The 55302-nt window shown below is 68.0% G+C and carries 62 protein-coding genes (1 of these 62 only partly in view); 39 read left to right on the forward strand and 23 right to left on the reverse strand.

Translation table 11 applies throughout. From position 1 onward, the window contains the following. Nucleotides 1-204: 204 nt before the first annotated feature. The 4 genes from G154_RS06065 to G154_RS06080 form a co-directional block, all read right to left on the reverse strand. Nucleotides 205-876 carry an SIMPL domain-containing protein gene (locus G154_RS06065; protein WP_234713113.1) on the reverse strand — a complete coding sequence of 224 codons (672 nt, stop codon included), beginning with the start codon at nt 874-876 and terminating at the stop codon, nt 205-207. Nucleotides 877-962: 86 nt separating this feature from the next. Continuing rightward, nucleotides 963-1979, reverse strand: coding sequence for a zinc-binding dehydrogenase (locus tag G154_RS06070; protein ID WP_019512624.1), 1017 nt, complete (start codon nt 1977-1979; stop codon nt 963-965). Further along, nucleotides 1979-3172 (reverse strand): LLM class flavin-dependent oxidoreductase, encoded by a 1194-nt coding sequence (locus G154_RS06075; protein ID WP_019512623.1) that lies wholly within the window; start codon nt 3170-3172, stop codon nt 1979-1981. The genes G154_RS06070 and G154_RS06075 overlap by 1 nt, the downstream gene beginning before the upstream one ends. After that, on the reverse strand, nt 3169-4104 hold the full coding sequence (locus tag G154_RS06080; RefSeq protein ID WP_023986366.1) for an alpha/beta fold hydrolase: 936 nt from the start codon (nt 4102-4104) through the stop codon (nt 3169-3171). Before G154_RS06080 ends, G154_RS06075 begins: the two co-directional genes overlap by 4 nt. 164 nt (nt 4105-4268) lie before the next feature. Here G154_RS06080 and ftsH point away from each other — a divergent pair, with 164 nt between their 5' ends. The 17 genes from ftsH (at nt 4269) to G154_RS06165 (ending at nt 20361) form a co-directional block, all read left to right on the forward strand. Further along, nucleotides 4269-6641, forward strand: a complete 2373-nt coding sequence (ftsH, locus tag G154_RS06085; RefSeq protein WP_019512621.1) for an ATP-dependent zinc metalloprotease FtsH — start codon at nt 4269-4271, stop codon at nt 6639-6641. Nucleotides 6642-6658: 17 nt separating this feature from the next. Beyond that, the gene (gene folE / locus G154_RS06090; protein WP_019512620.1) at nt 6659-7276 is read left to right on the forward strand and encodes a GTP cyclohydrolase I FolE; all 618 of its coding nucleotides are present in this window, start codon (nt 6659-6661) and stop codon (nt 7274-7276) included. An 11-nt stretch (nt 7277-7287) separates the two neighbouring features. After that, a complete protein-coding gene (folP, locus tag G154_RS06095) occupies nt 7288-8112 on the forward strand; it encodes a dihydropteroate synthase (RefSeq protein ID WP_019512619.1) in 825 nt (274 codons plus the stop codon). Next, the gene (folB, locus tag G154_RS06100) at nt 8105-8476 is read left to right on the forward strand and encodes a dihydroneopterin aldolase (protein WP_019512618.1); all 372 of its coding nucleotides are present in this window, start codon (nt 8105-8107) and stop codon (nt 8474-8476) included. Before folP ends, folB begins: the two co-directional genes overlap by 8 nt. Further along, on the forward strand, nt 8473-8976 hold the full coding sequence (gene folK, locus G154_RS06105) for a 2-amino-4-hydroxy-6-hydroxymethyldihydropteridine diphosphokinase (RefSeq protein WP_019512617.1): 504 nt from the start codon (nt 8473-8475) through the stop codon (nt 8974-8976). The genes folB and folK overlap by 4 nt, the downstream gene beginning before the upstream one ends. Further along, a complete protein-coding gene (locus G154_RS06110; RefSeq protein WP_019512616.1) occupies nt 8976-9461 on the forward strand; it encodes a DUF3180 domain-containing protein in 486 nt (161 codons plus the stop codon). The genes folK and G154_RS06110 overlap by 1 nt, the downstream gene beginning before the upstream one ends. 59 nt (nt 9462-9520) lie before the next feature. Continuing rightward, complete coding sequence (locus tag G154_RS06115) at nt 9521-10699, forward strand: DUF6779 domain-containing protein (RefSeq protein ID WP_019512615.1); 1179 nt, start codon at nt 9521-9523, stop codon at nt 10697-10699. A gap of 84 nt (nt 10700-10783) precedes the next feature. Next, nucleotides 10784-11713: a Rossmann-like and DUF2520 domain-containing protein gene (locus G154_RS06120; protein WP_019512614.1), complete on the forward strand. Its 930-nt coding sequence runs from the start codon at nt 10784-10786 to the stop codon at nt 11711-11713. Beyond that, a complete protein-coding gene (gene panC / locus G154_RS06125; RefSeq protein WP_019512613.1) occupies nt 11710-12645 on the forward strand; it encodes a pantoate--beta-alanine ligase in 936 nt (311 codons plus the stop codon). Before G154_RS06120 ends, panC begins: the two co-directional genes overlap by 4 nt. Then, the gene (panD, locus tag G154_RS06130; protein WP_019512612.1) at nt 12645-13052 is read left to right on the forward strand and encodes an aspartate 1-decarboxylase; all 408 of its coding nucleotides are present in this window, start codon (nt 12645-12647) and stop codon (nt 13050-13052) included. Before panC ends, panD begins: the two co-directional genes overlap by 1 nt. A gap of 2 nt (nt 13053-13054) precedes the next feature. Then, on the forward strand, nt 13055-13858 hold the full coding sequence (locus tag G154_RS06135) for a type III pantothenate kinase (protein WP_019512611.1): 804 nt from the start codon (nt 13055-13057) through the stop codon (nt 13856-13858). Nucleotides 13859-13873: 15 nt separating this feature from the next. Beyond that, on the forward strand, nt 13874-15373 hold the full coding sequence (gene lysS, locus G154_RS06140; protein ID WP_019512610.1) for a lysine--tRNA ligase: 1500 nt from the start codon (nt 13874-13876) through the stop codon (nt 15371-15373). Nucleotides 15374-15480: 107 nt separating this feature from the next. Beyond that, nucleotides 15481-15822 carry a histone-like nucleoid-structuring protein Lsr2 gene (gene lsr2 / locus G154_RS06145; protein ID WP_019512609.1) on the forward strand — a complete coding sequence of 114 codons (342 nt, stop codon included), beginning with the start codon at nt 15481-15483 and terminating at the stop codon, nt 15820-15822. Nucleotides 15823-16053: 231 nt separating this feature from the next. Continuing rightward, nucleotides 16054-18579 carry an ATP-dependent protease ATP-binding subunit ClpC gene (gene clpC1 / locus G154_RS06150; RefSeq protein ID WP_019512608.1) on the forward strand — a complete coding sequence of 842 codons (2526 nt, stop codon included), beginning with the start codon at nt 16054-16056 and terminating at the stop codon, nt 18577-18579. A gap of 208 nt (nt 18580-18787) precedes the next feature. After that, nucleotides 18788-19003 (forward strand): CbtB-domain containing protein, encoded by a 216-nt coding sequence (locus G154_RS06155; protein WP_023986363.1) that lies wholly within the window; start codon nt 18788-18790, stop codon nt 19001-19003. 24 nt (nt 19004-19027) lie between these two features. Next, nucleotides 19028-19825: a CbtA family protein gene (locus G154_RS06160; protein ID WP_019512606.1), complete on the forward strand. Its 798-nt coding sequence runs from the start codon at nt 19028-19030 to the stop codon at nt 19823-19825. Further along, nucleotides 19822-20361 carry a histidine phosphatase family protein gene (locus G154_RS06165; protein ID WP_019512605.1) on the forward strand — a complete coding sequence of 180 codons (540 nt, stop codon included), beginning with the start codon at nt 19822-19824 and terminating at the stop codon, nt 20359-20361. The genes G154_RS06160 and G154_RS06165 overlap by 4 nt, the downstream gene beginning before the upstream one ends. 8 nt (nt 20362-20369) lie before the next feature. Here G154_RS06165 and G154_RS06170 read toward each other — a convergent pair whose 3' ends face one another. Further along, nucleotides 20370-21653: a serine hydrolase gene (locus G154_RS06170; protein WP_019512604.1), complete on the reverse strand. Its 1284-nt coding sequence runs from the start codon at nt 21651-21653 to the stop codon at nt 20370-20372. Between the two features lie 43 nt (nt 21654-21696). Continuing rightward, on the reverse strand, nt 21697-22008 hold the full coding sequence (gene mhuD / locus G154_RS06175; protein ID WP_019512603.1) for a mycobilin-forming heme oxygenase MhuD: 312 nt from the start codon (nt 22006-22008) through the stop codon (nt 21697-21699). A gap of 41 nt (nt 22009-22049) precedes the next feature. Here mhuD and G154_RS06180 point away from each other — a divergent pair, with 41 nt between their 5' ends. Continuing rightward, nucleotides 22050-22820: an alpha/beta fold hydrolase gene (locus G154_RS06180; RefSeq protein ID WP_019512602.1), complete on the forward strand. Its 771-nt coding sequence runs from the start codon at nt 22050-22052 to the stop codon at nt 22818-22820. Here the strand turns inward: G154_RS06180 and G154_RS06185 are convergent. Further along, nucleotides 22794-23060, reverse strand: coding sequence for a hypothetical protein (locus tag G154_RS06185; protein ID WP_019512601.1), 267 nt, complete (start codon nt 23058-23060; stop codon nt 22794-22796). The two genes, G154_RS06180 and G154_RS06185, sit on opposite strands and share 27 nt — an antisense overlap. A 71-nt stretch (nt 23061-23131) precedes the next feature. On the opposite strand from G154_RS06185, the gene G154_RS06190 reads away from it, so the two are divergent. Further along, a complete protein-coding gene (locus tag G154_RS06190) occupies nt 23132-24103 on the forward strand; it encodes a GlxA family transcriptional regulator (RefSeq protein WP_023986361.1) in 972 nt (323 codons plus the stop codon). Nucleotides 24104-24106: 3 nt separating this feature from the next. On the opposite strand, the gene G154_RS06195 is transcribed toward G154_RS06190, so the two are convergent. Next, nucleotides 24107-25015 (reverse strand): adenine glycosylase, encoded by a 909-nt coding sequence (locus G154_RS06195; protein WP_019512599.1) that lies wholly within the window; start codon nt 25013-25015, stop codon nt 24107-24109. 10 nt (nt 25016-25025) lie between these two features. On the opposite strand from G154_RS06195, the gene G154_RS06200 reads away from it, so the two are divergent. Then, entirely contained in the window at nt 25026-25646 is a 621-nt protein-coding gene (locus G154_RS06200) for a carbonic anhydrase (RefSeq protein WP_023986359.1), read from the forward strand. Nucleotides 25647-25759: 113 nt separating this feature from the next. After that, the gene (locus tag G154_RS06205; protein WP_019512597.1) at nt 25760-26560 is read left to right on the forward strand and encodes a hypothetical protein; all 801 of its coding nucleotides are present in this window, start codon (nt 25760-25762) and stop codon (nt 26558-26560) included. A gap of 1 nt (nt 26561) precedes the next feature. Here the strand turns inward: G154_RS06205 and disA are convergent, their stop codons facing one another. The 3 genes from disA to G154_RS06220 are packed head-to-tail and all read right to left on the reverse strand — an operon-like array spanning nt 26562 to nt 29683. Continuing rightward, nucleotides 26562-27641 (reverse strand): DNA integrity scanning diadenylate cyclase DisA, encoded by a 1080-nt coding sequence (gene disA, locus G154_RS06210; protein ID WP_192817328.1) that lies wholly within the window; start codon nt 27639-27641, stop codon nt 26562-26564. Nucleotides 27642-27664: 23 nt separating this feature from the next. Next, complete coding sequence (radA, locus tag G154_RS06215) at nt 27665-29077, reverse strand: DNA repair protein RadA (protein ID WP_023986358.1); 1413 nt, start codon at nt 29075-29077, stop codon at nt 27665-27667. A gap of 39 nt (nt 29078-29116) precedes the next feature. After that, nucleotides 29117-29683: a hypothetical protein gene (locus G154_RS06220; protein ID WP_023986357.1), complete on the reverse strand. Its 567-nt coding sequence runs from the start codon at nt 29681-29683 to the stop codon at nt 29117-29119. 260 nt (nt 29684-29943) lie between these two features. On the opposite strand from G154_RS06220, the gene carD reads away from it, so the two are divergent. The 4 genes from carD to rlmB are packed head-to-tail and all read left to right on the forward strand — an operon-like array spanning nt 29944 to nt 33301. Beyond that, on the forward strand, nt 29944-30432 hold the full coding sequence (carD, locus tag G154_RS06225) for an RNA polymerase-binding transcription factor CarD (protein WP_019512593.1): 489 nt from the start codon (nt 29944-29946) through the stop codon (nt 30430-30432). A gap of 2 nt (nt 30433-30434) precedes the next feature. After that, nucleotides 30435-30905: a 2-C-methyl-D-erythritol 2,4-cyclodiphosphate synthase gene (gene ispF, locus G154_RS06230; protein WP_019512592.1), complete on the forward strand. Its 471-nt coding sequence runs from the start codon at nt 30435-30437 to the stop codon at nt 30903-30905. A gap of 55 nt (nt 30906-30960) precedes the next feature. After that, entirely contained in the window at nt 30961-32370 is a 1410-nt protein-coding gene (gene cysS, locus G154_RS06235) for a cysteine--tRNA ligase (RefSeq protein ID WP_019512591.1), read from the forward strand. Continuing rightward, on the forward strand, nt 32360-33301 hold the full coding sequence (gene rlmB / locus G154_RS06240) for a 23S rRNA (guanosine(2251)-2'-O)-methyltransferase RlmB (protein ID WP_019512590.1): 942 nt from the start codon (nt 32360-32362) through the stop codon (nt 33299-33301). Before cysS ends, rlmB begins: the two co-directional genes overlap by 11 nt. Here the strand turns inward: rlmB and G154_RS06245 are convergent. From G154_RS06245 to G154_RS06260, 4 genes are read right to left on the reverse strand one after another with little or no spacing between them, the layout of a single operon-like run. Next, the gene (locus tag G154_RS06245) at nt 33298-34533 is read right to left on the reverse strand and encodes an SLC13 family permease (RefSeq protein WP_023986356.1); all 1236 of its coding nucleotides are present in this window, start codon (nt 34531-34533) and stop codon (nt 33298-33300) included. The genes rlmB and G154_RS06245 overlap by 4 nt on opposite strands. Next, nucleotides 34524-35438, reverse strand: coding sequence for an MBL fold metallo-hydrolase (locus G154_RS06250; protein ID WP_019512588.1), 915 nt, complete (start codon nt 35436-35438; stop codon nt 34524-34526). Before G154_RS06250 ends, G154_RS06245 begins: the two co-directional genes overlap by 10 nt. Before the next feature lie 24 nt (nt 35439-35462). Beyond that, a complete protein-coding gene (locus G154_RS06255; protein ID WP_019512587.1) occupies nt 35463-35705 on the reverse strand; it encodes a type B 50S ribosomal protein L31 in 243 nt (80 codons plus the stop codon). Continuing rightward, on the reverse strand, nt 35702-36898 hold the full coding sequence (locus G154_RS06260; protein WP_019512586.1) for a GTP-binding protein: 1197 nt from the start codon (nt 36896-36898) through the stop codon (nt 35702-35704). The genes G154_RS06255 and G154_RS06260 overlap by 4 nt, the downstream gene beginning before the upstream one ends. A 114-nt stretch (nt 36899-37012) precedes the next feature. On the opposite strand from G154_RS06260, the gene rpmB reads away from it, so the two are divergent. From rpmB to rpsR, 4 genes are read left to right on the forward strand one after another with little or no spacing between them, the layout of a single operon-like run. Next, a complete protein-coding gene (rpmB, locus tag G154_RS06265) occupies nt 37013-37249 on the forward strand; it encodes a 50S ribosomal protein L28 (protein ID WP_019512585.1) in 237 nt (78 codons plus the stop codon). Then, nucleotides 37249-37416 (forward strand): 50S ribosomal protein L33, encoded by a 168-nt coding sequence (rpmG, locus tag G154_RS06270; protein WP_019512584.1) that lies wholly within the window; start codon nt 37249-37251, stop codon nt 37414-37416. Before rpmB ends, rpmG begins: the two co-directional genes overlap by 1 nt. After that, a complete protein-coding gene (gene rpsN / locus G154_RS06275) occupies nt 37416-37721 on the forward strand; it encodes a 30S ribosomal protein S14 (RefSeq protein WP_019512583.1) in 306 nt (101 codons plus the stop codon). Before rpmG ends, rpsN begins: the two co-directional genes overlap by 1 nt. Then, nucleotides 37721-37972, forward strand: a complete 252-nt coding sequence (gene rpsR, locus G154_RS06280) for a 30S ribosomal protein S18 (RefSeq protein ID WP_019512582.1) — start codon at nt 37721-37723, stop codon at nt 37970-37972. Before rpsN ends, rpsR begins: the two co-directional genes overlap by 1 nt. Here rpsR and bluB read toward each other — a convergent pair. Further along, nucleotides 37960-38634 carry a 5,6-dimethylbenzimidazole synthase gene (bluB, locus tag G154_RS06285; protein ID WP_019512581.1) on the reverse strand — a complete coding sequence of 225 codons (675 nt, stop codon included), beginning with the start codon at nt 38632-38634 and terminating at the stop codon, nt 37960-37962. The genes rpsR and bluB overlap by 13 nt on opposite strands. A gap of 9 nt (nt 38635-38643) precedes the next feature. Next, nucleotides 38644-39849, reverse strand: a complete 1206-nt coding sequence (locus G154_RS06290) for an MFS transporter (protein ID WP_019512580.1) — start codon at nt 39847-39849, stop codon at nt 38644-38646. 99 nt (nt 39850-39948) lie between these two features. Here G154_RS06290 and G154_RS06295 point away from each other — a divergent pair, with 99 nt between their 5' ends. Beyond that, complete coding sequence (locus G154_RS06295; protein ID WP_019512579.1) at nt 39949-40281, forward strand: helix-turn-helix transcriptional regulator; 333 nt, start codon at nt 39949-39951, stop codon at nt 40279-40281. Nucleotides 40282-40284: 3 nt separating this feature from the next. Here G154_RS06295 and G154_RS06300 read toward each other — a convergent pair whose 3' ends face one another. Both G154_RS06300 and G154_RS06305 read right to left on the reverse strand, forming a co-directional pair. Then, entirely contained in the window at nt 40285-40983 is a 699-nt protein-coding gene (locus tag G154_RS06300) for a TIGR03943 family protein (protein ID WP_019512578.1), read from the reverse strand. Continuing rightward, nucleotides 40980-41927: a permease gene (locus tag G154_RS06305; RefSeq protein ID WP_031601708.1), complete on the reverse strand. Its 948-nt coding sequence runs from the start codon at nt 41925-41927 to the stop codon at nt 40980-40982. Before G154_RS06305 ends, G154_RS06300 begins: the two co-directional genes overlap by 4 nt. Nucleotides 41928-42031: 104 nt before the next feature. On the opposite strand from G154_RS06305, the gene G154_RS06310 reads away from it, so the two are divergent. Together G154_RS06310 and G154_RS06315 are read left to right on the forward strand one after the other, a co-directional pair. Continuing rightward, the gene (locus tag G154_RS06310) at nt 42032-42316 is read left to right on the forward strand and encodes a DUF1490 family protein (protein WP_019512576.1); all 285 of its coding nucleotides are present in this window, start codon (nt 42032-42034) and stop codon (nt 42314-42316) included. A gap of 19 nt (nt 42317-42335) precedes the next feature. Further along, a complete protein-coding gene (locus G154_RS06315; protein ID WP_019512575.1) occupies nt 42336-44489 on the forward strand; it encodes a cation-translocating P-type ATPase in 2154 nt (717 codons plus the stop codon). Here G154_RS06315 and G154_RS06320 read toward each other — a convergent pair. Together G154_RS06320 and aztA are read right to left on the reverse strand one after the other, a co-directional pair. Further along, nucleotides 44482-45240 carry a LamB/YcsF family protein gene (locus G154_RS06320; RefSeq protein ID WP_023986354.1) on the reverse strand — a complete coding sequence of 253 codons (759 nt, stop codon included), beginning with the start codon at nt 45238-45240 and terminating at the stop codon, nt 44482-44484. The genes G154_RS06315 and G154_RS06320 overlap by 8 nt on opposite strands. Nucleotides 45241-45251: 11 nt before the next feature. Next, on the reverse strand, nt 45252-45884 hold the full coding sequence (gene aztA / locus G154_RS06325) for a zinc ABC transporter ATP-binding protein AztA (RefSeq protein WP_234713108.1): 633 nt from the start codon (nt 45882-45884) through the stop codon (nt 45252-45254). Between the two features lie 50 nt (nt 45885-45934). Here aztA and aztB point away from each other — a divergent pair, with 50 nt between their 5' ends. Genes aztB through aztD form a run of 3 tightly spaced genes read left to right on the forward strand, consistent with a single transcriptional unit; the run spans nt 45935 to nt 50051 of the window. Beyond that, nucleotides 45935-47923, forward strand: a complete 1989-nt coding sequence (gene aztB, locus G154_RS06330) for a zinc ABC transporter permease AztB (RefSeq protein ID WP_031601707.1) — start codon at nt 45935-45937, stop codon at nt 47921-47923. After that, the gene (gene aztC / locus G154_RS06335) at nt 47920-48825 is read left to right on the forward strand and encodes a zinc ABC transporter substrate-binding protein AztC (protein WP_019512571.1); all 906 of its coding nucleotides are present in this window, start codon (nt 47920-47922) and stop codon (nt 48823-48825) included. The genes aztB and aztC overlap by 4 nt, the downstream gene beginning before the upstream one ends. Nucleotides 48826-48845: 20 nt before the next feature. Continuing rightward, a complete protein-coding gene (aztD, locus tag G154_RS06340; RefSeq protein ID WP_023986353.1) occupies nt 48846-50051 on the forward strand; it encodes a zinc metallochaperone AztD in 1206 nt (401 codons plus the stop codon). A 58-nt stretch (nt 50052-50109) separates the two neighbouring features. Here aztD and G154_RS06345 read toward each other — a convergent pair whose 3' ends face one another. Then, on the reverse strand, nt 50110-51246 hold the full coding sequence (locus G154_RS06345; RefSeq protein ID WP_019512569.1) for a GTP-binding protein: 1137 nt from the start codon (nt 51244-51246) through the stop codon (nt 50110-50112). A 57-nt stretch (nt 51247-51303) separates the two neighbouring features. On the opposite strand from G154_RS06345, the gene G154_RS06350 reads away from it, so the two are divergent. The 4 genes from G154_RS06350 to G154_RS06365 all read left to right on the forward strand — a co-directional run bounded on the left by G154_RS06350 (nt 51304) and on the right by G154_RS06365 (nt 55124). Then, nucleotides 51304-52338, forward strand: coding sequence for a metal ABC transporter solute-binding protein, Zn/Mn family (locus G154_RS06350; RefSeq protein WP_031601706.1), 1035 nt, complete (start codon nt 51304-51306; stop codon nt 52336-52338). Further along, nucleotides 52338-53105 (forward strand): metal ABC transporter ATP-binding protein, encoded by a 768-nt coding sequence (locus G154_RS06355; RefSeq protein ID WP_019512567.1) that lies wholly within the window; start codon nt 52338-52340, stop codon nt 53103-53105. The genes G154_RS06350 and G154_RS06355 overlap by 1 nt, the downstream gene beginning before the upstream one ends. Continuing rightward, nucleotides 53102-53959 (forward strand): metal ABC transporter permease, encoded by an 858-nt coding sequence (locus tag G154_RS06360; RefSeq protein ID WP_019512566.1) that lies wholly within the window; start codon nt 53102-53104, stop codon nt 53957-53959. Before G154_RS06355 ends, G154_RS06360 begins: the two co-directional genes overlap by 4 nt. Before the next feature lie 64 nt (nt 53960-54023). Next, the gene (locus G154_RS06365) at nt 54024-55124 is read left to right on the forward strand and encodes a LacI family DNA-binding transcriptional regulator (RefSeq protein ID WP_023986352.1); all 1101 of its coding nucleotides are present in this window, start codon (nt 54024-54026) and stop codon (nt 55122-55124) included. On the opposite strand, the gene G154_RS06370 is transcribed toward G154_RS06365, so the two are convergent. After that, nucleotides 55090-55302: the final stretch of a bifunctional 2-polyprenyl-6-hydroxyphenol methylase/3-demethylubiquinol 3-O-methyltransferase UbiG gene (locus G154_RS06370; RefSeq protein ID WP_019512564.1), read on the reverse strand. The gene runs 444 nt beyond the window's last position; only the last 213 of its 657 coding nucleotides appear in the window; its start codon lies off the right edge, out of view; the stop codon is at nt 55090-55092. The genes G154_RS06365 and G154_RS06370 overlap by 35 nt on opposite strands.

Here is a 55302-nt window from a genome sequence, read left to right on the forward strand (position 1 = left end):
CCACCCCTGGTTCATCCCACCCCACACACCAGAAGCACCCGAGCCGGCACACCTGCGCTCCCACAACCGACGCACCATGACCGATCTACCCACCGCCGCATAACCCAAAGGCCCCAAAGCTGAAGCGCACCTTGACAACTACACAGCGAACCAGGCACCGCCACGGATTGGGTTGGCCCCACCTCTGCCGTCAGACGGCTGGAGTCAGCTCAGTTCCCACACCGCCGTGACGGTGAACCCGACGGTCTGCTGTCCTGGTGACAGCGGGACAGCCTCGGCCATTGCGCCGCGCGGCATCGGCATCGGTGGCGGGGGAGTCGACCCGGAGGCCTCCGAGATCGACACCACGTCACCCAGGTTCAGGCCCGACAGTTCGGCGTACTGCTGGGCGCGGGCCTTGGCGTCCTCGAAGGCGCGGGCACGCGCGTCACGCACCAGCTGGGAGTCGTCGGCAATCGAATAGCTCACGGAGTTGATCCGTGTCGCGTCGCCACCGGCGTCGACTATCAGAGCCAGGATGTCGGAGGCCCGGTCGGCGTCGCGGATCTTCACGTCCACCCCGTTGCTGGCGCGGTATGAGTCGATACGAGTGCCGTCGTTGTTGTACTGCGGCTGCAGCGACACCTGGCTGGTGCTGATATCGCGTTCCTCGATGCCGGCCCCGGTCAACGCGTCGATCACGGCTCGCTGGCGCTGACTGGTCTGGTTCAGTGCGCCGGAGACGTCGGGCGCGATCGCCTCCATCGCCGCCGACACCGTCAACGTGTCCGGGGTGCCCTGCACCTCGCCGGAGCCCACGACGGTGACCTGTCGACCCGTCGCCGCGGCGGGCTGACCCGTCGCGACCGGACCGGAGTTCGAATCGCAGGCGGTCATCCCGATGGCGAGGGCGCCGGCGATGGCTGCAAGGCTGACACGGACCGGCAATCGTTGCGCGAAGGTCATGTTCGCACCATAACCGTTCACGGCGTGACGAGGATCTTGCAATGCCGCTCGGGATCGGACAGATCTGCGAAGGCCCCTGCCACACCGTCGAGTCCGACCTCGCCGGTGATCATCGGGGCCACGTCGATATCCCCCTCGGCGATGGCCCGCAGCGACTCGGCGAACTCGGCCGGGTCGTAGCCGAAAACGAAATGCAGGCTGAGCTGCTTGGCGCTGGCGAAGAACGGGTGCACCGTGTCGGGTTGCATGCAGACCCCGGCGATCACCACCCGGGTACCTGCTGGTGCCTTGCGCATGACGTCGTCGAGGATGCCCGGCGCCCCCACCGCTTCGAACACCACTGCCGGCGTGCTCCGGTGAAACGGTGATCCCTGGCTCGGATCGACTGTCACGTGCGCACCCATCCGCGCGGCCAACTCACGGCGGGTGGGTGAGAAGTCGGACGCCACAATGGTTTCCACGCCACGGTAGCGCAGCGCGGCGATGATCGCGATCCCGATCGGACCGCACCCGATCACGAGCGCGGTCTCCCCGCGCTGGACCCGCGAGGTGTTCACCGCGTGCAGACCGACGGCCATCGGCTCGGTCAGCGCGGCGTGCCGCGGGTCCAGGCCATTGGGCACCGGCAGCAGCAGCGGGGCCGACAGGAGCATCCGCTCGGCGTAACCGCCGACGGTGGAGTTGCTGTAGACGATCATTTCCAGACCGGACGTTGACACCAACACCGGGACCGAGGTGACGATCGTGCCGGCGGCGGGTGCGTCGGTACCTGGGCCCGCGTCCAGTACCTCGGCGCTGAACTCGTGGCCCATGTAGACATCGGTCGCAAGATCGATGTCTGCCAGCGTGTCGGGCATGCCCTCCATCTCCGCGCCGGCCGCCAACATCTCCTCGCCATGCGAGGCGAAATGCAGGTCCGACCCGCAGATCCCGCAGGCCTTGACGGCCACCAGCACCTGACCTGGGCCGGGGACGGGTTCGGGGACATCGTCGCGGACCACCATCGCACCATCGCGCAGGACGGCGGCGCGCATCAGCTCGTCACCTTGGACGCGGAGTCGTCGGCGGCGTCGGTGATCGCGTTGACAATCGCCTGTCCCGCGCGGCCGAGCAACTGATTTCGCATACCCTTCGCCCACTCGTGGGAGGCGTGCGGAGCGGTCAGCTGACCCTTGAAATGCGGGATCACCTCCCTGGCGAACAGCTCGTAGGAGTGGTATGTCGCCGCCGGCGAGGCCCAGTCGTGTCCCAGCATCAGGAAGGTGCCGAATCCGCCCGAGCGATCCAGCAGGTCCTGGATGTAGGCAATGGCCTCGTCGGTGGTGCCTATGCAGCAATTTCCCTTGGCCGCATAGTCTTCGACGAATGCGCGGGCATCACCGGCGCCGCCGTCGGTCGCGTTGGACAGCGGGACGAAACCGGCCGCGCCGAAATAGTTCGCGAAGTCCTGCAACCCGTAGGTGCAGTCCTCGACGGCCTGTTCCTTGGTGTCGGCGACGTGCACGATGCCCAGCACCCGCCAATCCTTGCGATCGGGGACGTCGCGGCCGGATCGCTGGGCCTGGTCGGTGACGATATCCCAGGTGGTCTCGACCGCTGCCGCGCCGCCGGGTACCGACATCGACAGCGACAACAGGGAGGTTCCCAGCTGGCCGGCCAGTCGCGGACCGGACGGGGAAACCATTGCCGCGGTCGATATTTCCGGATATGGCCAGGTGTATGGCCGAACTTGGAGCGCCGCGTCGCGCAGCGTGAACCAATCGGTCTGGCGATCGACGCGTTCGTCGGGCGCCGCGCGGAACAACGCCAGGATCGCCTCGAGGGACTCCTGCATCATCCGGCGCTGGTCGACCGGATCGATGCCCATCATGTAGGCATCCGAGGGCAGCGCGCCGGGGCCCGTCCCGAACATCACCCGGCCACGGGTCAGATGGTCCAGCAGCACCCAGCGGTCGGCCACCATCAGCGGGTGGTGATAAGGCAGTGACACCACCCCGGTGCCCAGTCGGATGTGGCGGGTGCGCTCGGCGGCGGCCGCGATGAACACCTCGGGACAGGAGATCAGTTCGTAACCGCCGGAATGGTGTTCACCGAACCAGGCCTCGTCATACCCCAGCCGGTCCAGCTCCTCGACGCGGTCCATGTCGTACTGCAGAGCCAGGGTGGGGGACTGGCCGGGCGGATGGAACGGGGTGATGAACACCCCGAAGTTCAGCGGCACGCTCACGCCAGCCCCCCGAGGAACTCCAGCAGCACGGCATTGACCTCGGTCGGGCGCTCCTGCTGCAGCCAGTGGCCGGCACCCTCGAGCAGAACCTCGTAGTACTCGCCGGTGGCCACCTCCCGGACATGATCGCGCGGGGTGAAGCTCAGCACCGGGTCGGCACTGCCGGCCAGGAACAGCACGGGTGCGGTGATGGTGGTGGTGACCACCCGGCCGGCAGCCGGGTCTGTGAGCTCCCAGTTGCGGTCGAAGTTGCGGTACCAGTTCAACGGGCCGGTGAACCCGGTCACCTCGAAAGCCCGGGCATACTCGTCGAACTCCTCGGCGCTCATCCACTCGGGCAGCGGGGGTAGCGGATGGTCGGCCATCTCGTCGACCGGGCCGCCGAAGCCCTCCAGTGCGACCATCCGCTGCAGCGAGGCCCGCGGATCGGCGCCCAGCGCGGTATCGGCGACACCGGGTTCCTGGAAATACAGGATGTAGAAGAAATTGTCGCCGAAGATCCCGCGCCAGATCTGGGTGGGCGGGGCCGATGCCCGCGGGATCGGTGGAACGCTCAGCGCGGCGACCGCACGGACCCGGTCCGGATGGAACAGCGGGAAGTTCGTCACCACCGGCGAGCCCCAGTCGTGACCGATCAGCGCCGCGCGCTCGGCGCCCACATCGTCGAGCAGTCCGGCGATATCGTTGGTCAGCTCGATGATGTCGTAGTCCTCGATCGCCTCCGGACGCGACGAGCCACCGTATCCACGCTGGTCGGGAGCCAAAACGTGGTAGCCGGCGGCCGCCAGCGCGGGGATCTGGTGGCGCCAGGAATGCGCGAGCTCGGGAAAGCCGTGAGCCAGCACCACCACCGGGTTGCCGCGCTCACCTGCCTCCGTCACGCGCAGCGTCACGCCGTTGGTATCGACTAACCGCTGGGTTGGTGTGAGCATCGTCTCACCCAAGCACACGTTCCCGGCCGTGACGAGCATCCCGGCCGGGAACTTCCGATCGTTGTTCAAGCGGTAGCCTTTAGTTTCCCAACTGCGTATATCGGAAGGACCGGGTCGGCCGGCGCACCCGCGCGGCCGCGAATATCGATGAACCGAACTGACGTATGAACCGTAAGAATGTCGTTCGCACGCTCACGGCGATCGCCGTGGTGCTGCTGCTTGGTTGGTCCTTCTTCTACTTCAGTGACGACACCCGCGGCTACAAGCCGGTGGACACCTCGGTGGCGATGGCCCAGATCGAGGCGGGCAACGTCAACAGCGCCCAGATCGACGATCGCGAGCAACAGCTGCGCCTCGATCTGAAGTCCGGCAACGGTGACACCGAGAACAGCGACAAGATCCTCACCAAGTACCCCACTGGCGTGGGTGTGCAGCTGTTCGACAAGCTCAGTGCCAAGAACGCCAAGATCAACACAGTCGTCAACCAGGGCAGTGTGCTGGGCACCCTGCTCATCTACATGCTCCCGCTGCTGCTGCTGGTCGGGCTGTTCGTGATGTTCTCCCGGATGCAGTCCGGCGGCCGGATGGGCTTCGGCTTCGGCAAGTCCAAGGCCAAGCAGCTCTCCAAGGACATGCCCAAGACCACCTTCGCCGATGTGGCCGGCGCCGACGAGGCCGTCGAGGAGCTCTACGAGATCAAGGACTTCCTGCAGAACCCGAGCCGCTACCAGGCGCTCGGCGCGAAGATCCCGCGCGGTGTGCTGCTGTTCGGTCCTCCCGGCACCGGCAAGACCCTGTTGGCGCGCGCCGTCGCCGGTGAGGCGGGGGTGCCCTTCTTCACCATCTCGGGTTCGGACTTCGTCGAGATGTTCGTCGGTGTCGGCGCCTCACGAGTGCGTGACCTGTTCGAGCAGGCCAAGCAGAACAGCCCCTGCATCATCTTCGTCGATGAGATCGACGCCGTCGGTCGTCAGCGCGGCGCCGGCCTCGGTGGTGGCCACGACGAACGCGAGCAGACGCTGAACCAGCTGCTCGTCGAGATGGACGGTTTCGGCGATCGCCAGGGCGTCATCCTGATCGCCGCCACCAACCGCCCCGACATCCTGGATCCCGCGCTGCTGCGTCCCGGCCGCTTCGACCGCCAGATCCCGGTTTCTAACCCGGACCTGGCCGGCCGCCGCGCCGTGCTCAAGGTGCATTCGGCGGGCAAGCCGATCGCACCCGACGCGGACCTGGACGGGCTGGCCAAGCGGACCGTCGGCATGTCCGGCGCCGATCTGGCCAACGTCATCAACGAGGCGGCGCTGCTCACCGCCCGCGAGAACGGGACCGTCATCACCGGGGCCGCGCTCGAAGAGGCCGTCGACCGTGTCGTCGGCGGACCGCGCCGCAAGAGCCGCATCATCAGTGAGCACGAAAAGAAGATCACCGCCTACCACGAGGGCGGGCACACGCTGGCCGCCTGGGCAATGCCCGATATCGAGCCGATCTACAAGGTCACCATCCTGGCCCGCGGCCGCACCGGCGGGCACGCTGTCGCGGTACCCGAGGACGACAAGGGCCTGATGACCCGCTCGGAGATGGTCGCGCGGCTGGTGTTCGCGATGGGCGGCCGGGCCGCCGAGGAGCTCGTGTTCCGCGAGCCCACCACCGGTGCGGTCTCCGATATCGAGCAGGCCACCAAGATCGCCCGCGCCATGGTCACCGAGTACGGCATGAGCGCCAAGCTCGGCGCGGTCCGCTACGGCACCGAACACGGCGATCCGTTCCTGGGACGCTCCATGGGTACCCAAGCGGATTACAGCCATGAGGTCGCCCAGATCATCGACGACGAGGTGCGCAAGCTGATCGAGGCCGCGCACACCGAGGCGTGGGAGATCCTCACCGAGTACCGCGACGTGCTCGACATCCTGGCCGGCGAGCTGCTGGAGAAGGAGACCCTGCACCGCAAGGAGCTCAAAGCAATCTTCGACGGGGTCAAGAAGCGTCCCCGGATCACCATCTTCAATGACTTCGGTGGCCGGATACCGTCGGACAAACCGCCCATCAAGACCCCGGGTGAGATCGCGATCGAACGTGGTGAGCCGTGGCCGCCGCCGGTGAAGGAGCCCGCCTACAAGGCCGCGATCCTTGAGGCCAGCCGGGCGGCGGAAGCCAACAGGCCCGCCGACGGCGGCAACAATGGTGCCAACGGATCGGGTGCCAACGGATCAGGCGCCAACGGATCCAATGACTCCAACGGTGCGCACGGCGCTCCCGGCGGCCACGCCCAACCCGACTACGGCGCCCCCGCGGGCTGGCACGCACCGGGCTGGCCGCCGCGCGAGGGAACCGCGCCGCCGCCGTACGGGCCGCCGCCGCAGCAGTACGGTCCGCCGCCACAGCAGCAGTACGGCCCCCCGCCACAGCAGCAGTACGGTCCGCCGACGCCGGGGCAACCCGATCCCCAGCATGGGCAGTACGGTGGCCCTCGACACGGTTCGCCGCCGGGCCACTACGGCCCCCCGCCGCAGAATCCGCCACCTCCACGAGGCTGACCAGAAACGGAGCGTCGATGACGACGTCGGGCAAGAACGGCGAGAGCACGAGCGGATTCGTCCAGGCGGAGTTCGATCAGCCGCGCGCGGAAGCCGCGGTGCGGGAACTGCTGCTGGCTGTCGGCGAGGATCCCGACCGGCACGGCCTCGTCGACACCCCCGCGCGGGTGGCCAGGGCGTACAAGGAGATCTTCGCGGGGCTCTACACCGATCCCGACGCGGTGCTCAACACCACCTTCGACGAGCAGCACGACGAGTTGGTGCTGGTCAAGCAGATCCCGATGTACTCGACCTGCGAGCACCACCTGGTGTCTTTCCACGGGGTCGCCCATGTCGGCTACATCCCCGGCCGGGACGGTCGCGTCACCGGGCTCTCCAAGATCGCCCGACTTGTCGACCTGTATGCCAAGCGTCCGCAGGTGCAGGAACGACTGACCGCGCAGGTCGCCGACGCGCTGATGCGCAAGCTCGATCCGCGCGGGGTCATCGTGGTGATGGAGGCCGAGCACCTCTGCATGGCGATGCGTGGCATTCGCAAACCCGGTGCCGTGACGACCACATCAGCGGTGCGCGGTCAGTTCAAGACCGACCACGCCTCCCGGGCCGAGGCACTGGACCTGATCCTGCGCCGGTGAGCTCCACGCGCATGCGGGTGATGGGTGTCCTCAACGTCACCGATGATTCGTTCTCCGACGGCGGACTGTTCCTCGATCGAGACCGCGCCCTCGAGCACGCCCACGCCATGGTTGCCGCCGGCGCCGCCATCATCGACGTCGGCGGTGAGTCGACCCGGCCGGGGGCGGTCCGCGTGGACCCCGCCGTGGAAACCGCCCGTGTCGTGCCGGTCGTGCGTGAACTCGCCGCCGCCGGCGTCACCGTCAGCATCGACACCATGCACGAGGCGGTGGCACGCGCCGCGCTCGAACACGGCGCCGCGATCGTCAATGACGTCTCCGGTGGGCGGGCCGATCCGAACATGGCCGCCCTGCTGGCCGAGGCCGGGGTGCCCTGGATGCTGATGCACTGGCGGTCGGTGCGGGCCGACGACCCGCACCATGTTCCCGCCTATACCGACGTCGTCGTCGAGGTGCGTGCGGAACTGGTGCGCAGCGTGGATGCCGCCGTGGCGGCGGGGGTGGACCCGGCAAACCTCATCATCGATCCGGGCCTCGGATTCGCCAAGACCGCACAACACAATTGGCAACTGCTGCATGCCCTGCCCGAGTTCGTCGGCACCGGGATACCGGTCCTGGTGGGCGCCTCGCGCAAGCGTTTTCTCGGCGCGCTGCTGGCCGCACCGGACGGGACGGCCCGACCACCGGCCGGACGCGAGACCGCCACCGCCGTGGTGTCGGTACTGGCCGCCCAGCACGGTGCCTGGGGTGTGCGGGTTCACGATGTGCAGGCCTCGGTCGACGCGCTCAAGGTTCTCGCGGCCTGGTCGGGCGCACAGGAGGAGGAGCATGGCTGACCGCATCGAACTGCGGGGTTTGACGGTGCGCGGCCACCACGGCGTGTTCGAACACGAGCGCCGCGACGGCCAGGATTTCATCATCGACATCACCGTCTGGGTGGACCTGGCCGCGGCCGCGGCCAGTGACGACCTGGCCGACACCGTCGACTACGGCGGGTTGGCCCAGCGGGCCGCCGACATCGTCGGTGGGCCGCCGCGCAACCTGATCGAGACGGTGTCGGCCGAGATCGCCGAGGACGTCATGACCGACGAACGGATCCATGCGGTCGAGGTCGTCGTGCACAAACCGTCGGCGCCCATTCCGCTGGCCTTCGACGATGTCGCCGTGGTGGCGCGGCGGTCCCGGCGCGGTGCCCGGTGAGGACGGTGCTGTCGATCGGCTCCAACCTGGGTGACCGGCTGGCCCATCTACAATCGGTCGTCGACGACCTGGGGGCGCGCGTCGCTGCGGTCTCGCCGGTTTACGAGACCGACGCCTGGGGCGGGGTCGAACAGGACGCCTTCCTCAACGCCGTGCTGATCGCCGACGACCCCGCACTCGACGGTTACGGCTGGTTGCGGCGTGGGCAGACCCTGGAAGCCGCGGCTCGCCGCGTCCGCGAGGTGCACTGGGGTCCACGCACCCTCGATGTCGACGTCATCTGTTGCCGCGATGACAACGGCGTCGAATTGCTGTGCAGCGAACGCGATCTGACGCTGCCGCATCCGCACGCCCACGAACGGGCCTTCGTCTTGATCCCGTGGCTGGCGGCCGATCCGGATGCCGAACTGTCGGGACGGCCGGTCGCCGACCTGCTGGCGGAGCTGGCCGCCGAGGAGCGCGCCGGTGTGCGCCGCACCGATCTGAGCCTGGCGCGCTGATGGGACCGACCCGCGTCCGCGATCTGGCTGCGGCCACCGCCGTGACGGCGGTTATCGGCTATCTGCTCGTCATCAGCCTGTACCGGTGGTTCCCGCCGATCACGGCGTGGAGTGGGATCTCGCTGCTGGCCGTTGCCGTCGCGATCGCGGTCTGGGGGCAGTTCGTGCGCCGTCGGATCGCCGACGGCAAGGTCGGCGTGGGAGCGGGACGGTTGCATCCGCTCGCGGTGGCCCGATCGGTGCTCGTCGCGAAGGCATCCGCTTGGGTGGGGGCGCTGGTGTTGGGCTGGTGGACCGGCGTTCTCGGATACCTGCTGCCGCGCCGGGACACCGTCCGGGTCGCCGGCGAGGACACCGGCGGTGCGGTGGTTGCCGCGGTGTGCGCGCTCGTGTTGGTCGCCGCGGGATTGTGGCTGCAGCACTGCTGCAAATCCCCGGACGACCAGAACGACACCGCCGATCCGCTTCCAGGTGCGGCCGACTAGGGCGAATCGCCGCACCGGTCGACACGCTATGCGACCTGCGACCGGTACAGTCGGAGCCCATGACCGACCCCTCCCGCGGCATGCGCGTTCGGCGCGTCAACCGCAGGCCGGGGTGGGTGCTGCTGACCGTCCTGCTGGTTCTGGCCATCGTCTCGAGCACCGTGCTGGTGTTCACCAATCGTGTCGAGTTGCTGAAACTGGCTGTGGTGCTGGCCCTGTGGGCGGCGGTGGCCGCGGCGTTCGCCTCCTTCATCTATCGCAGGCAGAGCGATCTCGATCAGGCCAAGGTGCGCGACCTGAAGTACGTGTACGACCTGCAGCTGGACCGCGAGATCTCGGCCCGCCGTGAGTACGAACTGGCCGTCGAGACCCAGTTGCGTCGCGAGCTGTCCGCTGAGCTGCGCGCCCAGTCCTCCGACGAGGTTGCCGCGTTGCGTGCCGAACTCGCGGCGTTGCGGGCCAACCTGGAGATCCTCTTCGACGCCGATCTCGACGAGCGACCGGCCCTTGAGACCGAACGTCCGGCGGGCCGGGTCATCGCCAGCCGGATCGACGCCCCCGTGCGCAGTGAGGCTGAACCGCGCACCGAGGAGAGCCCGATCATCGACGTGCCTGCCGAACCGCAGCCACCCGAGTTCGGATGGGCACCGCCGGCCGAGCCCGTCGGGGGTGCGCATCGGCGGGCATCGGAGAACCCGCAGGGCGAGCAGTCCGCGCCGCCGTGGCAGCGGCGCACCACGACCCCGACCCCCGCGCCCACCGTGGTGCCTCCGCGCGTGGAACCGGTCGAACCCGCCGAACCGCTGGTGGCACAGTGGAACCCGGCCCCGGCCGACGGCCAGTGGATTCCGGCCGGTGCCCCCGGTAGCAACTGGAGCCCGCCCGTCCCGCCACCGCCAACCCCGCCGCCGGCACCGGCACCCACCCCGATGCCCGATGCCGTCGCCGAGCGGGAAGTGCGCCGAGGCCGTCATGCCAATCCCGATATGGCCGAGACGTCTCGGCGGTCCCGGCACGCGGTGCCGCCGGAGGCCGATCAGGCTCCGCCGGTGGACCCGCCGGTGGACCCGATGCCCCCGGCTCCCGCGCCGCGGCATCGCGGACCCGACGACGCGCCTGCGGCGCCCGAGCCCGAGCCCGGCGGTCAGCACAGCGGTGGCCAACCGGTCTCCGAATTGTTGTCCCGGTTGCAGGCCAGCCCCGGCGGAGGCGGCCGACGCAGGCGTCGCGAGGAGTGAGCTAGGCTCACCGCAGCCCGTGCGGTACCTGCGACGGCAGGACTGCAACGTTTCAGTACCAGCGAATCTGCGAGGTCGTCTGTCATGGTCGACGGACTGCGTCCGGCCCGGCTCAGCGTCGGCATCATCTCGGCAGGCCGGGTCGGCACCGCGCTCGGGGTCGCGCTCGAACGCGCCGAACATGTCGTCGTCGCCTGCAGCGCCATCTCGGTGCCGTCGCGCGAACGCGCAGCTCGCCGCCTACCGGACACCGCCATCGTGCCGGTGCACGAGGTCGCTGCCCGCGCCGAACTGCTGCTGCTGGCCGTGCCGGATGCAGAGCTGGCGGCGCTGATCAGCGGTCTTGCCGGCACGGGCGCGGTGCGACCGGGAACCATCGTGGTACACACCTCCGGCGCCAACGGGATCGGCATCCTGACGCCGCTGACCGAACTGGGATGCCTACCGCTGGCCATCCATCCGGCCATGACCTTCACCGGTTCCGACGAGGACATCGACCGGTTGTCCGACGCCTGTTTCGGGGTGACCGCGGCCGATGAGATCGGCTACGCCATCGGCCAGTCGCTCGTCCTTGAGATCGGCGGCGAGCCGTTCCGGGTCCGCGAGGACGCCCGCACCCTCTATCACGCCGCGCTGGCTCACGCCGGAAACCACCTGATCACCGTGGTGCTCGACGCGATCGAGGCGTTGCGTGACGCATTGCGCGGACAGGAGCTGCTCGGCCAGGAGCTCATCGGCGACGCCCCGGGCGGGCTGGCCGAGCGGATCGTCGCCCCGTTGGCGCGCGCCTCACTGGAGAACGCGTTGCAGCGCGGCCAGGCCGCCCTGACCGGTCCGGTCGCCCGCGGCGACGCCGCCGCGGTGGCACGTCATCTCGGTGCGCTCGCCGAGACCGATCCGGCGCTGGCCCAGGCCTATCGGGCCAATTCACTGCGGACGGCCCAGCGTGCCCACGCGCCTGCGGACGTGTTCGACGTACTACTCGACAACGGCGCTGCGAAGGAGACATCGTGATCGATCGCCGACCGCCGGCGTTCACGGCCGGAGAACTCAACATCTATCGACGGCCCGGCGAGATCGCCGAGGTGACCAGGGCCCTGCGCAGCACCGGCAGGCGCGTCATGCTGGTGCCGACGATGGGTGCCCTGCACGACGGCCATCTCACCCTGATTCGCCGCGCACAGCAGGTACCGGGCTCGGTGGTGGTGGTGTCGATCTTCGTCAACCCCACCCAGTTCGGCGCCGGTGAGGATCTCGACGCCTATCCGCGCACCCTCGACGAGGACCTGCTGGCGCTGCGCGCCGAAGGCGTGCAGATCGCGTTCACCCCCACCGCGGCCGATATGTACCCGGCAGGTCCGCGTACCTCGGTACACCCCGGTGAGCTGGGATCGCAGCTGGAGGGGTCGGTCCGGCCTACGCATTTCGCGGGCATGCTGACCGTCGTCATGAAGCTGCTCCAGATTGTGCGACCCGACCAGGCCTTCTTCGGCGAGAAGGACTATCAGCAGCTGGTGCTGGTGCGACAGATGGCCGACGACCTGAACCTGGACACCCGGATCGTCGCCGTGCCCACCGTGCGGGAATCCGACGGGCTGGCGATGTCCTCACGCAACCGCTACCTCGACGAACTCGAACGCGAACAGGCACTGGCCATTCCGTCGGCATTGTTGGCCGGGGCGTACGCCGCCGGCGAGGGTGCCGACGCCGCGCTGGACGCCGCGCGGGCGGTCCTGGAGGAGGTCCCCGCCATCAGCGTCGACTACCTGGAGGTCCGCGACACCTGGTTGGGGCCCGCGCCGCAGACCGGGCGGGCGCGCATGCTGCTGGCCGTCCGGCTGGGCCGCACCCGGCTGCTGGACAACATCGCGATCGATCTCGGGGTGCCGTCCGGTCCCGGTCCGGACGTCCCTTTTGACGAGCACGAATTGCCTTGGAGGAACTGATGTTACGCACGATGCTCAAATCGAAGGTCCACCGTGCCACGGTGACCCAGGCCGACCTGCACTACGTCGGTTCGGTCACCATCGACGCCGATCTGATGGACGCCGCCGATATCCTCGAAGGTGAGCAGGTGACCATCGTGGACATCGACAACGGCAACCGGCTGGTCACCTACGCCATCACCGGGCAGCGCGGAACCGGTGTGATCGGGATCAACGGTGCAGCAGCACATCTGATCCATCCCGGTGATCTCGTCATCTTGATCGCCTACGCCGCCATCGAGGATTCCCTGGCGCGCACGTATCAGCCCCGGATCGTCTTCGTCGATGCCGAGAACAAACAGATCGATCTCGGTTCCGATCCCGCCCATGTGCCGGCCGACGCCGCCGGCCTGATGTCACCCCGCTAGCCGTGCTGCTCGCCATCGACGTCCGCAACACCCACACCGTGGTCGGCCTCATAGCCGGTCCGGGGACGCACGGAAAAGTGGTGCAGCACTGGCGTATTCGCACTGAATCCGAAGTCACCGCCGACGAGTTGGCGTTGACCATCGACGGTTTGATCGGTGATGACTCCGAGCGCCTCACCGGGGCCACCGCCCTGTCGACGGTGCCCTCGGTGCTCCACGAGATCCGGCTGATGCTCGACCAGTACTGGCCATCGATTCCCCAGGTGCTCATCGAACCCGGTGTGCGCACCGGGATCCCGCTGCTGGTCGACAATCCCAAGGAGGTCGGCGCCGACCGGATCGTCAATTGCCTGGCGGCCTACAGCAAGTACAACTCACCGGCCATCGTCGTCGACTTCGGCTCCTCGATCTGCGTCGACGTGGTCTCGGCCAAGGGGGAGTTCCTCGGCGGTGCCATCGCCCCCGGCGTGCAGGTGTCCTCCGATGCCGCCGCCGCGCGGTCCGCGGCGTTGCGCCGGGTCGAGCTCACCCGACCGCGCTCGGTGATCGGCAAGAACACCGTGGAATGCATGCAGTCCGGGGCGGTGTTCGGTTTCGCGGCGTTGGTGGATGGACTGGTCGACCGCATCAGGGCCGATGTCTCCGGTTTCGGCGGCTCCGATGTGGCCGTGGTGGCCACCGGAAACTCGGCGCCGCTGGTGCTGCCGGACCTGCGCACCGTCGGTCACTACGACCAGCACCTGACCCTGGAGGGGCTGCGGCTGGTGTTCGAGCGCAACCGCGACAACCAGCGTGGTCGACGCTGATTAAGCTGGCATGTCGTGAGTTCTGATGAAGACGACATCCCCGAGCAGTATCGGATCCGTCAGGCCAAGCGTGAGCGCCTGCTCGCCGAGGGCCGTGACCCCTACCCGGTGCAGGTGGCGCGCACCCACAGCCTGAGCGAGCTGCGGGCCGCCTATCCGGAACTGGCCGCCGACACCCAGACCGGGGACCTGGTCGGGGTGGCCGCCAGGGTCGTCTTCGCCCGCAACTCGGGCAAGCTGTGCTTCGCCACGCTGCAAGACGGTGACGGCACCCAGCTGCAGCTCATGATCAGCCTGGCCGAGGTGGGCCAGGAGTCGCTGGACGCCTGGAAGGCCGACGTCGACCTCGGTGACATCGTCTTCGCCCACGGCCAGGTCATCAGCTCGCGCCGCGGCGAGCTGTCCGTGCTCGCCGATTCCTGGCAGATCGTCTCCAAGGCGCTGCGGCCGTTGCCGGTTGCGCATAAGGAGATGAGCGAGGAATCGCGGGTGCGGCAGCGCTATGTCGACCTGATCGTGCGCCCCGAGGCGCGCAGCATCGCCAGACAGCGCATTGCGGTGGTCCGCGCGGTTCGCTCGGCGTTGGAGCGCCGGGGCTTCCTCGAGGTCGAGACGCCGATGCTGCAGACGCTGCCCGGCGGCGCGGCCGCGCGGCCGTTCGTCACGCACTCGAATGCCCTCGACGCCGACCTCTACCTGCGGATCGCCCCGGAGCTGTTCCTGAAAAGATGTCTTGTCGGTGGTTTCGAGAAGGTCTTCGAGCTGAATCGGAACTTTCGGAACGAAGGCGCCGATTCCACGCATTCGCCGGAATTCGCGATGTTGGAGACTTATCAGGCTTACGGGACATACGACGATTCCGCGATCGTCACTCGTGAACTAATTCAGGAAGTCGCCGACGAGGCGTTGGGAACTCGCCAGGTGCCACTCGCCGATGGCACTATCTATGATCTTGATGGCGAATGGCAGACGCTGGAAATGTACCCGTCACTGTCGGCCGCTTTGGGGGAAGAGATCACCCCGGACACCGAACTGCGACACCTGTTGTCAATTGCCGACCGGCTCGGGGTCGAGATTCCCTCGGATCGCGGTTACGGCCACGGGAAATTGGTCGAGGAACTGTGGGAACACACCGTCGGTGAGAACTTGTGGGAACCGACCTTCGTGCGTGATTTCCCGGTCGAGACCAGCCCACTGACCCGCGCCCACCGCAGCATTCCGGGCGTCACCGAGAAGTGGGATCTCTATGTGCGCAAGTTCGAACTGGCGACCGGATACTCCGAACTGATCGATCCCGTGGTCCAGCGCGAACGTTTTGCCGCGCAGGCCAGGGCGGCGGCCGCCGGTGACGACGAGGCAATGCGCCTCGACGAGGATTTCCTGGCCGCTCTGGAGTACGCGATGCCGCCGACCACCGGCACCGGAATGGGTATTGACCGTCTGCTGATGGCTTTGACGGGGCTGACGATTAGGGAGACAGTTTTGTTCCCGATTGTGCGCAGACACTCAATCTGAGCCCATTAACGGTGCGGTTGTTGAATGAGTTCGGCACATATGTAAGCATTGCCGCAGGGTCTCGGGACAAATCTATGTATGGCCACAGAAGGGTCAGTGTGAGCTGAATGGCGAAGAAAGTTACCGTTACGCTGGTTGACGATTTCGACGGTGAAGCTGCCGCGGACGAAACCGTGGAATTCGCGTTGGACGGTGTGAGTTACGAGATCGATCTTTCTTCCAAGAACGCCGCCAAACTGCGCGGTGACCTCAAGCAGTGGGTCGAGGCTGGACGACGGGTCGGCGGTCGGCGCCGCGGCCGCTCGGCGGGTACCGGGCGGGGCCGCGCGGCCATCGACCGCGAGCAGAGCGCGGCCATCCGCGATTGGGCCCGCCGCAACGGTCACAATGTCTCGACCCGCGGCCGTATCCCGGCAGAGGTCATCGACGCATTCCACGCGGCGACCTGATCGCCGCGACGAGTTTCGATTGCGCCACGGTCGGCCGGGTAATCCACTTCGCTGACGGCGAACTCTGTGCATCCCTTTTCGGGAAACGTTCTGGCTTCGCCGCGCGTTATGTCTTCAACCGCGGCACCGAGAAAAGCACCCGTGTCGCGTGCCCACTACAGTGGACGCAAGGAGCGGCGAGTAGTTCAGCGCACGTTGCCGACCCACGTGAGGAAGAGCAGGTAACCACGGATGTTCGAAAGATTCACCGACCGTGCCCGTCGGGTCGTCGTCCTGGCCCAAGAAGAGGCCAGGATGCTCAACCACAACTACATCGGCACCGAGCACATCCTGCTGGGCCTCATCCACGAAGGTGAAGGCGTAGCGGCCAAGTCTCTGGAGTCGCTGGGTATCTCCCTGGAAGGGGTGCGCAGCCAGGTCGAGGAGATCATCGGCCAGGGCCAGCAGGCTCCTTCGGGCCATATCCCGTTCACGCCTCGGGCCAAGAAGGTGCTGGAACTGTCGCTGCGCGAAGCGCTGCAGCTCGGCCACAACTACATCGGCACCGAGCACATTCTGCTCGGCCTGATCCGCGAGGGCGAGGGCGTGGCCGCCCAGGTGCTGGTCAAGCTCGGCGCCGAACTGACCAGGGTCCGTCAGCAGGTCATCCAGCTGCTGAGCGGCTACCAGGGCAAGGAGGCCGCCGAGGCGGGCACCGGAGGCCGCGGAGGCGAATCCGGCAACCCGTCGACCTCGCTGGTCCTCGACCAGTTCGGCCGCAACCTGACCGCCGCCGCCATGGAAGGCAAGCTCGATCCGGTCATCGGCCGTGAGAAGGAAATCGAGCGGGTCATGCAGGTGCTGAGCCGGCGCACCAAGAACAACCCGGTGCTCATCGGTGAGCCCGGCGTCGGTAAGACCGCCGTGGTGGAGGGCCTGGCCCAGGCCATCGTGCACGGCGAGGTCCCCGAGACGCTCAAGGACAAGCAGCTCTACACCCTGGACCTGGGGTCTCTTGTCGCCGGCAGCCGCTACCGCGGTGATTTCGAGGAGCGCCTGAAGAAGGTGCTCAAGGAGATCAACACCCGCGGCGACATCATCCTGTTCATCGACGAGCTGCACACGCTCGTCGGTGCCGGAGCCGCCGAGGGCGCCATCGACGCCGCGTCGATCCTCAAGCCGAAGCTGGCCCGTGGGGAACTTCAGACGATCGGCGCCACCACCCTCGACGAGTACCGCAAGTACATCGAGAAGGACGCCGCCCTGGAGCGCCGCTTCCAGCCGGTGCAGGTCGGCGAGCCGACCGTCGAGCACACCATCGAGATCCTCAAGGGTCTGCGCGATCGCTATGAGGCGCACCACCGGGTGTCCATCACCGACGGTGCGCTGGTGGCCGCGGCAACACTGGCCGACCGCTACATCAACGACCGGTTCCTGCCGGACAAGGCGATCGACCTGATCGACGAGGCCGGTGCCCGGATGCGGATCCGCCGGATGACCGCTCCGCCGGACCTGCGCGAGTTCGACGAGAAGATCGCTGACGCCCGTCGGGAGAAGGAATCGGCGATCGACGCGCAGGACTTCGAGAAGGCCGCCAACCTGCGCGACAAGGAGAAGACTCTCGTCGCGCAGCGTGCCGAGCGTGAGAAGCAGTGGCGCTCCGGTGATCTCGATGTGGTCGCCGAGGTCGACGATGAGCAGATCGCGGAGGTGCTCGGCAACTGGACCGGGATCCCGGTGTTCAAGCTCACCGAGGCCGAGACCACGCGTCTGCTGCGCATGGAGGACGAGCTGCACAAGCGGATCATCGGCCAGGAGGACGCCGTGAAGGCCGTCTCCAAGGCGATCCGCCGCACCCGTGCCGGGCTGAAGGATCCCAAGCGCCCGTCGGGGTCGTTCATCTTCGCCGGCCCGTCCGGTGTCGGTAAGACCGAGCTGTCCAAGGCGCTGGCGAACTTCCTGTTCGGCGACGACGATGCGCTCATCCAGATCGACATGGGCGAGTTCCATGACCGCTTCACCGCGTCGCGGCTGTTCGGTGCCCCTCCGGGCTACGTCGGCTACGAAGAGGGCGGCCAGCTCACGGAGAAGGTGCGCCGCAAGCCGTTCAGCGTTGTTCTCTTCGACGAGATCGAGAAGGCGCACCAGGAGATCTACAACACCCTGTTGCAGGTGCTGGAGGACGGCCGTCTGACCGACGGTCAGGGCCGCACGGTCGACTTCAAGAACACCGTGTTGATCTTCACCTCGAACCTGGGTACCAGCGACATCTCCAAGGCGGTTGGGCTCGGCTTCACCCAAGGTGGTGGCGAGAACAACTACGAGCGGATGAAGCTCAAGGTGCACGACGAGCTGAAGAAGCACTTCCGCCCGGAGTTCCTGAACCGTATCGACGACATCATCGTGTTCCACCAGCTGACGCAGGACGAGATCATCCAGATGGTCGATCTGATGATCGGCCGGGTCGGCAACCAGCTGCGTGCCAAGGACATGGAGATGGAGCTGACCGACCAGGCCAAGGCACTGCTGGCCAAGCGTGGTTTCGATCCGGTGTTGGGTGCGCGGCCGCTGCGTCGCACCATCCAGCGCGAGATCGAGGACCAGCTGTCGGAGAAGATCCTGTTCGAAGAGGTCGGACCGGGTCAGATCGTCACCGTGGACGTCGAGGGCTGGGACGGCGAGGGTACCGGCGAGAACGCGAAGTTCACATTCGCGGGCCGGCCCAAGTCGGCCGGGTCCACCGAGGACGCTGATCTGGCGGCCACCGCGGCCGAGTAACGACAACTGCACGAAGCCCCCCGCCCGGAGCGATCCGGCGGGGGGCTTTGTGTATCCGCATGTGGATGACCGGCGTAGTATCCGAACTGCTCTCGACGGATGACGGAATCTGGTGCAATCCCAGAACGGTCGCGCCACTGTGAAAGTCAGACCCGGTGTCCGTCCCAACGATATGAATCTGGGACGCGAACTCCCGAAAGGATCGGATATGACTTCTGCTGAAACCCCCAGGGCCGGTACACGTGCGGTGGACCTGTCCGCCGCGAGCGCGGTGGCCTGGCTGTCGCTGACGGCATTCTTCGCCCTGCTGGTGCTCTACTTCGTCGGTATGGATCAGGGCGCCACCTCCGTGTTCGGCGCCAACACCGTCATCCACGAGTTCGTGCATGACGCCCGCCATCTGCTCGGCTTCCCCTGCCACTAGACGCCGAAAGCAGAACGAAAACCGATGGAAAAGGCAATCATCGGGCGCGGCCTCCTGGCCGGCGCCCTCGGCGGCGTACTCGCGTTCGTCTGGTCCTGGATCTTCATCGAGCCGGTCATCGACCGTGCCATCGAGTTCGAGGACGGCGTCAGCGCCGCACATCAGGCGATCGAGCACGGCGGACACGCCCATGAGCACGGTGCCGAAGGTGGCATCGAGATCACCCGGACCGTCCAGTCCACGATCGGGTTGGGCTTCGGGCTGGTCGCGTTCAGCGTGGCGATGGGCGCGCTGCTGGCGGTCCTGTTCTGTGTCGCGTACGGACGGATCGCCGCGCTGTCGGCCAGGGCCACGGCCGTCCTGCTGGCCGGCGGCATGCTGATCGCGTTGTGGATCGTGCCGGCGCTGAAGTACCCGCCGAACCCGCCGGCGGTCAGCCTGGACGAGACGATCCAACAGCGCACCCTGTTGTACCTGCTGATGACCGTGCTGTCGGCAGCGCTGCTGGTGGGCGCGGTGCTGGCGGGGCGGCGGCTGGCCGACAGGTTCGGTGCCTGGAATGCCGCGCTGATCGGCGGTGCCGGGTACCTGGTGGCGATCGCCGTGGTGTTCCTGATCATGCCGACCATCGCCGAGACTCCCGGCCCGATCCGCGATGACGCTGGCGTGATCATCTTCGGTGCGTTCCCCGCCGACGATCTCTACCAGTTCCGGCTCTACTCGCTGGGCACGCAGCTGGTGATGTGGACGACGATCGGTCTGGTGTTCGCCGCACTGGTGTCGCGGCTCCTGGAGAACAAGCGCGAGTTCGTCGCGGCGTGAGTGAGGTCGTCCGGCTGACCCTCGTCTCCCACGGCATGACCGAGGCGATGGCAGCCGGACGATTCCCCGCCGACGAACCCCTCAACGCGATCGGCGCCCGCCAGGTCGCCGATCTCGCGGACGCCGAACCCGGCGTGCTGTGCTGCGCCCCCGAGCTGCGGGCCGGCCAGACCGCGCAGGCGCTGGGCGGACCGGCGACCATCGAACCCGCGCTAGCCGACCTCGACTGCGGTCGGTGGCGGGGGATGTCACTGCAGGATGTGGACCCCGCCGGGCTGGCGAGCTGGCTGACGGACCCGACGGCGGCTCCGCACGGCGGCGAGTCGATCGCCGCACTGTGCGACCGGGTGCGTCACTGGCTCGACGGTGTGGCCGCGGGCGGTGGCCGGCACACCGCGGTCACCCATCCCGCCGTCATCAGGGCCGTCATCCTGACCGCGCTGAACGCGGCACCGACATCCTTCTGGCGCGTCGATATCGCGCCGGCGGCCCGCGTTACCTTGCACTTCCGCGGCGCCTGGACGCTGCGGCTGTGACCGGGTGGTCAGTTCGGGATCAGCCCGAATGACTGGGTCGCGATCGACAGCAGCCAGGTGGCCGCGGTCAGGCTGCGGTACTCCGGCCAGTTCAACTGGTAGCTGACCACCCAGCCCTGTCCGGTGCGGTCCTCGGCGTACCAACTGAAGCTCAGATCGCCCGGCAGGTTGCCGCCCTTGGCCCCGACATAACGCCATCGCGCCTTGTCCAGTTCGATGCCGGGGGTGGCCGAGAGGATGTCGCGCACGGGTGCCGCCGCCCCGGTGGCCGCGGCCTGCAGTGCGGCGTGCACCCGACAGATGTCCATCGGCGTGCCGTACCACTCGATGCCGTATGGCGATGCCGGGACGCGGGTCAGCATCGGATCCGGTTCATAGGGCAACGTTCCGGTACGGGCCAGCATGGCGGCACGCCGTTGCGGTGACGCGCTCTTCCACTCCTCGCGGACGTCCGGTTTGCCCCACCCGATCGAGAACAGTTGGTGCGCCGTGGGAAACGGGGTCATCGACGACGGGTCGTGATGTCCGGCCGCGACCAGCGCCCGTTCCACCGCGCCGGGCCCCAGGCGCGCCATCAACATATCGGTGGCCATGTTGTCGCTGGCCGAGATCATCTGCTGGGCAGCGGCCTTGACCGTTACTCGGGATCCCGGGTCCAGGTCGTTGAAGCCCGCCGAGCCGACGGCCTTGTCCTCTTTGGTGATGGTCAGCTGCTCGTCCCAGCCGACGGTGCCCGCGTTGACGGCCTCGGCCAGCGCCAGTAGGACGTAGAGCTTGAAGATCGATGCCAACGGCATCGCGGTGTCGACATCGGTTCCCGCCACCGTGTCACACCTGCCGTCGGACACCTTGGACACCTGGTAGGCGTAGGTGGCGCCGGACTTCTGGATCTCGGTGTCGATATCGGACCACTGGGTGATCTTGGGTTGATCGACGGTGACCTCGAACCGGTCGACCAGGCCGCCGTCGCCGGTGCGCATCTCGATCTTCTGCGCGACGTTGTAAGAGTTGCGCACATGCAGGGTGGCTTCACCGGCACCGAGGGACAGCGCGGTGACGGTGATGGGGCGGTCCGCCCACAGTCGATCCATCGCGCCGGCGACGAACTCGACCTGCTGCGGGGCGGCAAGCGTCGCGACGGGCACCACACCGATCGGCCAGTCGGAATTGACCATGTCCAGCAGTTGCTTGGCGCGCAGCCCCTGCGGGGTGTTGGTCTCGATGTGCATGCCGTAGGCGGCCTCGGCCACCGGCGGCCCGGTATGTGTGCAGCCGGAACCGATCACGGCCACAGCGGCGGCCAGCGCGGTGAGAGCGATTACGCGCCGCGGCGCGTTACTTACCGGTCCCCGCAACGTCCAACACAACCTCGAACTCCAGCAGTGACGCGCCGGTGGCGACGGGCTTGGTCTGCTGTCCGGCGTGCGCCTCGACGGCCGGGCCACTGGCCCAGGCCTGGAAGGCCTCTTCGGACTCCCACTGGGTCACCACGAAGTAGCGATCCTCGCCCTTGACCGGGCGCAGCAGCTGGAAGCCGAGGAAGCCGGGCTGGTTGTCGACGGCGTGGGCGCGGTGGGCGAACCGCTTCTCCAGTTCCGGGCCTGCGTCGGCCGGGACCTCGATGGCGTTGATCTTCACGACGGGCATGGCATGAGGTTACCCGTGTCCGGCCCGGGCAGGATGTCGGCATGCGGACCGAACTTCTGACTGCGCGCGGTGGCGCCGGGGACCCGCTGGTTCTGGTGCACGGCCTGATGGGCAGGGGTAGTACCTGGTCGCGGCAGCTGCCGTGGCTGACCGAACTGGGTGCGGTCTACACCTATGACGCCCCGTGGCACCGCGGCCGCGATGTCGATGATCCGCACCCGATCAGCACCGAGCGGTTCGTGCAGGATCTGGCCGACGCGGTGGCCGTGTTGGGCGCTCCGGTGACGCTGATCGGCCATTCGATGGGCGGTCTGCACTCGTGGTGTCTGGCCGCCGAACGCCCGGATCTGGTGGCCGCCGTGGTGGTCGAGGACATGGCCCCGGACTTCCGCGGCCGCACCACCGGGCCATGGGAACCGTGGGTGCAGGCGCTGCCGGTGGAGTTCGAGACCGCCGAGCAGGTCTATCGGGAGTTCGGACCGGTGGCCGGGCAGTACTTCTTGGAGGCGTTCGACCGCACGGCGACGGGGTGGCGGTTGCACGGGCATGTCGAACGCTGGATCGAGATCGCCGGCCAGTGGGGCATGCGTGACTACTGGCAGCAGTGGGAGACGGTGCGGGCACCGGTGCTGCTCCTGGAGGCCGAGGGCACCGTCGCGCCGCCTGGTCAGATGCGTCGGATGCACGAAACCGGTTATCGGACAACGTATCGTGCGGTTCCAGGGGCCGGTCATCTGATCCACGACGATGCGCCGGAGGTCTATCGCGAGGCCGTCGAGGGATTCTTAGCGGCGCTCGCCCGAGGCGCTTGAGGTCGGCCACGTCGGGTGCTCGGCGAACCTGCTGCGGATCGCGTCGATGTCGTGTTGGGCGCGCAGTCCGTCACGGTCCTCGGCGTGGAAGCTGCCTGCCAGTGGTGCGGCGATGCGGAACTGGTCGAGGTGCAGGCGCAAGATGCCCGAGCGCCGGGCGGCGCGGCCGAGCGCGAGGGTGAGGGCAAAGGGTGCGAGCAGGACGGCGATGAGGGCGAGGTAGGCCAGTGCGGTGGTCATGGCAGTAATGCTCCGTTGATCGATATTCCGCCAACAGTGGCAGAAAAGACACCTTGAGATAAAATGCTGCCATGGCGATATCGAGCGTATCGGTGCTGGTGCTGGATGGTCTAGCGATTTTCGAGTTCGGCGTGATCTGCGAGGTCTTCGGCATCGACCGCTCCGCCGACGGCGTCCCCAACTTCGACTTCAAGGTGTGCGGCCCCCGTGCCGGCGAGCCGGTCCGCACCTCGGTGGGTGCGACCCTCACCCCCGATCACGGGCTCGATGATCTGATCGGTGCCGACCTGGTCGCCATCCCGGCGATCGCCGGGTCCGACTATCTGCCAGAGGCGCTGGCCGCGGTGCGACGGGCCGTCGAATCCGGGTCGACCGTCCTGACGGTGTGTTCGGGGGCGTTCCTGGCCGGTGCTGCCGGTCTACTCGACGGCAGGCCGTGCACCACGCACTGGATGCACGCCGACGACCTGGCCGCCGCCAACCCCACCGCTCGGGTGGACCGCAACGTGCTGTTCGTCGACGACGGGAACCTGATCACCAGCGCGGGCACCGCCGCAGGCATCGATGCCTGCCTGCATCTGGTGCGCCGGGAGCTGGGTGCGGAGGTGACCAACAAGATCGCCCGCCGGATGGTCGTCCCCCCGCAGCGCGATGGCGGGCAGCGCCAGTACATCGACCAGCCGATCCCGGTTCGCTACTCCGAAGGGTTTGCCCCGCAGCTGGATTGGATGTTGGCAAACCTCGACAAGCAACACACGGTGGCGGCGCTGGCGGCACGGGCCAACATGTCGGCGCGCACCTTCGCCCGCCGGTTCGTCGACGAGACCGGACGCACCCCCATGCAGTGGATCACCGACCAACGGGTGCTCTACGCCCGGCGTCTGCTCGAGGAGACCGACCTCGACATCGACCGCGTCGCCGACCGATGCGGATTCGGTACCGCGACGCTGTTGCGCCACCACTTCCGCCGCATCATCGGGGTCACCCCGTCGGACTACCGACGCCGGTTCTCCTGCGACGACGCGTGCGAGCAGAGCGCCTAGTCCTCAGCGGGCTCGTCCCTCACCCGCATCGTCACCTTCGCCGGCCAGGGCGAACAGCCCCGTCGAGGTCTGCTCCACGAGACCGTCGGTCAGCAGCGAATCCAGCGCCCGGTCACGCTGGGCGGTATCGGTCAGCCATGCGACGTCGAGCTGGGCCCTGGTGACCGGTCCGGTGCCTGCCCGCAGCACGTCGAGCAGCCTGCCGCGGACCTGACGGTCGGTCCCGGCATAGCGCTGGACCCGGCGGGCCGGGGTGCTCGCCGGCGGGTAGCCGGCCGACTTCCACCGACACGCGCTTAACGGGCAGATCCCACAGCGGGGGTTGCGGGCCGTGCACACGATCGCGCCGAGTTCCATCAGTGCGGCCGAAAAACGCGGGGCGGCAAGGCCTTCGGGGAGCAGTGCAGCCACCTCGGCGAGGTCGCCGGCCCGGGCTGGGGTCTCGGCGACGCCATGCACCACCCTGGCCACCACCCGGCGCACATTGGTGTCGACGACGGGAACCCGTTGGCGGTAGGCGAAGCAGGCGATGGCCCGCGCGGTGTAGGTGCCGACGCCGGGCAGGCCGAGCAGGGTCTCGACATCGGCGGGCACCACGTCACCGTGTTCGGCCGCGACGACCGCCGCACACTCGTGTAACCGCTTGGCGCGGCGCGGATAACCGAGCTTGCCCCAGGCGCGCAGCACATCGGCGGCCGAAGCGGCAGCGGTGGCCGATGGTGTCGGCCACCGCGCAATCCAGTCCAGCCAGATCGGTTCGACCCGGTTCACCGGGGTCTGCTGGAGCATGAACTCGCTGACCAGAATCTGCCAGGCGGTGACCTCCGGTCGTCGCCACGGCAGGTCGCGCTCGGCGGTGTCGAACCACGCCAGAAGCTCGCCGGGGTCGATGCCGTATTCGGGCTGGGGCATACTTCTGCTCATGCCGAACTCGAATCCGATCTCCGCGTGGAAGGCACTCAAGGAGGGTAACGAGCGCTTCGTCGCGGGTCGGCCCGAGCATCCCAGCCAGGGGATCGAAGACCGGGCACGCCTGACCGAGGCGCAGACACCCACCGCGGTGCTGTTCGGGTGTGGCGACAGCCGGGTTGCCGCCGAGCTGATCTTCGACCAGGGCCTCGGCGACATGTTCGTGGTGCGTACCGCGGGCCATGTCATCGACACCGCCGTCCTGGGCTCGATCGAGTACGCCGTCGCGGTGCTCAACGTGCCGCTGATCGCGGTGCTCGGCCATGACAGCTGCGGTGCGGTGAAGGCCACCCTCAACGCCCTGGACGCCGGGGAGATCCCGGGCGGTTACATCCGCGACATCGTCGAACGCGTGATGCCCTCCATCCTGGCGGGCCGCCGGGACGGCCTCGGCCGGGTCGACGAGTTCGAGGCACGCCATGTCGAGGAGACCGCCGCGCAGTTGATGGCCCGCTCCACCGTGATCGCCGATCAGGTGCGCTCCGGTGACCTGGCGATCGTCGGCCTGACCTATCACCTCTCCGACGGCCGCGTCCAGCTGCGCACCCACCTCGGAGACATCGGCGAGGAGTGAGCCGGGCCGTCGAGTGCGGGCCCGGTTGTCACGAAACGATCTTTGTAAGGTCACAGGAGACACGCCGATCCGCCTCGGCCAACCTGACCTGACCCCGGCTTACCGTTGAGGTCGTGCTAGACACCGAACCGCCCCGCCCGCTGCCACCGGAGATCTACCGGCGCCGCAGAGCGCTGGCGATAGGGGTTGCGGTCGTCGTCATCGCGATCGTCGCCGGCATCATCGCGATCGTCGCCTCCAACAGCACCAGCACCGATCCGACCGCCGCCGAGCAGTCGGCCGAGCAGGCTCCCGCATCCGCCGCGCCGACCCCGTTGCCGGGGGAGGAGCCGGGCGTGAAGACTCCGGTCGTTCCGCCGGCCCAGGCGGCGCCACCCCCGACGCCGACACCGACCACCGCGGTGGTTCCCCCGCCGGTGCTGCAGGCCGGTGAAGACTGCCCGGACTCCACCCTGGCGGTCAAGGGAATCACCAGCGCGCCCAACTACGTGATGGGTGACCAGCCGAAGTTCACCATGGTGGTCACCAATATCGGCCTGGTCGCCTGCAAGCGCGATGTCGGTGCCGCCGTCCTGGCCGCCTACGTGTACTCGCTGGACAACAAGCGGTTGTGGTCGAACCTGGATTGCGCGCCGTCCAACGAGACGCTGGTCAAGGAGTTCGCGCCCGGCGAGCAGGTCACCACCGAGGTCACCTGGACCGGAATGGGCTCCGCGCCCAACTGCCCGCTGCCGCGCGAACCGATCGGCCCCGGGACCTACAACCTGGTGGTGCAGCTGGGCAATCTGCGCTCGGCGACGGTGCCGTTTATCCTCGCCGAGGCGGCCCCGCCGGGTGCCCCCGCGCCACCTGCCGATGCCCCGCCCGCCGACGCCCCGCCGCACGACGGCACCGGTCAGCCCCCGGGCAACTGAGTCAGCTCAGCTGGTCGGCGATCGTCGACTCGGCCAGCTGGGACAGGCCCTCGCGGATGTGGCGCGCCCACATCGAACCGATGCCGTCGACCGACTGCAGATCGGTGGCGCTGGCTGCCAGAACGCCCTGCAGCGATCCGAACGAGCGCACCAGCAGGTCGACATGGGCGAACTGCAACCGCGGAATCCCGGCCATGGCCCGGTAGCCGCGTGAGCTCATCGCCGAGTCTTGGGCCTCCAACGTGGTGGGATACCCGAAAACCCTTGCCAGCGCGGTGAAGTCGAGCAGTTCGTTGTCCGAGAGTGCGTCGAGCTCCTCGAGCGTGGCGCTCACCTGCGCCGCGCTCGGTGGGTCCGGATTGGCGTGGTAGTCACGCACGATCAGCTCGCGAGCGGTGTCGTTGTCGCCGACGAGTTCCTCCAGTTGCAGCTTGAGTTGGCGGCCGTCGGTGCCGAGCTCGACGACGTCGGCGTCGATCTCCAGGCTGATCCGGCGCACCATCTCCAGGCGTTGGGCCACCGTCATGACATCGCGCAGCGTCACGAAATCCTCGATCTCCGCGGTGGACAGCTGCCGGTTCACCTCGTCGAGACGGGACTTGTACCGCTCCAGGGTGGCAATGGTCTGGTTGGCCCGGGAGAGGATGGTCGGGGTGTCGGGCACGACGTGGCGCTCACCGGCCGCGTACACCGTCACGATGCTCATCGAGTGGCTGACCGAGATGACCGGGAACCCGGTCTGCACCGCGGTGCGCTCGGCCGAACGGTGCCGGGTGCCCGACTCGTCGGTCGGGATGGAGGCGTCAGGGACGAGTTGGACGTTGGCCCGCAGGATGCGGCTCCCGTCGGTGGACAGCACCACGGCGCCGTCCATCTTCGACAGCTCGCGCAGCCTGGTCGGTGCGTACAACACGTCGAGGGAGAACCCGCCGTCGCAGATGGCCTCGACGCTGTCGTCGTAGCCCAGCACGATCAGCGCGCCCGTACGGCCCCGCAGAATGCGTTCCAGACCGTCGCGCAGCGCGGTACCCGGTGCCAACCGACCCAGTGTCTCGCGCATGGTCGGACGGGCCAGATGCACCACGTTGCGGTTGCCCCTGGATGTCACCGCCATCGCTCCTCCTCGGATCGGGAGCCATTGTGGTCGATCGAGCGCAACCGCCGCAATGCCGTCCCGATGTCGTCGGCGACCGTCAAGGTCAGACCGGCGGGCACGTCCTTGACCCCGGGCGGCACGACGGCGTGGGTGAAGCCGAGCCGGGCGGCCTCGGCGAGCCTGCGGTCCATCCCGTTCACCCGGCGCAGATCTCCGGCAAGTCCGACCTCACCGATGGCGATCGCGGTGGCAGGCATCGCGATATCGGTATAGGCCGATGCGATGGCCATGGCCACCGCCAGATCCGATGACGGGTCGGTCAGTCGCATGCCGCCGACGGTGGAGACGTAGATGTCGTGCTGGCCGAGCGGCAGCTTGGAACGTTTCTCCAGCACGGCGGTGATCATCGCGGCGCGGGCGGAGTCGATACCGCTGACCGCGCGCCGCGGACTGCCGGTCTTCTCGGCGCCGATGAGCGCCTGCACCTCACCGATCAGCGGCCGCTTACCGTCCAGGGTGACCGTCACCGCGGTGCCCGACACCGGCGCAGGCCGCTGGTCGCGGAACAACCCGGACGGGTCGGCGACGCATTCGATCCCGTTGTCGTGCATGAGGAAACAGCCCACCTCATCAGCCGCGCCGAACCTGTTCTTCACCCCGCGCACCATCCGCAGTGCCGAGCTCCGATCACCTTCGAAGTGCAGCACCACATCGACGAGATGTTCCAGCGAGCGCGGTCCCGCGATGGCACCCTCCTTGGTGACGTGACCGACCAACAGCAGCGCGACACCGTCGGGACCGGCCGACTTGGCGTACGAGGTGAGCGCGGTCGTCACGGCGCGGACCTGGGTGACACCCCCGGTGACACCGTCGGACTCGGCACTGGACATCGTCTGTACCGAGTCGACCACGACCAGGGTGGGCCGCACGTGCTCGATATGACCGAGCGCGGTCTGCAGATCGGACTCGGCGGCCAGGTACATCTCGTCGTGGGTGCAGCCGGTGCGCTCGGCGCGCAGCCTGATCTGTCCGGCGGATTCCTCCCCGGACAGGTACAGCGCGCGCCTGCCGCTGCGGGCCCAGCGATGGGCGACCTCCAGCAGCAACGTGGACTTCCCGATCCCCGGATCGCCTGCGAGCAGGGATACCGACCCGGGCACCAGACCGCCGCCGAGGACGCGGTCCAGCTCGTCGACACCGGTGGGCAGGTGCCGGGTGACACCGGGATCGATCGAGGTGATGGGCACGGCGGGCGAGGACGGTGTGACTGCACGGCGGGCGGATCCGCCGCTCAGCGCACTGAGTGCGACGACTTCGTCGACCGTTCCCCAGGTGCCGCAATCAGAGCATCGCCCCACCCATTTGGGCGTGACGTGATGACATTCCGAGCATCGGTATTGCGAACGTACTTTCGAAGCCACGTGACGACGGTAGCCGTCACCCCTGACAGAACGTCAGATTCAGTGACCCTCGCCGTGTCCGCCGATCGGTCCCATGCCCTCGTTGGGCTCGCCGTCGCGGCGGGGCACCTCACCGGCCGAGATGGGCACCGCGAAGGTGGTGGCGCCGGCCTTCTCGAAGTTGAAGGTGAAGTCGTAGGTCAGGCCGTTGGAGATCGGCTCGGTCAGGGTGACCTCGGCCTGGGTCTCGTCGGCACGTTCCACCATGGCCAGTTCCATCGGATCGTCGGGCTTGCCCGCAACCAGGATTCCGCCGGCCGGAACCGTGGTCGGCCCGCTGAGGGTGATGGTGCCGATGTCGGAGGTGATGGACACCAGCTTGTCGGTCACGTCGCTGGAGTTGTTGGCGGCGGCGAAGAGCAGCTCCACCGGGGTGCCCGGGCGGACATAGTCGGTGGTCTGCGGAGCGCGCAGGAACACGTTGCGCAACGCGATGGTGCCGACGTTGTGCACCGTGCCGTTGACGGCGGGTTGCTGGTTGGCGCTCTGCGAGATCTGGCCCGCGCTGCAGCCGGTGAGCGCGAGGCCGGCGATCAGGGCGCCGGCGGCCAGGCGGGACGCACGCATGTTGGAGCGGTTCACTGCGACCACTTGAGCCTCCTGCTAACCGGACGGATTCGACTATGCACTGTAGTAGGTCGTGATTCGCGGCGGTAGCCGAGGGCTTGCGACGGCGCCCGCAGCCCACCTGGACAGCAGTCCAACTGCATGTATCCAGCGCTGTGTCAACCCCTAGTCTTCAGCTGCGGTGCCCCTGACCTGCATTGTTGATCCGCGCCCCGGCTGGCCCCGTGATAAGATCGACTGGTGAAAGGGGCTCGAAACTGATGATTTTCAAGGTCGGAGACACCGTCGTCTATCCACACCACGGTGCTGCGTTGATCGAGGCTATCGAAACCCGCACCATCAAGGGTGAGCAGAAGGAATACCTCGTCCTCAAGGTTTCGCAGGGGGATTTGACGGTTCGCGTTCCGGCGGACAACGCCGAGTACGTCGGGGTTCGTGACGTCGTGGGCCAGGAAGGCCTCGACAAGGTTTTCCAGGTGCTGCGCGCGCCGCACACCGAGGAGCCGACCAACTGGTCGCGCCGGTACAAGGCAAATCTGGAGAAGCTGGCTTCCGGTGACGTGAACAAGGTCGCCGAGGTGGTTCGCGACCTGTGGCGTCGTGACCAGGAGCGCGGTCTGTCCGCGGGCGAGAAGCGCATGCTGGCGAAGGCTCGCCAGATTCTGGTCGGTGAGTTGGCGCTGGCCGAGAACACCGATGACGAGAAGGCCACCATCATTCTCGACGAGGCGTTGGCCGCCGCGTCCTGAATGTGACGGATCTGCGCGTCGGTCTGGGTACCGACGTTCATCCCATCGAGGCCGGGCGACCATGTTGGTTGCTGTGCCTGATGTTCACCGAAGCCGACGGCTGCGCGGGCCATTCCGATGGCGATGTTGCCGCGCACGCATTGTGTGATGCGCTGCTCAGTGCCGCCGGCCTCGGTGATCTCGGTGCCGTCTTCGGTACCGATCAACCCCAGTGGCATGGCGTGAGCGGCGCTGACATGCTGCGCCATGTCCGGGGTCTCCTCGATGCCGAGGGTTTCCGGGTGGCCAATGCCGCCGTTCAGGTCATCGGTAACCGGCCCAAGGTCGGGCCGCGCCGCGTCGAGGCGCAGGCGGTGCTGTCCGATCTGATCGGGGCGCCGGTGTCGGTGTCGGCGACCACCACCGACGGACTCGGGCTCACCGGCCGCGGCGAGGGCCTGGCGGCAGTCGCCACGGCCCTTGTGGTCAGATAGCCCGCGGCAGGCCGGTAAGCTGGCCCGTCGTGAGCGGAGCGAACGGTTGGCCGGGATGACTGGTCTACGGCTGTATGACACCCTTGCCGGTGCCGTTCGTGATTTCGAGCCGCTGCGTCCCGGCCATGTGTCGATCTACCTGTGCGGCGCCACGGTTCAAGGACTGCCCCATATCGGCCACGTGCGCAGCGGTGTCGCGTTCGACGTCCTGCGGCGCTGGCTGACCGCCAAGGGCCTCGATGTCGCGTTCATCCGCAACGTCACCGATATCGACGACAAGATCCTCAACAAGGCCGCCGACGCCGGCCGTCCGTGGTGGGAGTGGGCGGCGACCTACGAGCGCGCCTTCACCGCGGCCTACGAGGCACTCGGGGTGTTACCGCCCTCGGCGGAACCCCGCGCCACCGGACACATCACCCAGATGGTCGAACTCATCGAGCGCCTGATCGACCGTGGCCACGCCTATGTCGGTGACGGTGACGTGTACTTCGACGTCGCGAGCCTGCCCGGTTACGGCAAGCTCTCCGGCCACCGGGTCGACGATGTCCACCAGGGCGAGGGCGTCGCTACGGGTAAACGGGATCAGCGCGATTTCACCCTGTGGAAGGGCGCCAAGCCGGGGGAGCCGTCGTGGCCGACGCCGTGGGGTCGCGGGCGCCCCGGATGGCACACCGAATGCGTGGCCATGTGTCAGGAGTATCTGGGGACGCAGTTCGATATCCACGCCGGCGGTATGGATCTGGTGTTCCCGCACCACGAGAACGAGATCGCCCAGGCCGAGGCGGCCGGCGACGGGTTCGCGCGATTCTGGCTGCACAACGGCTGGGTCACCATGGGCGGCGAGAAGATGAGCAAGTCGCTGGGTAACGTGCTCGCAATTCCCGCTGTGCTGCAACGTGTTCGCGCTGCCGAACTGCGCTACTACCTGGGTAGTGCGCACTACCGCTCGATGCTCGAGTTCTCCGAGAACGCGCTGGCCGACGCGGCCAAGGCCTATACCGGTATCGAAGATTTCCTGCACCGGGTGCGCAACCGCGTCGGCGCCATCGAACCGGGCACCTGGACCGACAAGTTCGAGGCGGCACTCGACGACGACCTCGCGGTGCCGATCGCGCTGGCCGAGGTGCACAGCGCCCGCGCCGAAGGGAACCGTGCGTTGGACGCCGGTGATCATGACGGCGCGATGGCCGCCGCCCGGTCGATCCGGGCGATGATGGCGATCCTCGGCTGCGATCCGCTCGACGAACGCTGGGAAACCCGCGACGAGACTTCGGCGGCACTGGCCGCCGTCGACGTCCTGGTGCACTGGGCGCTCGCCGGGCGCGCCGAGGCTCGTGAGAAACGTGACTGGGCGGCCGCAGACGCCATCCGCGACCGGCTCAAGGAGGCCGGTATCGAGGTCACCGACACCGCAGACGGCCCGCAGTGGTCGCTGCTGGAAGGGGACACCACCCATGGCGGGTAATTCACAGCGTCGCGGCGCGGTACGCAAAGAGGGCACCAAGAAGGGGCCGACCGTCGGCTCCGGCGGCGTCCGCAGGCGGGGGCTCGAGGGCAAGGGGGCCACCCCCGCGGCCAAGGACCGGCCTCACCATCCGGCCGGTAAGCGGGCCGCCAAGGCCGCGCGCGCGCAACAGGGTCGCCATCGCAAGACCGACGAGACCGAATACGTGCTCGGGCGCAACCCGGTCGTCGAGTGCCTGCGCGCCGGGGTGCCGGCCACCGCGCTCTACGTGATGCTCGGCGTCGACGCCGACGAGCGCATCACCGAATCCGTACAGCGGGCTGCAGATTCAGGTATCGCCATCCTGGAGGTCCAGAAGCACGACCTGGACCGGATGTCGAGCAACGGTCTGCACCAGGGGCTGGCCCTGCAGGTGCCGCCCTACGTCTACACCCATCCCGACGACCTGTTGAAGTCGGCCCAGCGCGACAGCCAGTCCGCGTTGCTGGTGGCGCTGGACAACATCTCCGATCCCCGTAACCTGGGCGCCATCGTGCGGTCGACGGCGGCCTTCGGCGGACATGGTGTGGTGATCCCACAGCGTCGATCGGCCTCGGTGACGGCGGTGGCCTGGCGCACCAGTGCCGGTGCGGCTGCCCGGCTTCCGGTGTCGCGGGCGACCAACCTCAATCGCACCCTCAAGAGCTGGGCCGATGCCGGCCTGCAGATCGTCGGCCTGGACGCCGAGGGTGATACCGCGCTCGACGAACTGGACGCCTCGGGCCCGACCGTCGTGGTGGTCGGTTCGGAGGGCAAGGGTCTGTCGCGACTGGTGCGGGAGAACTGCGATGCCATCGTCTCGATCCCGATGGCCGGACCCACCGAATCGCTCAACGCATCGGTGGCCGCGGGTGTCGTGCTCGCCGAGATCGCCCGCCAGCGTCGCGGTTAGAGCCCGAACAGCTGGATCCAGCCCCACAGGCCCAGCACCGCGGCGACCAGGACCGCGGGCGTGGTCACCAGCCCGATACGGCTGAACTCGCCGAACCCGGCTTTCATGTCGCGACGTACCACGCTGCGCCACAACAGGTTCGCCAATGAACCGACATAGGTCAGGTTGGGCCCGACGTTCACCCCGATCAGCACCGCCAGCACCGCGGCGGGCCCGATCGGGGTGGCCAACGGCAGCATGACCAGAACGGCGGGCAGGTTGTTGACCACATTGGACAACACCGCGGCCACCGTTGCGATGGCCAGCAGCGCCGGCAGTCCCTGCCCGCTCGGCATGACGCTATGCATCGCCGATTCCAGCCCGTTGTGCATGACCGCGGCGACCACGATGCCCAGGCACAGCACGAATGCCAGGAACGGGATGTCCAGCGCCACCACGATCTTGCGCACGGTGGTGCGGTGGGTCAGCAATGCCCGCGCGCCGAGGACCACGGCGCCGGCCAGTGCCGCCCACGCGGGGGACAATCCGACCAGGGAGGTGAGCGCGAACCCGGCGAGGGTCAGTCCCACCACGATCATGGCGAAGATCGGCACCTGGAGTGGTTCATCGGGAGCATCGTGCTGCGGGGCGACACGCAGATCCTTGGCGAAAAGCCAACGAAGGAGCACGAACTCGACGGCGATCGCCGCAATCCACGGCAGCGTCATCGCGGCCGCGAAATGTAGGAAGGTCAGGCCGGCGGCGCTGAAGGCCAACAGATTCGTCAGGTTGGAGACCGGTAACAGCAGCGACGCACTGTTGGCCAGATGCGCGGTGGCGTACGCATGCGGACGCGCGGGTACCGTGAGCGCCCGCGCGGTGGCCAGGACCACCGGGGTCAGCAACACCACGGTGGCGTCCAGGCTCAGTACCGCGGTCACCACCGCCGATATCCCGAAAACGGATGCCAGCAGCCGGTTCTGGCCACCCGCGGTCGCCCGGGCCATCATCACCCCCGCGGCGTGGAACAACCCGACGTCATCGCAGAGCCGGGCCAGCACCAGTACCGCGGCCAGGAAGCCGACCACCGGCGCCAGTTCGGTCACCTCGTCGGAGGCCGCGGCCAAGGACACCGCGCCGGTACCGACCACCAGGCCGGCGGCGGCCAGCGCGACGGGCGCCTGCCAGCGCGGCGCGAACAGGGCGACGCCGAGCACCGCGGCCAGCGCGGCGATCGCCAGGGTCAGCGCCATGGGTCCGTCGGCTGCCACAGGGTCGGCAGGTGTAGGTCGACGCCGTCGTCGGTGGCGAGCCGGGTCAGCACCCGCATCGAGACATCGAGGTCGTCGGCGGCGTAGGGCAGGGCGCGCAGCGGCCGGTCCAGCGGCCGGAAGAAATCATCCCAGTGGATCAGCACCACGCGGCGGGCGCCGACGGTGCGCACCGTCTCGTTCCAGTAGTCCACCAGATAGCGCTCCGGTTGCAGGCCCAGCTGCCCGACGCCCAGGTAGACGACCTCGGCGCGATGGCCGCTCAGCGCGCCCGTGACGAAACCGGCGCTGCCCACCACCAGCAGGGTGCGCCCGCTGCGGCGGTGGGCGATGAGCGTCGACCAGGCCTCACCGCAGCGATACGCCGCGGCCCGTACCGGTGGTGTCACCGGGGCACTGATGGCACCGGGGAAACGATCTGGCGGGCAGTGGTCCCCGATGACGAGGGTGATGTCGAACGGTCCGGCTGCCACCGGCTCACCGGGGGTGACGACGGCGACCTGTGTTGCGGGCAGCTGATGGCCGATGTGGGCGGCCGAGGCGCCACCGATCAGCCGGGCACCGGTGCGTTGTGCCACGACGGCCGAATCCATGGCGTGGTCGAAGTGGGTGTGCACGGGCAGGACGGCGTCCAGTCGGCGGACCCCGAGCCTGCCGAGGCAGCCGTCGATGCGGGGTAGCGATGGCGCGATCCTGCCGAGCCCCACCCGCATCAGCGAGGGACGGCTGAAGAAACCGTCGGTCAGCACCGCGCCGGCGCCGTCGTCGACCAACAGCGTGGTGACGCCGGCCCAGGTGACGGTCAGCGGTGCATCCGGCGGCGCGGCCGGTAGGTCGACGTACCGGTGGTAGGCGTCCAGATCGGGCCTGCCGGCTTTGAGGCGCATGGCCCAAAGCCTAGAGCGCCCGGACTACCGGGTTCCGTAGCGGCGGCGGAACTTCTCCACCTGGCCCGCGGTGTCGAGGTGGCGGTTGGTCCCGGTCCAGAACGGGTGCGAATCGGCGGTCACGTCGACCACCACCAGCGGATAGGTGGCGCCCTGGTAGTCGATGGTGCGGTCACTGGTGATCGTCGAACGGATCAGGAACTGCTTACCGGTGCCGGCGTCCTGGAACACCACGGGGTGATAGTCGGGATGGATATCGGGTTTCATGCTTCGCCCTTTCGGCTGCGGGGTTCGTCGGTGACCGACACCTCGTCGGTCAGCTCGGCGCATGGGTCGGTGTGCCATTCGCCGAACGGGTCGGGGTACTCGGCCCACGCGGCAGGGTCGGCCATCTCGGCATCGGTCAGCAGTGCCCTGTGCAGTGCGCCGGTGATCACCTCGGGCGGGGCGCCGCACACCAGCGCGGTCAGTGCGATGTGCCGGTCACCGAACTGCTCGTCCCAGCCGGGGGCGGCCAACGCGATCCGCTCGGGGTCGACATAGGCACGTTCGCTCTCGGACATCGCCGCCAGCCAGCGACCGGCATCACCGACACCCAGTCCGCCGCCCGCGGATTCGATCCACACCACGGCATCGGGTTGGCTGGCCAACCAGGCGCGGCCGCGCACCCGGATCACCCCGTCGAGCAGATCGTCGATGGCCTGGTGCAGCCGATCTGGGTGAAAAGGCCTGCGCGCGTTGAACTCCACGAGCGCGACCTCGCCGGCGGGCTGGAGCGGCGGTTGGCCGGCCAGCAGCGAATCATGCGGGTCGTCGGCGAACCCGCGGCGAGCCTGCGGGTCCAGGTTGGCCAGTGCGGTCTCGACATGGTCCATTCCCACCGTGATGCGGGTGCGCGGTGCGAGCCTGCGCAGTACCGCGCAGGTGGTGGTGTCCGGTTCGGTGAGCACCAACACGTCGGCGAAGGCGGCCTGACCGACGACGACCTGTGCCACGGTGCGTGAGCCGTCCAGGTCGTCGTCGCCGAGGGCCTGGGTCAACCAGCGCGAGCAGTCGACCGTCGTGAGGACGGCGGAGATGACGACGTCGCGACTGGCCGGACCATCGATGTAGCCCGGGCCGACGACCACCGGAACCTCGTTGATGGCTGTGCAGATCGGTTCGGGGTCAATCCAATCCATCAGTTCGACGACGATGCGCGCGACGTCCTCGCGGCGGTGTAGCCGGCGCAGCAGGATCAGCAGGTCGTTGCGGATGGTGCAGGTGACACAGCCGCCGGCCAGCTCGATCGGCCACTGCGAGATGATCCGCCGCTGCCCGCGCATCTCGGTGACGTTCCGGATCACGACATGGCCGTCGGTGGCGTAACCGACGGCCAGCGTTCCCGGCGTTCGGATCAGCAGATCCACCAGGTCGGTTCGCGCGCCTTGCCCGGCAACCAGTAACACCGGCGTCCGCATGTCATCACACCCTTATTGGTAACGATTGTCATTAATTCGGACCGTACGCTACCGTGTCGACGTCCACTTGTCGAAAATCGTTTTCATTAACGATCGTGCATGAGAAGGTGTCCGATGTCCCAGACCTGTCAGGTCACCGGTCGCGCACCGGGTTTCGGTAACCGGGTGTCGCACTCGAACCGCCGTACCCGCCGCCGCTGGAATCCGAACATCCAGAACAAGACCTACTATCTGCCGTCGGAAGGTCGACGAATCACGTTGCGGGTCAGTGCCAAAGGCATCAAGGTCATCGACCGTGACGGTATCGAGGCCGTCGTGGGCAGGTTGCGGGCAGCGGGGCAGAAACTCTGATGGCCAAGAGCACCGATATCCGGCCGGTGATCCGGCTGAAGTCCACGGCGGGCACCGGCTACACCTATGTCACCCGCAAGAACCGGCGAAACGATCCCGACCGCATCGTGCTGCGCAAGTACGACCCCGTGATCCGCAAGCATGTCGATTTCCGTGAGGAACGCTGATGGCAAAGGCATCCAAGATCGCCGCCAACGAACGGCGCAAGCAGACCGTCGCGCGGTATGCCGAGCGCCGGGCCGAACTCAAGGAGATCATCCGCAGACCTGCCAGCACGCCCGAGCAGCGGGCCGCGGCACAGGTCGCACTGCAGCGGCTGCCGCGGGATTCCAGCCCGGTGCGGTTGCGTAATCGGGATTCGGTGGACGGTAGGCCCCGCGGGCATCTGCGCAAGTTCGGCCTGTCGCGGGTCAAGGTTCGAGAGTTGGCGCACCGTGGCGAGCTGCCCGGTGTGCGGAAAGCGAGTTGGTGATGGCGGGTAGTCCGGCCAAGAAGCGGCGACCGGCGCCGGTGGAGATCAAGCGGCCCCGGGTGAACAAGTTCAAGGCCCTCGGGATCACCGATGTCGACTACAAGGATGTCTCGGTGTTACGCACGTTCATCTCCGAACGCGGCAAGATCCGGTCCCGCCGGGTCACCGGCCTGACGCCACAGCAGCAGCGCAAGGTCGCCACCGCGATCAAGAACGCGCGCGAGATGGCGCTGTTGCCCTACGGGCCGTAGTTCCGCGCAGAAGCGCTTGTGCCCCAGCCGTTTTCCGACACGAAATCCGACAACGGCCGGCCGTAGGTCCACTGGTCGATCTCCAGTGCCGGTCGGTCCGGGAACTCGGGCACCGGTCCCAGGCACAGGATGGCCACCGGCTCGGCATCCTCGGGCATGCCGAGCAGGGTGGCCAGTGTGGTGGGTTCGAATATCGACACCCAGCCCATGCCCAGCCCCTCGGCGCGGGCGGCCAACCACAGGTTCTGGATGGCGCACGACACTGAGGCCAGATCCATCTGCGGCATCGTGCGACGACCGAAGATGTGCCGGCGCCTGCCCTCCCCGAGGGCGACGACGAGCAATTCGGCGCAGTCCCGGATGCCCTCGACCTTGAGGGCGAGGAACTCGTCACCGCGCTCGCCGAGCGCATCGGCGGTGCGCAACCGCTCCTGGTCGACCAACGCGTGCATTGCCTCGCGCAGTGCGCCATCGGTGATCCGGATGAAGCGCCACGGCTGCATCAATCCGACGCTGGGCGCGGCATGCGCCGCCTGGAGCAGTCGGGCCAGCACCTCGGGTTCGATGGTGGCGCCGGCGATGAAACGGCGCATATCGCGCCGCTCGGCGATGGCGCGGTAGACGGCCTGGCGTTCCTGCGCGCTGAACGCGTGCTCGGTCACACCGGCAGCCTAGGCGATGGCGGCCCGGCTCCTGCGGTTGGAGAGCAGACCGGCCACCGCGGCGCCCAGGCAGGCCGTGGCCACCGCGCCGGCGAACCAGGGGAATACCGAGGCCAGGTCCCAGCGGGTGGCCGCCCACCCGGCGACCAGCGTCGGGACCGCCATCGCGGTGTAGGCCAGCAGGTAGAACGCTGACATCGTCTCGCCCCTGCGATCGGCGGGTACCACGTCGGACAGGTGGCGCAACGAGCCGCCGAACCCGAGCCCGAAGGTGGCGCCCAACAACACGGCGGCGACGAACACCAGTTCCCAGCGGTGCGTCAGCAGTACCGGAATGGTCAACAGCAGTGAGACGGCCATACCGATGTCCCCGATGATGGCCGAATACTTGGCGGGCAGTCGGGTGGCGGCCAGTTGGGCCGATGCGGCGGCGAAGGCGGTGGTGCCCACGACGGCACCGCCGAAGACCAGATTGTCGATATGGGTCTGCTGGGCGGCCAGCGACGGGTAGAGCGAGAGCAGCACACCCAAGACCGACCAGGACGCCATGGCGCCGAGCGCGGAGAACCAGAAGTCCGATCGGATCTGTTCGGGCACCGCCGGTTTGGCGATCCGGATGGGCCCGCTGGACCGTGCGGTGTGCGGCTCCCGCAGCGCCAACACGCCGACCCCGACGATCAGGCAGACCACGGCGACGACGGCGTACGGGGTGCGCAACGGATGCGGTGCGTACTGTGCCAGCAGCGCCGAACCCAGGATGGCGATCGTCATCCCGATGTTGAAGGCCACCCCGCTCAGCTGTCCGGATCGCACACCGTGATCGGGTTTGAGGTCGAGCAGGGCGGCCGCGCCGGCCACCACGATCGAACCGACCGCCGCGCCGTGGATGCTGCGCGCGAGCAGCAGCATGGCCATGCTGTCGGCGACGAGGAATACGCCGAGGCCGACCAGGAGGGCGATCAGGGCGCCGATCAGCACCGGTTTGCGGCCGACGACATCGGAGATCCGGCCGGACACCAGCACCGCACCGAGGGCGGCGACGGCGTACACCGCGAAGACGATGGTGGTGGCCAGCGGGGACAGATGCCAGTTCGCCTCGTAGATGCCGTATAGCGGGGCCGGAATCCCCGAGACCCCGAGCGCTACGCCACTGAGGATCAGCAGCAGCGGGTAGGCCCAGCGCTGCGTCTGAACTGTGTGATCGATCGCGACCATTCGCGCTGACACCTCCGGTCCGGCGAGTATGATGGTTATCGAACCCCGTCGAGAGTACGCTCGGTTCGATAGATTCCAAACCCGCATCAGGACGGATTTATGCCCGAGCGAACCGCGGAAGTGCCCCGGGTGGGGAACGTGCAGCAGGTACTTGGTGCCATCCACGACCCGATACGCCTCGAAGTGGTCCGGCGTTTGTACAACGCAGGCGTGCCGATCCAGTGCGGCGCGCTCTACGAGGGCATCAACAAGTCGACGGCCACCCACCACTTCAAGATTCTGCGTGAGGCCGGTGTCACCGAACGGCTGGTGATCGACGGCCTCACCTATCAACGCCTGCGCAGGTCCGACGTGGACGAAGCGCTACCGGGGTTGCTGAGCAGCGTCGTCAACGGCGCCAACCGCGATGCGCTGAAACATCACGAAGCCTAGTCATCAAAAAGCGTAGGTGTTCTCCGGCTGCGCGACGGGCTGCACGTCGTCGATGCTGAACTCCGGCACCGCGGCATGCTGGAGCAGATCCTTCACCTTGCCGCGGACCCGAACCCAGGAGCCGTCCGGCAGATCGGCCGCGGCACGCGCCGCGGGTCCGGTCAGTGCGGCGCGCGCCAACTGCGCATCGGCGGCACAGCACAGGATCACGATGCGACCGAGATACGTTCGTTCACCGTCACGCATGGTGAATCCGGTGACGGTGATCTCGCGATCACGCAGGGTCTCCGCGGAGTCCTGTGCGATTCGGATCAACAGGGTTGGTAGGGACAGTTCGGGCGCGCCGCCTACAGGTAGCGGCGGGAATGGCCGTCGCGGGCTCGTCTGAGAGGTATCGGATACCGCTGGGCGAGCCGACTGAGGACTCAGTGCCGGGGGAACAACGAAGGCCAGCAGCGCAATCGGGACGATCAGCAACCAGCCGATGCCGGTGCGGTGCCCGTGGTCGGCGTGTCGGCGGGGCCCGCGGCGGATATCGCCGATGATGGCCGACAGTGCCAGGGTGATCAGGACCACGGCGGTCATCCACAACCACGGCAGCAGAGTGGGTTTCACGTACCGCATGAAGGAACCGGTGGCCGCGATGATCGCGGTGCTCAGGCCGACGAGCAACAGCAGGGTGTTCTCGGTCTCGCGACTCATCGATCACCCAACAGCAGCAGGCCGACGCCGGTGCCGGCCAGCACGGCCACGGCGAAGGTGAGTGGGGCGAACCGTATCGCGAAGGCCCGACCGAACATTCCGGCCTGCATGGCGAACAGTTTGACGTCCACTGCCGGCCCGACCACCAGGAACACCAGCCGCGGCAGCAGCGGGAGCATCGACATGCCGGCGGCAACGAACGCATCGGCCTCCGAACACAGCGACAGCACCACCGCCAGCACGGCCATCACCACGATGCCCAGCATCAGCTGTCCGGCCAGGTGTGCATACACCCAGTCGGGCACCACGACGTGCAGTGCCGCCGCCGCGGCGGCGCCGAGCACCAGAAACGATGCCGCCTGCATGAAGTCGTGCCGGGCGGCCTCGGTGAACACCGTCCACCGAGACTCGTCGTCGGGCGCGGGCGCAGGCAACGTCCTGGTGACCCAATCAGGTCTTCCGAAGCGTGTCCACAGGAAACCCATTGTCACCGCGGTGAGCAATGACGCCAGACACCGCGCCAGCACCAGCAGCGGCTCGCCGGGAAACGCAACGGCCGTGGCTACCAGGACAACCGGGTTGATCGCGGGTGCGGCCAGCATGAACGTCAGCGCCGCAGCCCCGACGGTCCCGGCGCCGAACAGCCGTCGGGCGATCGGAACCGAGCCGCATTCACAACCGGGCAACGCCGCGGCCCCCACGCCCGCGGTCAGAATCGCCGCGGCAGGGCGGCGTGGCAGCCAACGCGCCAACTTCTGCGGTGTCACCGTGGCGGCGATCACCCCGCTGATCAATACCCCCAACGCGAGAAAAGGCAACGCCTGCACGAAGATTCCGCAGAAAACGGTGGCCGCGGTCGCGACCGCGGGGTGGCCGGCCACCGCGTCGCGTGCCGTCGTCCCGACCAGCGCCAGGCCGAGGATGACCACCACCAGGATCGGCATCGAGCCGATCCGGCGCGCGGCCGGGGTACCCACCGTCACGGTCGGCCATTCTGCCAGCACAACTTGGCCGCCGAGCACAGCGTGATTCCGGTTAAGATCGTCGAATGGTCTTCTCTGCGTTTCTGGTCAAGGCGGCTTCCACGGTGGTGACGGGCGCCGTCGGCGTGGCCGCCTACGAGGGCGTGAAAAAGGCGGTTGCCAAGGCACCGATCCGGGAGGCGTCCGTGACGGCCACCACCTGGGCGTTGCGTGGTGTGCGCAAGGCCGAGGAGGGTGCCGAGTCCGCGCGCCTGACGGTCTCCGATGTGGTGGCAGAGGCCCGTGAACGCATCGGTGAGGAAGTGCCGCCGCCGGTGGTCTCCGATCACCAGCACGATCACGAACACTGATCGCGAGCTGTTGACCGATATGGCGGCATTGACCGTCATCTCTGACGCCGGCGGGCGAATCCGGTTGCGTGCCGACTGGTTTCGCGGTGACATTCGACGCGCGGTGGCCATCGAGGATGCGGTGGAGCAGGTGGCGGGTGTGCGGGCCGTGCACGCCTACCCGCGGACCGCGTCGATCGTCGTCTGGTACTCGCCGAAGCGGTGTGACAAGGCGTCCGTGTTCGCCGCCATCGACGCCGCCACCGCGGTCGCCACGGACCTTTTGCCCGCACGGATGCCGCGCTCGGCCGATGTCACCAATGCCGATGTGCTGCGTATGACGGTCGGCGGTGCCGCACTCGTGCTGCTCGGGATACGACGCTACGTCTTCGCCCGCCCGCCACTGCTCGGCCCGACGAGCAGGCTGGCGGCCACCGGTGTCACGATCTTCACCGGTTACCCGTTCCTGCGCGGCGCGTTGCGGACACTGCGCGGCGGACGCACCGCGGGCACCGACGTGCTGGTCAGTGCGGCAACGTTGGCGAGCCTGGTGCTGCGGGAGAACGTCGTCGCGCTCACCGTGCTGTGGCTGCTGAACATCGGCGAGTACCTGCAGGACCTGACCCTGCGCCGGACGCGGCGCGCGATCACCAACCTGCTGCAGGGCAACCAGGACACCGCCTGGGTGCGCCTCGACGACGGTACCGAGGTCGAGATCGCCACCGCCGAACTGCGGATCGGCGACGAGGTCGTGATCCACGACCAGGTGGCGTTGCCGATCGACGGCGTGGTGGTCGACGGCGAAGCCATCATCGACCAGTCGGCGATCACGGGGGAGAACCTTCCGGTGGCGGTCACCGCCCCGGCGCGCGTCTTTGCCGGATCGGTCGTGGTGCGCGGGCGGCTGGTGATCCGCGCCGAGGCGGTGGGCAACGAGACCACCATCGGGCGGATCATCGCCAGGGTCGAGGAGGCCCACCAGCACCGCGCCCCGATCCAGACCGTCGGCGAGAGCTTCTCGCGGCGTTTCGTGCCGGCATCCTTCCTGCTGTCCGCGCTCACCCTGGTGGTGACCAGGGATGTCCGCCGGGCCATGACAATGCTGCTGGTGGCCTGCCCGTGTGCGGTGGGATTGTCGACACCGACGGCGATCAGTGCGGCCATCGGCAACGGAGCGCGGCGCGGAATCCTGATCAAGGGTGGCTCGCATCTGGAGGAGGCCGGCCGGGTCGACGCGGTGGTGTTCGACAAGACCGGAACGCTGACGGTGGGCCGTCCGGTCGTCACCAACCTCGTTGCCTTCCATCAGGATTGGCAGCCCGAACAGGTGCTGGCCTACGCGGCGAGCTCGGAGATCCACTCCAGGCATCCGCTGGCCGAGGCAGTCATCCGGTCCACCCAGGAACGGCATATCGAGATCCCGCCGCACGAAGAGTGTGAGGTGCTCGTCGGGCTGGGCATGCGGACCATCGCCGACGGTCGCACGCTGCTGCTAGGCAGCCCGTCGCTGTTGCGCCGCGAACAGGTCGAGGTGAGCGCGAAGGCCGCCGAGTGGGTGGACACCCTGCGTAAGCAGTCCGAGACTCCGTTGCTCTTGGCCGTCGACGGGCAGTTGGTCGGTTTGATCAGCCTGCGCGACGAGATCCGCCCGGAGTCGGCCGCGGTGCTGCAGCGGTTGCGCGCCAACGGTGTCAGCCGCATCGTCATGCTGACCGGCGACCATCCCGACACCGCCGCCGTCGTGGCCGCGGAACTGGGTATCGACGAGTGGCAGGCCGAGGTACTGCCCGAGGACAAGCTCGCCGTCGTGCGCCGGCTGCGTGACGAGGGATACACGGTGGCCATGGTTGGCGACGGTGTCAACGATGCTCCGGCCTTGGCCGAGGCCGATATCGGCATCGCGATGGGTCTCGGCGGCACCGATGTGGCGGTCGAGACCGCCGACGTGGCGCTGGCCAGTGACGATCTCAACCGGCTGCTCGACGTGCGCAACCTCGGTGGCCGCGCCGTGGACGTCATCCGACAGAACTACGCGATGTCGATTGCGGTCAACGCCATCGGCTTGCTTATCGGCGCCGGTGGCGCCCTGTCGCCGGTGCTGGCCGCCGTCCTGCACAACGCCTCGTCGGTTGCGGTGGTGGCCAACAGCTCTCGGCTGATCCGCTACGAGTTGGAGCGCGAGTCGGCTAGCTGAACGGTGCCGGCCGCACGCCGGCGGCGATCAGGCGGTCCCGCACCGCGGTGGCGGTGAGCAACGCGCCGGGTGAATCACCGTGTACGCACACCGATTCCACGGTCACCGGGATGTCCGTGCCGTCCACCGCGGTCACCGTGCCGGCAACGACCATGGTGTGCACCCGTTCGGCGATCGCGGTGGCATCGTGGAGCACCGCACCCGGTTCGCGCCGGGACACCAGCCGGCCGTTTGGTTGATAGGCCCGGTCGGCGAAAGCCTCGGCGACGGTGCGCAGACCCAACTGTTCGGCGGCGTCGAAGAACACCGAACCCGCCAGTCCGAGTACCGGTAGCGCAGGGTTGACCGCGTGGACGGCCTGCGCGACGGCGTGTGCCTGAGCCTCGTGCGTGACGATCGAGTTGTACAACGCCCCATGGGGTTTGACGTAGGACACCGTGCTGCCCGCCGCGGCGGCCAGTGCGGACAATGCGCCGATCTGATAGATGATCTCGGCGGTCAGTTCGGCGGGGTCGGCGTCGATGAATCGCCGCCCGAACCCGGCCAGGTCTCGGTAGCCGACCTGGGCGCCGATACGGACTCCGCGATCGGCGGCGGCCCGGCAGACCCTCAGCAGGCCGGCCGGGTCGCCGGCGTGGAAGCCGCATGCCACATTGGCCGAGGTGACGATATCGAGCATGGCGTCGTCGTCGCCGAGCCGCCATACCCCGAATCCCTCGCCGAGGTCGGCGTTGAGATCGACATGTGCCACGGTCACGGCCCTCAGCCTAGTGCGCGCCGATGTTCGTCGAGGTCGATGCGGTGATGTGCGGCCGCGATCACCGCCGGGTCGTGGGTCGCCGCGATGATCGTCGAGCCCGCCCCGGCCAGCTGGGTGAGGTACCCGATCACCGTGGTGGCCGATTCCCGGTCGAGCCCGGTGGTCGGCTCGTCGAGTAACACCAGGGGAGCCTGCTGGGCGAAGGCCTGGGCGAGCAGAACACGCTGGCGTTGCCCGCCGGACAGTTCGCCGAGCGTGCGGTCGCGCAGATCGGCGAGGCCGAGTTCGGTCAGGCAGTGCTCGACCACCGCCCGATCGATCGCGCGAGGGCGGCGCAACAAACCGAGTCGGCGCCAGCGGCCCATCATGACGGCTTCGGCCGCGGTGAGCGGGAACGAATCGGTGACCGCACTGCGCTGGACCGCGAGCGCAATATCGGTGGCCGCGACGCCGACCGTCCCGGTGTCCGGGGCGTGGATACCGGCGAGCAGCGCGAGCAGCGTCGACTTCCCGCACCCGTTGGAACCGACGATCGCGGTGACGGTTGCGGGCGTGACGGACAACGTGAGGTCTCGGAAAACCGTTGTGCCGCAGTAGCCGAAGGTCACCGATGACACGGTGATGGGTGACGTCACCGGTGTCACCTTATTGAAAATGATAGTCATTACTGATAGTAGTGTACGGCATGACGTCCTGGCTCACAGAACCCTTCCAGGCGGAGATGGTATTGCGGGCGCTGGTCGCCGGATTCATCGCCGCGTGGCTGTGCTCCTTGGTCGGATGCTGGGTTTTGTTGCGGCGCAGCGTCTTCTTGGGGGAGGCCATGACACACGGCATGCTGCCGGGGGTGGCCATCGCGGCATTGCTCGGTGTCAGCCTGATGGCCGGCGGGTTGGTCGCCGCACTTGTCATGGCCGTCGGGGTGGCCGCGATCGGCCGGTCGCCGAGGCTGTCCTCGGATACCGGCATCGGACTGCTGCTGGTAGGCATGCTCGCACTCGGCGTCATCGTGGTGTCGCGGTCGCAGAGCTTCGCCGTCGACCTCACCGGCTTCCTGTTCGGCGATGTATTCGCCGTCCGGGCAACCGATCTGCTGATCCTGGGTACGGCGCTGGTGCTGACGCTCATCGCGGTGGTCATCGGACACCGCGCCTTCGTGGCGGTCACCTTCGATCCGCGTAAGGCCGCGACGCTGAGGCTGCGCCCGAACCTGGCGATTCCGGTGCTGACCGTATTGATGGCGGTGGCGATGGTGGCCTCCTTCCATGTCGTGGGCACACTGCTGGTGCTCGGGCTGCTGGTGGCACCACCGGCCGCGGCCCTGCTGTGGGCACGCTCGATCCCGCGCATCATGGCGCTCGCGGCCGTACTCGGTACGGTCGCGGTCTACCTCGGCCTGCTCATCTCCTGGCACGCCGGCACCGCGGGCGGCGCCACCATCGCCGCGGTGGCGGTACTGCTGTTCTTCGCCTCGGCGCTGCTCACCCGGTTGCGCGCCCGCTGGGTGACGGCCGCGGCCGTCACGGCGGTCGGTTGCGTCATCACCGGTTGTGCCACGGACACCACGACACCGGAGTCCACGCCGTCGGCCGCGACGGCGGATGGGGTCACCGTCGAGGACGGCGCCAGGGAGGCCGACGGACCGCTCACCAAACTGGTCCTCGTCGATCCGTCGACCGGCGAGGTGTCGGTCTACGATGCCGTCAACGAGGCCGAGACACGCATAGGCGCCTATGGACCCGTCGACGCGGTGGCCGGTGACAGCCGCTTCGCCTATCTGCGGACCGGTACGCGGACCACGGTGATCGATTCCGGCGCATGGACTTTCGATCACGGCGATCACTACCACTACTTCGCAGGCACCCCTGCCCAGGTGGCGACGCTGGACGTGCCGGTGGCCTCCGTCGCCGCGAGCAACTCGACGGTCGCCGTCCGCTCCGAAGCCGGTGCGACGCAACTGCTGATGCGTGAGCCGCTCGGCCAGAAGTCAGTGCAGCAATCGCCGTTGGAACTGCCGGCCGACGCCGCCGCGGTGGCGCCGTACGGCGCTCGGGTGGTCACCGTCACCACCGACGGCCGGATCTGGGTCACCGATGCGGGCGGCAGCGTCGCGGTCCCGGGTGCGTGCCGACAGGCCTCGTGGGCCGTGCCCACCCGGCGCGCCGTGCTGTTCGGATGTGCCGGCGGCGCCATCCGGATCACCGGTGGCGAGAAGAACCTGACCGTGACGGTCGCCCCGTACCCGGCCGACGCGCCGGCGCAACGACCCACGCGCATGCAGCACCGAGCCCGCGCCGATGTCGTCGCCGGTGTCGCCGACGGGACGGTCTGGATGCTCGACAGCAGGCAACGGGAGTGGACGGTGCTGCCGATCGCCGACGCGGTGGCGGCGAACACCGCCGGTGACGGCACCATCCTGGTGTTGCACCGCGACGGTGCACTCAGTGCGCACGACGCGACGACCCGCGCAGAGACGGCTCGGATTCCCCTGTTTGCCGACGGAGTCTCCCGATCGGGGCTCCAGCCGGTGATCGAGATCGATTCCGATCGCGCGTATGTCAACAATGCCGACGCGCATGAGGTGTACGAGATCGACTATGCCGACGGGTTGCGGATCGCGCGCACCTTGCGGACCGACGTGAGTCCGGGTCTGATGGTGGAGGCCGGTCGGTGAGGCGCCTCCTCACGCTGCTGCTGACCCTCGTCGGGGTGTTGATCGCCGGGTGCGGCGGCCAGTCCACTGGTCGTGGTGCCATCGTGGTCACCACGAACATCCTCGGCGATGTCGTGCGCAATATCGTCGGCGATACCGCACCTGTCCGGGTGCTCATGCACGCGGGCGCCGACCCGCACTCCTTCGGGATCTCCGCCCAGGACGCCGCCGCCATGAACGATGCCGCGCTGATCGTCCACAACGGTCTGGGCCTGGAAGAGAATCTCGTCCGAAACGTGGAAACCGCGGCCGCCCAGGGTGCCTCGACGATCGCGGTCGGTGAGCACATCGACCCGATCCGCTATACCGACGGAGAGAGCGCAGGCACGCCGGACCCGCACTTCTGGACGGATCCGCAACGCATGGTCACCGCCGTCGACGTCATCGAACAGGCCTTGCTGCGAGACGTCGCCGGTATCGACCGGGAGGCGCTGTCCCGCAACGCCGATGCCTATCGCGAGCAGCTGCGCGCACTCGACCGGTACATGCTGGACGCGTTCGCGACGCTGCAGGCCGATCGCCGCAAGCTGGTCACCAACCACCATGTGCTCGGATACCTGGCGCAGCGGTTCGGTTTCCAGGTCATCGGCGCAGTGGTGCCCAGCGGAACCACCCTGGCCGCCCCCAGTCCGTCGGATCTGCAGTCGCTGGTGGGTGCCATCGAGGACGCCCGGGTGCCTGCGATCTTCGTGGATTCGTCTCAGCCGGACAAACTCGCTCGCGTGCTGGCCGAGGACGCCGGCGTGCGCGTGCGCATCATCGGGCTCTACAGCGAATCCCTCTCTGCACCAGGTACTCCGGGTGCCACCTATCTGGACATGATGCGCGCCAACACCGACGCCATCGTCACCGGCCTGCGATAGCAGCCAGAAAAGGAGCGAAAATGTCCCACTCGCGGTGGATGTACCGCGTCGGAGCCGTGACGTGTGCGGCGGCTGCGCTCACAGCATGCTCATCCGGCGCCGACAATGCAGGCGGCCCCGCCACGTCCAGCGGCGCCTCGGAGTCGGCCGCGGCGAATGTGCCGATCGTCGAGCCGCTGGTCACCACGTATGACGGCGGGCTCTATGTGCTCGATGGACGCACACTGGAAGTCAAACAGGACATTCCGCTCGACGGATTCCTGCGCGTCAACCCGGCCGGCGACAGCGCGCATGTCCTGGTCACCACCAGTGCGGGCTTCCGAATTCTCGATGCGGCGAGCGGCCGGCTGACCGAGGACTCCTTCCCCGCCGTCGATGCCGGTCACGTCACCCCCCATGGGGAGAACACCGTCCTGTTCGACGACGGTACCGGTGAGATCATCGCCTTCGACCCGCACGATCTGGAGAAGGGCGGCCTGCCGCCGACACGGACCTTCACGACGCCGGAGCCGCACCATGGCGTCGCGGTGATCCTCTCGGACGGCACACTTCTGGAGACCAGGGGCAACCCAGATACCAGGACCGGTGCCGTTGCGCTGCAGGGGGATCGGGAGATCGCAGGCAACCAGGACTGCCCGGGCGTGCACGGTGAGGCGGTAGCGGCCGACGAGGTGGTGATCCTGGGTTGCGAGAACGGCGTGATCACGTTCGCCGACGGCCGATTCACCAAGATCGCCAGCCCGACACCCTATGGCCGGGTCGGCAACACCCGTGGTCACGAGGACTCGCCGGTGGTGTTGGGAGACATGAAGATCGACGCCGATGCCGAACATGAGCGCCCCGAGCAGTTCGCACTCATCGATACCGTCTCCGATCAGATGAAGATCGTCCGGCTGCCGGCCGGGGTCAGCTACTGGTTCCGGTCACTCGGGCGCGGCCCGCAGGCCGAGGCGCTGATCATGGGCACCGACGGCAAGCTGCACGTCTTCGACCCCGTCACCGGCGACCTGGTGAAATCGATCGCCGTGACCGGGCCTTGGACCGAGCCCGACGACTGGCAGCAGCCCGCTCCGGCCGTATTCACCCGAGGGGACGCCGTGTACGTCTCCGATCCGGCGACCAAGCAGATCCACCTGGTCGATCTGGCCGGTGGCACCGTCACCGAATCGGTCACGTTGGAGCAGACGCCCAACGAGCTGAGCGGGGCGGTCGGCCACGACCACTGATCCCCAGCGTGCAGAACGGCCCGGCGGGTTACTTCCCGCCGGGCCGTTCGGCTGTTGTTCAGTGCGAATGCTGTTGTGCGACGGTCCACGCCGGCAGTGGATCGGGGTAGTCACGCCAGGCGTCCGGTCCGGCGGCCAGTTCGGCATCGGTCAGCAGCGCCGCGCCGAGCAGCTCGGTGACCTTGTCACGGTCGAGCTTGATGCCGATGAACACAATCTCCTGGCCCGCTGCGATCTCGGTGCCCGACCAGTACTGGGCGGGTTCGATCACCAGGTTCGGACCGGCCTGCGACCAGATGGCGGCTATGGTGGGCCGGCTGGCGATCCAGCAGAAACCCTTGCTCCGCAACACCCGCGTCACCTGACCCAGCGCATTGCCGAGACGCTGGGGGTGGAACGGCCGGTCGGAGCGGAAGGTCATCGAGCTGATGCCGTACTCCTCGGTCTCCGGGGTGTGGCCGTCGGCGATCTCCTCGTCCCAGCCCGGGGTCGCGGCGGCGGCCTCGGGATCGAAAAGCCCGGTGCCGACCACCTCGGAGATGTCCACCACACCGTGATCGGTGCGGATCAGTTTCGCGGTCGGATTGAGCCTGCGCAGCAGCGTCTGCACCGTGTCGAGGGTCGCCGGCGTCACCAGGTCGGTCTTGTTGAGCAGGATGACATCGGCGAACTCGACCTGGTCGGTCAGCAGGTCGGCGATGCTGCGGGCATCACCCTCGCCGGCGGCCAGGTCACGCTCGGCCAGACCCTCGCCACGCACCACCTCGGTCAGGAAGGTCGACGCGTCCACCACGGTCACCAGGGTGTCGAGCTTGGCCAGCCGCCCGAGCTGGAACCCGTCCTCGAACTCCCACTCGAAGGTGGCCGCGACCGGCATGGGTTCGGAGATCCCGGTGGATTCGATGACCAGGTGGTCGAACCGGTTCTGCCGGGCGAGGGCACCGACGGCCTCGACCAGGTCCTCGCGCAGGGTGCAGCAGATGCAGCCGTTGGTCAGTTCGACCAGCTTCTCCTCGGACCGCTCGAGGTGGCCCTGTCCGGCGATCAGGGCGGCATCGATGTTGACCTCGCTCATGTCGTTGACGATGACCGCCACGCGGAGTCCGTCGCGGTTGGCCAGGATGTGGTTGAGCAGGGTCGTCTTGCCTGCGCCGAGGAAGCCGGACAGGACGGTGACGGGTAACGGGGCTGACATGTCACTCCTTAATGAAAATGATTATCAATAAAGTATCCTCCGATTCGACGGCGATTAATGCAAACGGTTATCGTTATCGCTGTGACGCACACGCCCCGCATGCTTGCCGCCATCGCGCTGGCACTCCCGTTCGCCCTGGCCGCCTGTGGCTCCGGTGACCAGACCCCGGCGGCATCGCCGGCGGCAACCGGGGCTTGCCCGACGACCCCGGTTCGGGTGGTCGTCAGCGTGGACCAATGGGGGCAGATCGTCTCGGCCCTCGGCGGCGCGTGCGCGCAGGTCACCACCGTGTTGGCCGGCTCGTCGGTGGACCCGCACGACTTCGAACCGGCGCCCTCGGACGCCGCGGATTTCCAGGGCGCGCAACTGGTCGTCGTCAACGGCGGGCACTACGACGAGTGGGCCACCAAGCTCGCGCAGAGCACGGCGCCCGACGCGCCCGTGGTGAATGCCATCGACATACTCGGCGGTGACCACGAGGGTCACGATCACGACGGCGCCGGTCACGACGAGCCCGGACACGAGCAGCCCGGTCACGAGGGTCACGATCATGGCGACGGCGCCAATCCGCACGCCTGGTACAGCCCCGTCGCGGTGACCGATGTCGCTGCGGCGGTCACCGCCAGGCTCACCGAACTGGCCCCGGCCGCCGGCGAGTATTTCGCAGGTAAGCAGGCCGAGTTCACCGACTCCCTGCAGCCCTACCGCGCCCTCATCGACAAGATCAAGGCCGGAGCCGCGGGCAAGAGCTACGCGGCCACCGAAAGCCTCTTCGACGATATGGCCGCCACCCTCGGGCTGCAGAATCGCACCCCGCAGGGCTACCAGGTGGCCTCGTCGAACGAGACCGATCCGTCCCCGGCCGATCTCGACGCCTTCCTGCGGCTGCTCGGCGACCGGGGTGTCGATGTCTTGATCTACAACACCCAGACCGAAGGTTCGGTGCCCGAGCAGGTGCGCGCCGCCGCCGAGGCCGCCGGAGTGCCGGTGGTGAATGTCACCGAAACGATTGCGCCGGGCGCCGAGACGTTCGAGGCTTGGCAGGTGAACCAACTCACCGCCCTCGCCGAGGCTCTCGGCATCGCAACCTAGTGTCCGAACCCGCGCTCGTCTTCGATGATGTGAGCGTCGTCCGCGGCGGGCGGCTCATCTGGTCCGAGGGCAGCTTCGCCATCCCGACCGGCGGCATCGTCGCCCTCATCGGGCCCAACGGGTCCGGCAAGTCGACCATGCTGTCGGCGATCCTCGGGTTGCTGCCCGTGGCATCCGGCACGATCCGCGTGCTGGGCGCCAAGCCGGGCGTCAACAACGACGTGATCGGTTATGTACCACAGGATTACGTGGCGGGCGCCGGGGAGGCGATCCGCGCCCGTGACGCCGTGACGCTGGGCCTGACCGGCAGCCGCTGGGGTGTGCACCGCACCACGCGGGCTGACCGGTCCGCGGTCGAAGAGGCACTGAGCGCCGTCGAGGCCGACGATTTCGCCGACCGCCGGGTGTCGCAGCTCTCCGGTGGGCAGCGCCAGCGCATCGCGCTGGCCAACGCCCTGGTGTCCCGTCCACGATTGCTGATCCTCGACGAACCGCTGGCCGCGCTCGACCTGCGCAATCAGCACGAGATCGTGGCGTTGCTGGCCCGGCTCAACGCAGAATTCGCGGTGACGATTCTCGTTGTCGCGCACGACCTCAACCCGCTGCTGTCGGTGCTGAGCAGTGCGATCTACCTGCTCGACGGGCACGCCCATCACGCCCCGATCGACGACGTCATCGACGCCGACCTGCTGACCCACCTGTACGGCACCCGGATCCAGGTGGCCAACACCCTGCAGGGCCGGATGTACATGAGGAGCGGGGAATGACGACGAGCATCCTCGCGCTGGGCTACCAGCAGAACTGGTGGGACATCCTGTCTTCGGCGTTCATGCGCAACGCATTGATCGGCGGCACCCTCGTCGCGCTGGCGGCGGGCCTGATCGGGTACTTCATCATCGTGCGCAATACGGCCTTCGCCGCCCACGCGCTGGCCCATATCGGTCTTCCCGGTGCCACCGGTGCCGTCCTGCTCGGGCTTCCGGCGGGGCTCGGGCTGGGTGTCTTCTGTGTCGGCGGAGCGCTGGTCATCGGTGCGATGGGCAAACGCGCCGGTGACCGCGAGGTGACCACCGGCACCGTGCTGGCACTGGCCACCGCCTTCGGGTTGTTCTTCAACTCGCTGGCGACCAAGAATTCCTCGACGTTGACCAATGTGCTGTTCGGCAACCTGCTGGCCATCACCCACGAGCAGCTGCTCACCTTCGCCGCCCTGCTGGCCGCGATCGCCGTGGCGGTGGTCGTGATCTACCGTCCGCTGTTGTTCGCCTCGGTCAATCCGCAGGTGGCCGAGGCGAAGGGGGTGCCGGTGCGGTTGCTGTCGGTGCTCTTCATGGCGCTGTTGGGGGTCGCGGTGACGATGGCGGTGCAGGCCGTCGGCACGCTGCTGCTCTTCGCGCTCATCGTGACACCGGCGGCCACCGCGATCATGCTGACGGCACAGCCGTTGGCGGCCATGGCGATCTCGACGGGTATCAGCCTGGCCTCGGTGTGGCTCGGCCTCGGCGTCTCCGCGGTGTTCAATCTGCCGCCCAGTTTCGTGATCGTGACCGTCGCCTGTCTGATCTGGCTCGTGGTCTGGACCGGTAGCCGGATAACGAACCGGGAACCCTCGCATCGTTGACACACAGCGCGCCGGAGGATCTCTCGGCGGTCGCGGCACCGGCTATCCGCTAGCCTCATGAGGCATGTCCCGAAGTCCGGGTCCGCGGAGGCGGGCGACGCTGGCTTCGTTGGCCGCCGAACTCAACGTCTCGCGCACCACCGTCTCCAACGCCTACAACCGGCCCGACCAACTGTCGGCCGATCTGCGTGAGCGGGTCCTGGCCGCGGCCAAGGAACTCGGCTACCCGGGCCCCGACCCGGTGGCGCGCTCGTTGCGGACCCGGCGTGCCGGCGCGGTCGGCCTGATGATCACCGAGCCGTTGAACTACTCGTTCAGCGATCCGGCAGCGCTGGATTTCGTTGCCGGTCTTGCCGAATCGTGTGAGGTCGCCGGCCAGGGCCTGCTGCTCATCGCGGTCGGCCCCAACCGCAGCGTCGAAGACGGGACCGCGGCGGTGTTGTCGGCCGGAGTCGACGGATTCGTGGTGTACTCGGCCTCCGATGACGATCCCTATCTTCCGGTACTGCTGCAGCGTCAGCTGCCCATCGTCATCGTCGACCAGCCGGTCGACGTACCGGGTGCTTCGCGGGTCGGCATCGACGACCGCGCCGCGATGCGGCAACTTGCCGAGTATGTGATCGGGCTGGGGCATCGGGAGATCGGCCTGCTGACAATGCGACTCGGTCGGGAGTGGCCGCTGGAAACCACCGCGCCGATGGTCGCCGACCCGGAACGGCTGAACTCACCGCACTTTCACGTGCAGTGTGAGCGCGTGCACGGGGTGTACGACGCGATGGCGGCCGCCGGTCTGGATCCGGCTTCCCTCACCGTCGTCGAGAGCTATGAGCACCTTCCCGGCTCCGGTGGGGCCGCCGCCGAGGTGGCGCTGGCCGCGAATCCGCGCATCACCGCGCTGATGTGCACCGCGGACGTGCTGGCCCTCTCGGCGATGGATCACCTCCGTGCGCGGGGGATCTTCGTGCCCGGACAGCTGACCGTGACCGGTTTCGACGGAGTCCCCGAGGCGCTGGCCCGGGGGCTGACAACGGTCTCGCAGCCGGGTATCGAGAAGGGCCGCCGCGCCGGCGAACTGCTGCATCACCCGCCGCGTTCTGGCCTACCGGTGGTCGAGATGCTCGAGACCGAGGTCATCCGCGGCCGGACGTCGGGTCCGCCGGGCTGACCAGTCGCGCCACGATGATGTCGTCATGGGTGTGCTGGCCGTCCGCACCCGCCGGAATCTCGCGACGTCGGCCACGCTCGACGCGCACCTCCCAACGGTCGTCGAACAGTGCGCGGACATCGTCGTGGAGCAGATACATCGCCGGATCGAAACCGTGCGATTTGGCCAACTCGACGTC

Origin of the sequence: Mycobacterium sp. VKM Ac-1816D (assembly GCF_000416385.1) — a bacterium.
GTDB classification, from domain to species: Bacteria; Actinomycetota; Actinomycetes; order Mycobacteriales; family Mycobacteriaceae; genus Mycobacterium; species Mycobacterium neoaurum_A.

What these genes read in the sequence shown, in the direction of transcription:
- G154_RS06300 (WP_019512578.1), bottom strand. Translation starts at nt 40,983, where the DNA reads ATGAGTCGCGAGACCGAGAACACCCTGCTGTTGCTCGTCGGCCTGAGC.
- aztB (WP_031601707.1), top strand. Translation starts at nt 45,935, where the DNA reads ATGACGTCCTGGCTCACAGAACCCTTCCAGGCGGAGATGGTATTGCGG.
- rpmG (WP_019512584.1), top strand. Translation starts at nt 37,249, where the DNA reads ATGGCCAAGAGCACCGATATCCGGCCGGTGATCCGGCTGAAGTCCACG.
- G154_RS06310 (WP_019512576.1), top strand. Translation starts at nt 42,032, where the DNA reads ATGGTCTTCTCTGCGTTTCTGGTCAAGGCGGCTTCCACGGTGGTGACG.
- G154_RS06360 (WP_019512566.1), top strand. Translation starts at nt 53,102, where the DNA reads ATGACGACGAGCATCCTCGCGCTGGGCTACCAGCAGAACTGGTGGGAC.
- rpmB (WP_019512585.1), top strand. Translation starts at nt 37,013, where the DNA reads ATGTCCCAGACCTGTCAGGTCACCGGTCGCGCACCGGGTTTCGGTAAC.
- G154_RS06245 (WP_023986356.1), bottom strand. Translation starts at nt 34,533, where the DNA reads ATGGCGCTGACCCTGGCGATCGCCGCGCTGGCCGCGGTGCTCGGCGTC.
- G154_RS06190 (WP_023986361.1), top strand. Translation starts at nt 23,132, where the DNA reads ATGGCGATATCGAGCGTATCGGTGCTGGTGCTGGATGGTCTAGCGATT.
- G154_RS06200 (WP_023986359.1), top strand. Translation starts at nt 25,026, where the DNA reads ATGCCGAACTCGAATCCGATCTCCGCGTGGAAGGCACTCAAGGAGGGT.
- carD (WP_019512593.1), top strand. Translation starts at nt 29,944, where the DNA reads ATGATTTTCAAGGTCGGAGACACCGTCGTCTATCCACACCACGGTGCT.
- G154_RS06305 (WP_031601708.1), bottom strand. Translation starts at nt 41,927, where the DNA reads ATGCCGATCCTGGTGGTGGTCATCCTCGGCCTGGCGCTGGTCGGGACG.
- G154_RS06260 (WP_019512586.1), bottom strand. Translation starts at nt 36,898, where the DNA reads ATGCGGACGCCGGTGTTACTGGTTGCCGGGCAAGGCGCGCGAACCGAC.
- G154_RS06120 (WP_019512614.1), top strand. Translation starts at nt 10,784, where the DNA reads ATGGTCGACGGACTGCGTCCGGCCCGGCTCAGCGTCGGCATCATCTCG.
- G154_RS06160 (WP_019512606.1), top strand. Translation starts at nt 19,028, where the DNA reads ATGGAAAAGGCAATCATCGGGCGCGGCCTCCTGGCCGGCGCCCTCGGC.
- folP (WP_019512619.1), top strand. Translation starts at nt 7,288, where the DNA reads ATGCGGGTGATGGGTGTCCTCAACGTCACCGATGATTCGTTCTCCGAC.
- G154_RS06070 (WP_019512624.1), bottom strand. Translation starts at nt 1,979, where the DNA reads ATGCGCGCCGCCGTCCTGCGCGATGGTGCGATGGTGGTCCGCGACGAT.
- G154_RS06290 (WP_019512580.1), bottom strand. Translation starts at nt 39,849, where the DNA reads ATGGTCGCGATCGATCACACAGTTCAGACGCAGCGCTGGGCCTACCCG.
- G154_RS06195 (WP_019512599.1), bottom strand. Translation starts at nt 25,015, where the DNA reads ATGCCCCAGCCCGAATACGGCATCGACCCCGGCGAGCTTCTGGCGTGG.
- ftsH (WP_019512621.1), top strand. Translation starts at nt 4,269, where the DNA reads ATGAACCGTAAGAATGTCGTTCGCACGCTCACGGCGATCGCCGTGGTG.
- G154_RS06185 (WP_019512601.1), bottom strand. Translation starts at nt 23,060, where the DNA reads ATGACCACCGCACTGGCCTACCTCGCCCTCATCGCCGTCCTGCTCGCA.
- G154_RS06080 (WP_023986366.1), bottom strand. Translation starts at nt 4,104, where the DNA reads ATGCTCACACCAACCCAGCGGTTAGTCGATACCAACGGCGTGACGCTG.
- lsr2 (WP_019512609.1), top strand. Translation starts at nt 15,481, where the DNA reads ATGGCGAAGAAAGTTACCGTTACGCTGGTTGACGATTTCGACGGTGAA.
- G154_RS06115 (WP_019512615.1), top strand. Translation starts at nt 9,521, where the DNA reads ATGACCGACCCCTCCCGCGGCATGCGCGTTCGGCGCGTCAACCGCAGG.
- G154_RS06180 (WP_019512602.1), top strand. Translation starts at nt 22,050, where the DNA reads ATGCGGACCGAACTTCTGACTGCGCGCGGTGGCGCCGGGGACCCGCTG.
- G154_RS06250 (WP_019512588.1), bottom strand. Translation starts at nt 35,438, where the DNA reads ATGCGCCTCAAAGCCGGCAGGCCCGATCTGGACGCCTACCACCGGTAC.
- G154_RS06345 (WP_019512569.1), bottom strand. Translation starts at nt 51,246, where the DNA reads ATGTCAGCCCCGTTACCCGTCACCGTCCTGTCCGGCTTCCTCGGCGCA.
- G154_RS06350 (WP_031601706.1), top strand. Translation starts at nt 51,304, where the DNA reads ATGCAAACGGTTATCGTTATCGCTGTGACGCACACGCCCCGCATGCTT.
- rpsR (WP_019512582.1), top strand. Translation starts at nt 37,721, where the DNA reads ATGGCGGGTAGTCCGGCCAAGAAGCGGCGACCGGCGCCGGTGGAGATC.
- G154_RS06315 (WP_019512575.1), top strand. Translation starts at nt 42,336, where the DNA reads ATGGCGGCATTGACCGTCATCTCTGACGCCGGCGGGCGAATCCGGTTG.
- cysS (WP_019512591.1), top strand. Translation starts at nt 30,961, where the DNA reads ATGACTGGTCTACGGCTGTATGACACCCTTGCCGGTGCCGTTCGTGAT.
- G154_RS06365 (WP_023986352.1), top strand. Translation starts at nt 54,024, where the DNA reads ATGTCCCGAAGTCCGGGTCCGCGGAGGCGGGCGACGCTGGCTTCGTTG.
- rlmB (WP_019512590.1), top strand. Translation starts at nt 32,360, where the DNA reads ATGGCGGGTAATTCACAGCGTCGCGGCGCGGTACGCAAAGAGGGCACC.
- mhuD (WP_019512603.1), bottom strand. Translation starts at nt 22,008, where the DNA reads ATGCCCGTCGTGAAGATCAACGCCATCGAGGTCCCGGCCGACGCAGGC.
- G154_RS06065 (WP_234713113.1), bottom strand. Translation starts at nt 876, where the DNA reads ATGACCGCCTGCGATTCGAACTCCGGTCCGGTCGCGACGGGTCAGCCC.
- rpsN (WP_019512583.1), top strand. Translation starts at nt 37,416, where the DNA reads ATGGCAAAGGCATCCAAGATCGCCGCCAACGAACGGCGCAAGCAGACC.
- G154_RS06220 (WP_023986357.1), bottom strand. Translation starts at nt 29,683, where the DNA reads ATGCGTGCGTCCCGCCTGGCCGCCGGCGCCCTGATCGCCGGCCTCGCG.
- clpC1 (WP_019512608.1), top strand. Translation starts at nt 16,054, where the DNA reads ATGTTCGAAAGATTCACCGACCGTGCCCGTCGGGTCGTCGTCCTGGCC.
- G154_RS06255 (WP_019512587.1), bottom strand. Translation starts at nt 35,705, where the DNA reads ATGAAACCCGATATCCATCCCGACTATCACCCCGTGGTGTTCCAGGAC.
- panD (WP_019512612.1), top strand. Translation starts at nt 12,645, where the DNA reads ATGTTACGCACGATGCTCAAATCGAAGGTCCACCGTGCCACGGTGACC.
- G154_RS06295 (WP_019512579.1), top strand. Translation starts at nt 39,949, where the DNA reads ATGCCCGAGCGAACCGCGGAAGTGCCCCGGGTGGGGAACGTGCAGCAG.
- folE (WP_019512620.1), top strand. Translation starts at nt 6,659, where the DNA reads ATGACGACGTCGGGCAAGAACGGCGAGAGCACGAGCGGATTCGTCCAG.
- G154_RS06110 (WP_019512616.1), top strand. Translation starts at nt 8,976, where the DNA reads ATGGGACCGACCCGCGTCCGCGATCTGGCTGCGGCCACCGCCGTGACG.
- folB (WP_019512618.1), top strand. Translation starts at nt 8,105, where the DNA reads ATGGCTGACCGCATCGAACTGCGGGGTTTGACGGTGCGCGGCCACCAC.
- G154_RS06155 (WP_023986363.1), top strand. Translation starts at nt 18,788, where the DNA reads ATGACTTCTGCTGAAACCCCCAGGGCCGGTACACGTGCGGTGGACCTG.
- aztD (WP_023986353.1), top strand. Translation starts at nt 48,846, where the DNA reads ATGTCCCACTCGCGGTGGATGTACCGCGTCGGAGCCGTGACGTGTGCG.